Consider the following 56,011-nt stretch of genomic DNA (forward strand, 5'->3'; position numbering starts at 1 on the left):
CTCAGCGAGCACTACCGCCCGGAGCTGCGCGAAGCATTCACCACCGCCGGACTGTGCTGGTACCGGGACGGTCACGACAGCGTCGCCTGGCACGGTGACACCATCGGGCGCGGCGCCACCGAGGACACGATGGTCGCGATCCTGTCCCTCGGCGCGGCGCGTCCACTGGCACTCCGACCCCGCGGTGGTGGTGGCGAGGCTCCCAGGTTCTCCCTCGGCCACGGCGACCTGCTCGTCATGGGCGGATCCTGTCAACGCACCTGGGAGCACGCCGTCCCGAAGACGACGCGCCCCACCGGTCCGCGAATCAGCGTGCAGTTCCGGACGCGCGGCGTGCGCTGACCACCGCCGCGGCGAGCCGGTCCAGCTGCGCGGCCGTGGTGCCCCAGTCGAGGCAGGCGTCGGTGATGGACTGCCCGTAGGTGAGCTCGTCCGCGCGGCCGAGGGTCAGGTCCTGCCTACCCGCCGAGAGGAAGCTCTCCAGCATGATCCCGACGACGCCCTTCTCGCCGCCGGCGATTCGATTGGCGATGTCGGTGACGACATCGACCTGACGCTCGTGATTCTTCTGACTGTTGCCGTGACTGGCATCGACGACGACCCGCTCCGGCAGACCCGCCTTGGCAAGCCGCGCAAGGGTGTCCGCGACCGACTCGCGGTCGTAGTTCGGTCCGGCACTGCTGCCGCGCAGGATGACGTGGCAGTCCGGGTTGCCGACCGTACGGATCAGCGCGGACTGACCGCCCAGGTCGGTACCGGGGAACACGTGGCTGGCGCCGGCGGCGCGGGTGCCGTCGACGGCAACCTGCACGTCACCCTCGGTGGAGTTCTTGATGCCGACCGGCATCGACAGCGCACTGCACAACTGCCGGTGCACCTGGCTGGCCGCGGTGCGGGCACCGATCGAGCCGTAGCTGACCAGGTCCGCGATGTACTGCGGGGTGATCGGGTCGAGGAACTCACACCCGACAGGGAGGCCGATCTCGGTGATGTCGACGAGCAGCTTGCGGCCCATCCGCAGCCCAGTGTTGATGTCGAAGGTGCCGTCCAGGTGCGGGTCGTTGATCAATCCCTTCCACCCGAGGGTGGTGCGCGGCTTCTCGAAGTACACCCGCATCACGACGTGCAGGGTGTCGCGATGCTCGTCGGCCTTGGCTGCGAGCCTGCGGGCGTAGTCGAGGGCGGCCTCGGTGTCGTGCACGGAGCACGGCCCGACCACGACCATCAGCCGGTCGTCGCGGCCGGTGAGGATGTCGACGGTAGCGCCGCGACCTGCCCGGACCGTGGCCGCGACCGCGTCGTCGGCGGGGTGCTCACCGCGGATCACGCTCGGCGCGGCCAGCGGGGAGATCGAGATGGTCCGCTGATCGTCGAGATCGCGGGTGGTGTCGATCGTGAGGGTCATTGCGTGTCCTGTTCGTCGGTGACGGTCTGGCGGCCGACCCAGGACGTGTGACGCATCCGCGAGCCGGTCGATTCCGGCTCGGGGTGGAGAGGTCAGCGCGTGGTTACGCCGACCGACCCACCCGGGGCCGGCCTGCTAAACCAGAAATATGCGCGCTGCATGGCCGCCACTGTAGCAGTGCCCGCAAGCAGTTGCGCCGACTGCTGCTCGCTTTCGCGTTGGAACATCTCCGCTGTCTCGAGGAGGACAGCGAGTCACTGCGTCAATCCGTCAGGCGCGGTCGCGGAGAGTGACCTGGTTGCGACAGGGCCTGCGGAGGCGCCCGTCGGGAAGGTACTTCCCACGCGGCTCACGCCTCGCGGCCGGCGGAGCCTCGAGACGGCGCCCGTAGCGGTCCGGTCCGTCGAGGTCAGGATGCTGGTCGGCATGACCGAGACCGAGCAGTCAGACGCGTTCTGGATCCTGCGGAGCAGGATCCGTTCCCTGCGCGATGGCAACGACGGCGCATAGCTCGTTCGTCTCTACGCGGCGAGCCACTCCGACGACCGGCGACGACATCCCTTGGCGCCCAAGCAAGTAACGCATTCATCGTTCAACAGTAACGCTGTCCACACCTTCTGCGCCGTGGCTCAACGCCGTCCCTTGCGATGAGACGAGTATTCAGCGTCGGCACGCACGTGCGCACGCATTCCGTGTGAACCGAACAGGATAAGCAGCTCGACCACACCGCCGTCTGCGCTGCCGAGCCAGTGGGGCAAGGACGTGTCGAACTCGGCGGCCTCACCGGGCGGTAGCGTCAGGTCACGCTCGCCCAGCACGAGGCGAAGGTGACCGTTGAGCACGTACAGCCATTCGAAGCCGTCGTGGGTTTGCGGCGTCGGTTCGAGCAGCGTCGACTGAGCGGGGATGATCATCTTGAATGCCTGCACCCCACCCGGCCGCCGCGACAGCGGCACGAAGGTCATCCCGGACCGTCGGATCGGCTTCAGATGGATCCGCGGGTCGCCGGTGCGTGGCGCACCGACGAGATCGTCCAGCGGGACGTCGTAGGTACGGGCGAGTGGCAGCAGCAACTCCAGTGTCGCCCTTCGCTGTCCGCTCTCGAGGCGCGACAGCGTGCTCTCCGACACCCCGGTCCTCACCGCGAGGTCAGCGAGGGTGTGGCCCCGCTCGCGGCGCAGTGCACGCAGCCGCGGGCCCACCACGTCGAGCACACCTTCCGTTTCGCGATCCACGAGACCATCGTGCCAGAACCGCAAGTTTTGGTGCCAGGTCGTGGGGAGCGCGGCGAGACTGTGCGCACCGAACGAAACGGAGCCTTGATGAGTACCACCGATGCGGTCACGTTCTGGGACGAGGTCTATGGACACCGGCCGAAAGCCCTTGATCCGCAACCGAATCACGTCCTCTCCGAAACGGTCGAGGGTCTGTCCCCCGGCCTCGCGTTGGATCTCGGATGTGGTGACGGCGGCGACGCGCTGTGGCTCGCCCGGCGGGGTCGTCGACCACGGCTCCACCGCGCCGTGGTCATGGGGCCAGGATCCCGACCACCGATTCCCGAGCCCACAGGAGGTTGCCGCGGGGATCGATCTGGAACCGGCTGGGTGGACGATCGAGCGTGCCGAAGCACGCCGACGGATCGCCACCGCACCCGATGGGCGCACCGCCGAGGTGACCGACCACGTCCTGCTCATCCGCCGCGCCATCTGACCAGACCTGACGAAGGAGACCACGTGCCCACCTCCCATCGCATGCGCCGCCGTGACACCCCGCCGCCCCGCACCGGGAACAGCGAATCCGAGACCCTGCGAGGATTCCTCGACTACCTCAGATCGGCGGTCGCCGCGAAGGTCGACGGTGCCCCAGAACCACAGGTTCGAACAGCGGCAGTGCCGTCGGGCACGAACCTGCTCGGACTGCTCAATCACCTGACGTTCGTCGAGCGCTCAATGTTCCTCGGGGACAACGTCACCGAGTGGCAGGCCACCTTCCGGGCCTCACCAACAGACAGTGTGGCCGACGTCATCGCCCGCTACCAGGAAGCAGTTGCGGCCTCGAACAGAGTTCTCGACGGGTGCACCGACCTCGGCGCACCCGTCCCTCAGCCGCAGTCGAGCAGGCCCGCACCCAGTGTCCGCTGGGCGCTGACCCACATGATCGAAGAGACCAGCCGCCACGCCGGCCACGCCGACGTCCTCCGCGAACTCATCGACGCCACCACCGGGCGCTGACCAAACGCGCTCACTGAGCTGGCACATCGCGTTCCAGTCCCAGCGGCGGATTCCCGAAGCGGGCGTCAGCGACGACGTCCTTGCATACCTGGCACTCGTCTATCCGCAAATCGCTTGTCGGCTCTCGATCGACTAGTCATGCTGCTCAGCGGCACGGCACCGACGAGCCGGAACTTGAACTTGCCGGCGCAGGTTGTGGTGCAGAGTGAAAGCGCGACGGGGTCGGATCTGGCTTGTGCCACGCGGGAACCCCGCGGAGGCAGGGGATATCGACGGGCCCTGGGCTCGCCCGCGTGACTGCGGGCGAGCCCAGGGTGCAGAAGCTTCGGCTCGTTAGATGCCGAAGGGTGCTGCGTAGCGGACGGTGCCGCTGGGCAGCCGTTCGGAGTCGAAGCTCAGTGCCATCAATGCCTCGTCGGGGACATCGATACTCAGCTGTATGCGGTACTCCGAGGCGCGGGTGAAGCCGAACCGCGGGTAGTAGGCAGGATGCCCGAGAACGATCACGAAGCGCTCGCCCGCCCGCGCGGCGGCCTCGAGAGCGGCGCGGATCGCGGCGGAACCCGCCCCGGTCTTCTGGTACTCGGGCCGGACCGCGCACGGCCCAAGGCACAGTGCCGGGGTGTCGTCGACGTGACAGCGAGTCAGTAGTGCGTACCCGACGGGCTTGCCGTCCGGGCCTGCGCTAAGGATGGACAGGTCGGCTATCCACGCCGGATCGACGCGCAGGGCATCGACGAGGTCGGCCTCCTCGGCGGTTTCGAATGCGCCGAGGTTGATCTCGCGGATTGCTGGAATGTCGGCATCGGTTTCGGCGCGAGTGATCCAGTTGGTGTGAGTGCTCAAAGCGGTTCTTCTCCTTTTGCGATGGCGAGTTGCACGGTGCGGGCGTCGGCAGGCCGGCTGGCGGAGGTGCCTGCGGCAAGCCGACGGACACGCCGCCGGGAGGCCCCCGGATGCGTGCTCTGTCCGCGGTGTCAGCGCTGGCGGTCGCGGAATCGATAGGTCGCGCGGAGGTCCCGCGTGATCTGCTTCTGGGTCTTGCTGCCCTTGCTCGACTGACGGGCGCTCCCCCGGGCCGCCGCCCGCTCACTTTCACGCAGCAGCTTGCGGTACCGATCGAGTCGGCCCACATCCAGCATGCCGACGACGATGGCTTCCTGTACGGCGCAGCCGGGTTCGCTGCGATGTTCGCAGTCACCGAAGGCGCAGTCCCGGGCGTAGCTCTCGATCTCGGAGAACACCCGCTCGATTCCGTCGGCGGCATCCTGCAAGCCGATACCTCGCAAACCCGGGGTGTCGATGAGCACTCCGCCGCCGGGTAGCGGCAGCAACTCGCGGTGCACGGTGGTGTGCCGCCCCTTGCCGTCGCTGGACCGAACTTCTTTGGTGCCCATGTGTTCTCGGCCGAGCAGAGCGTTGGCTAGGGTTGACTTTCCTGCCCCTGACGGGCCGAGCAGGACCGCGGTCCCGGTCGCCACCTCCGACAGAACGTCCAGACCTGCACCTGTCGTGGAACTGGTGGTGACAATGTCCACACCGGGAGCCAGGTCGGTGATGGCGGCCAGAGCCTCGCCTGGGTCGTCGACGACGTCGGCTTTGGTGAGCACCACGACCGGCTTCGCGCCGCTGTCCCAGGCCAGCGCGAGCAGCCGCTCCACCCGGCCCGCGTTCAGCGGTGCCGCAAGCGATACCGCGATGATGACAGAGTCGACGTTCGTCGCCAACACTTGCTGGTGGGAGGTGCGATCCGAGGAGGCCCTGGTGATTGCGCTGCGCCGTGGCAGCAGTGCCACCAGTTCCGGTTCCGAACCCGGGCGCAGCGCCGCCCAGTCACCTGTGCAGACAGTATGGGCCGGGTCGAGGGAGGTGACCGTCCCGCTGTCCGCGCGGACGGGACCCGATGCGGTAAACGTGTCACAGTAGCCGCGGTCGACCCGCACGACGCGGGCCGGAAGGAGACCGACGGCCGCATGCTCGACAAACAGCGCTGCGAACGAGTCGTCCCAACCGAGCGAGGACAGATCGAACGTGGACGAGAGGGGTTGAGATGAATGCATAGTCAGACCCTTGGGAAAGGGGCCCCGTTCGGACACCGAAGCCACCGCGGCCACGAGCCGACGTGCGGTTCGCTCCGCTACCGGCGGTGGGAATCGATCAGACCGGAGCCCGGGACGTGAGGATGGTCCGGGCGCTGCACAGGGCAGCGGTCTTCACCGCGATCATCAACTCACCTCCCATCTCTCGCACCACTCAAACTCGGAAGCTCGACCCTAACACCGGGCAGCAGTACCCGCCAACGATTTATGACCGGCCTCAACACACCGTCCAGGCGAGCGGCCACCGATCACAAGAGTGCAGTGGATTACCTCCACCTCGCGAGCGGGCATGTCCGCGGTCAAGCGAACCCCGCCGGCGCACCGCGCACGCGGGATACGAATCGAGCTGCACGCCAAGGTGACCCCAGGATCGGGCACACACGAACTCTCGATGAAATGGAGCTGATGTGGCAGTAAACGAATGGCCGTCAACCCGGTGACGTGGTCGATGGAGATGGGATTCTTACCAGGGTGAGCCCGTCCCCGGGCACACCCGAACCCTGCACTGCTGCGGGCAGTCAGTAGCGCCGGTCCACTTCGGCCGAGTTGGAGACCGCCGGAAGTCATGCGGCGGATCCGGGAACAATTGCCAACAATCTTGGCCACGATCCCGGACGGACGTGTGTGTCCCACCACATCTCCTTGACCTCAAGTCCACTTAAGCTTTTAGCGTCGGCCTCGTGATCGACACGACGGAGGAACCATGACCGCACCGCACCGCACGGCAGTGCCGACCGCGCACCGCGACGCCGACCGGACCGACACCCGCGGCTTCTCCGCGGCGACGGCGGAGGCCTTCGCGACGGCGTTCCGCCACCACCCCGCTGGGGTGTCGCTGATCTCCGCGACCGCCCCGGCGGGACCGGTCGGGTTGACCGCGTCGAGCGTCACGTCGGTGAGCATCGACCCACCGACGGTCGCATTCTCGGTGATGCACGCCTCCCGTAGTGCCACAGCGGTTCTCGACTCCCCGACCGTCGTCGTGCATCTGCTCGCGGACACCCACCGGGAGATCGCCGACACCTTCGCGCGACCGGGCACCGCCCGCTTCTCCGACGAGCAGCGGTGGGCCGTGCTCGACACCGGTGAGCCCTACCTGCCCGACGCGCGGGCCGCCCTGCGCTGCAGCATCGAGCGGATCGTGCCCGCAGGCACGTCATCGCTCGTGCTCGCCCGCGTCCTGAGCATCGCGGTCACTGACCCCGCACGACCGTTGATCTACCTCGATCGCCAATTCCACACGCTCGACATCTGATTCGCCACCCACCCTCCCGGCGACCGGCCGGGGCCATCGAGAGGAACACCCGTGTCCGTCTACACGCTGCCTGAACTGCCCTACGACTACGCCGCCCTCGAGCCGCACATCTCCGGCAAGATCATGGAGCTGCACCACGACAAGCACCACGCCGCGTACGTCGCAGGCGCCAACACCGCCCTCGAGAAGCTCGCGGAACTCCGCGACGCCGACGCCCTCGCCCCCGTGGTGAACCTGCACGAGAAGAACCTCGCCTTCCACCTCGGCGGCCACACCAACCACACCGTCTTCTGGAACAACCTCTCCCCGAACGGCGGCGACAAGCCCGAAGGCGAACTGGCCGCCGCGATCGACGACCAGTTCGGCGGCTTCGACAAGTTCCGCAGCCACTTCAACGCCAACGCCAACGCCATCCAGGGCTCCGGCTGGTCCATCCTCGCCTGGGACTCCATCGGCCAGCGGCTGATCATCGTCCAGCTCTACGACCAGCAGGGCAACATCTCCATCGGCCTGACCCCGCTGCTCATGCTCGACATGTGGGAGCACGCCTTCTACCTCGACTACCAGAACGTCAAGGGCGACTACGTCAACGCCTTCTGGAACATCGTCAACTGGGCGGACGTCGCCGCCCGCTTCGACAAGGCCCGCACCGCCACCGCAGGCCTGATCGCCTGACCGCCTGACGGCCCGTGCGTGATGTTCTCCCCACAGGGACCCCACCCGACCGGGGTGAACATCACGCACAGTTCGACGCTGCCGCGACGCGGGTTCCGCGCGGAGTCCCCGGTGTACGAGAATCGTTTCCGTCCCGTCCGCACGACCCAGAGGAAGAGTTCATGAGCGTCCACAGCTTCACCGTCGCGACCGCTGACGGCACCACCGAGGATTTGAGCGGCTACGCAGGCAAGTATCTGCTCATCGTCAACGTCGCCAGCAAGTGCGGTCTGACCCCGCAGTACGAGGGCCTCGAGGAACTGAACCGCAAGTCCGACGAGCTCGGCCTGCAGGTGATCGGCTTCCCGTGCAACCAGTTCGCGGGTCAGGAGCCGGGCACGGACGCCGAGATTCAGGAGTTCTGCAAGGTCAACTACGACGTCACCTTCCCGGTCTACGGCAAGATCAACGTCAACGGCGACGATGCGCACCCGCTGTACCGGCACCTGCGCGCCGAGGCACCCGGCGACTTCGGTCCGGATCACGGTTTCCTGTACGACCACGTCAGCAAGACGATGCCGGAGTCGATCGGCACCGACGCGGTCAAGTGGAACTTCACCAAGTTCCTCGTCGACCCCGACGGGGCCGTCGTGCGGCGCTTCGAGCCGACCGTCCTGCCGTCGGAGATCGAGTCCGCAGTCGCCGCATTGCGCTAGGCAAGCACCGCACTCCCCACCCGCCCCGAGGCCGACGCCTCGGGGCGGGTGTCGTCGACCGCGCTACCGCGCCTCCCTGCGCCGGACCATCTCCGCGATCCAGGTGGGTGCGAACGGTGACGTGCACTTCGGTGGTGTCGGGTAGTCCTTGAGCACCTCGAGGCGCTCACCGATGTCGACAGCCCGGTCGCGCTGGTCGGGGTGCTCGATCCCGATCTGGGCGAGGCAGTTGTTCATCGCCCACTGCAGGCGGTCCGGGGCGTCCTTCATCTCGGCGTCGATCGTGTCGAGGAGCGCCGCGAGGTCGAGCCCGTCCGGCCGCTTCATCACCCGGTCGGAGGTCAGCGCCCAGCCCGCACTCGCCACCACCGGGTCGGGATCCTCGGACCACGCCACGCGCAACTGCTCGGCGTGCGGGCTCCGCTTCACCACGTTGGTGACCAGCCAGTCCTGCACCTTGGGGGTATGGGCGTCGCGCAGCATGGCATCGAGCTCGGCCCGGTCGAACGACGTCGGACGGCCGACCAGGGTCGCGAGCAACCGCGCCGCCGCGTCCCCGGTCGCCCACAGCTCCCGCGCGAGATCGTGCCGGGTCCGCAGCCGTTTCGCGATCGCGCGCACGGCACCGAGGTTCACTCCGTGGTCGTCGCCGTGGCTTCGTTCACCGCACGGATCCTCGGGTCCTCCAGCGCAGCCAGCTCGGCCATCACCTCGGGCATGGTCATCTCGGGCACGCACGCCTCCCTGTCCTCACCGGTTCCCTCAGCCTACGCTGGCGGGCCCGCCGCATCCCCGCCGTGCCGGGACCGGCGATTACGCGTGGAGCGGTCGATCACACGTCCACCCACCGCACCCCCACGGGCACGAGTTCCCCTGCGCCGGAGGTGACCTCGGCGACCACCGTCGCCAGCTCCGCGGGATCACGCGCGGCGAGCGTGAGGGTGACGACCGCGCCGTAGGCGGTGCCCACGACCGGGACTCCGCGCCCCCGCAGGTCCGCCTCCACCCGCCCGGCAATGTCGTGCCCGATGTCCACCGCCAGCAGGTGGCGCCGTTCGCGACCGACCGGGCTCGCGGCGTCGACGGCCGCGGCCACCGCGCCCGAGTAGGCCCGGACGAGTCCGCCTGCACCGAGCTTGACGCCGCCGAAGTAGCGGGTGACGACCGCCGCGACACCGACGAGGTCTCGGGCCCGCAGCACCTGCAGCATCGGCACACCCGCGGTACCGCCGGGCTCTCCGTCGTCGCCGGACCGTTCGGCCCGCTGCGCCGGCTCGTCCCCGACGATGTAGGCCCAACAGTGGTGTCGCGCATCGGGATACCGACGACGTTGCTCGTCGAGGAACCCCTGCGCGGCCTGCGGGCCGTCGACGCGGCGGAGCACCGCGAGGAACCGGGAGTGCTTGACCTCGGTTTCCACCTCGACGTCCGGGCCTGCGGGCAGCGTGAAGGGCATGATTCCATCCTCCCGCCGTGGCTGCCTGCGGCGGCGCCCGGGGTTGCCGCCGCGACGTAGAGTTGCGGGCAGTGTCCGATCACTACCCTCGACCGCGGGGAGACGAACGTGAGCCAACTACTGCGTGTCCAGAACTTCACCGTGTCCAGCGACGGCATTGCCGCCGGACCCGACCAGAGTTTCGAGAGTCCGTTCGGGCTCGACCACGGCAACCTGATGGCGTGGGCCGGGGCGACGGCCAGTTGGCCGAACCGCACCGATTCCGGCGGCAGCCGCGGCCTCGACGACTACTTCACCCGAGATTTCTCGCACAACATCGGGGCCGAGATCATGGGCCGCAACAAGTTCGGACCGCAGCGCGGCCCATGGACGGATCCGGAGTGGTTCGGGTGGTGGGGGGACGAGCCACCCTTCCACACCCCGGTATTCGTCATGACGCACCATTCGCGTCCCTCGTTCTCCCTGTCCGACACCACATTTCACTTTGTCGATGGTGATCCGGCGACGGTGCTCGACCGGGCGCGGGACGCGGCACGGGGCAGGGACGTTCGGCTCGGCGGCGGCGTCACCACCATCCGGGAATTCCTCGACGCGGATCTCGTCGACACCCTGCACGTGGCGGTCGCGCCGATCGAGTTCGGATCCGGGCTGCGGCTGTGGGAGTCCCCGGACGATCTCCGCGACCGGTTCCACCTGGACATTGTGCCCAGTCCCAGCGGGATTACCCACCACCTGTTCTGGCGCAGGTGACGGTGGACCCCACCCGGATCGCGTCCAGACCGTCCGACTCCGCTCAGCGTCGCGCGAAGATCCGTTCCCACACCGTCGGATCGGTGCGCGGCCCGCTGAGTGTGTCGGCGCCGTACCGTTCGATCTCCGCGCCGAGGTCCAGGGGCCGCGTTGGGGGCGTCCCCGGAACCAACTCCTCCTCCACCCGGTCGTCGGGCACCAGCCAACACACCTCGAACTCGATACCGTCGGGATCGCGGGCATAGAGCGCCTTCGTCGAGCCGTGGTTGCTCGCCCCGGTCAGGGCACCCGCGGACGTGAGCCGGTCCGCCATCCCCGCCAGGTCGGTGAGCGTCCCCACCTCCCACGCCAGGTGGTAGAGCCCCACCTCGCCGGGCCTGCGCACGCCCTGCGCGTGCGGACTCTGGAAGAGCCCGAGGTCATGATCGTTCGCCGACCCGGCGGCCTGCAGGAACGCGGCACCCGGGAATCCCCCCGGCAACGGCCGAAACCCGAGCACGTCCCGATAGAACGCGAGACTGCGATCGAGGTCGGAGACGAACAGGACGGCATGATTGAGACGGCGAATCATCGTGGCCTACTTCCCGAACCGGTAGGTGACGCCGGTCAGCCGCTCCGACTCGTCCCACAGCGAGGCGGCCACCGCCCGATCGTGGGATCGGGCGCTGGAACCCACCACCCGGGGATGTCCGCGCTGCTCGAACGGTCCGTCCGGACCAACGAAGGTGCCGGAGGACACCGAATCGGATGTCGCCGCGTACAGCGCGGGCAGCGCACCCATCGCGGCACTCTGCGCGAACAGATTTCCGATCCCCATCACCCGATCCCACGGCGACCCGGTGTGACCCTGCAGCCCGGTCGACGCGTAGCCCGGGTGCGCGGCAAGCGATTTCACGGTCGACCCGGCGGCGGTCAGCCGACGATCCAGCTCGTACGCGAACATCAGGTTCGCCAGCTTCGACTGCCCGTAGGCGAACCAGCGGCCGTACCGCCGCCGTTGCCAGTTCGGATCGTCGAGCGCGATCGCCCCGATGCGGTGCATCAGGCTCGACATCGTCACCACCCGGTCGGTGATCCGGTCGAGGAGCAGTCCGGTGAGCGCGAAGTGCCCGAGGTGATTGGTGCCGAACTGTGTCTCGAACCCGTCGACAGTGCTGGACTTCGGCACCGCCATCACGCCGGCGTTGTTGATCAGCACGTCCACCGCCTCGATGCCGTCCGCGAACTTCCGCACCGATGCCAGGTCCGCGAGGTCCAGCGGGCGCACCTGCGCGTTCGCGCCGATCGCCGCCGCGACCGGCGCGGCCTTGGCCACGTTCCGGCAGGCCAGGATCACGGTCGCACCCGCGGCCCCGAGGGCCTTCGCCGCCTCCGCCCCGATCCCGCTGTTGGCTCCGGTCACCACGACGGTGCGTCCGGTCTGATCGGTGATGTCACGCGCGGTCCAGTTCCCCATGTGGCCCAGGGTACGTCGACGCCGGATTTCCGGAACCCGGGGAAGCGCCGGAGGTCGGAAGAGCGGCTATCGTCGCGTCCCATGACCGACGCCCAGCCCCCTCGCCAGCCCATCGGACTCGCCGTGATCGGCACCGGATTCGGCTGCATCACCCACGTTCCCGCCTTCCGCGACGCCGGATTCGAGGTCCGTGTCCTGATCGGCCGCGACCGCGACCGCACCGCCGCGCGCGCCGAACGGTTCGGCATCCCCCACGCAGCCACCTCGTTGGCGGAGGCGTGTGCGCTGACCGAGATCGACGCCGTCACCATCGCGACGCCGCCGCACACCCATGCCGACCTGGCGATCGAGGCCGCCGAACGCGGACTGCACGTGGTGTGCGAGAAGCCGTTCGCCGCGGATTTGGCGCAGGCGAGGCGGATGCTCGACGCCGTCGAACGGGCCGGGGTGGTGCATCAGGTCGGGACCGAGTTCCGTTACGCCCCTGCGCAGGCGCTGCTGGCCAGGGAGGTGGCGGCGGGGACGATCGGCACCCCGAAGCTGGCGACGATGCTGATGCACCTCCCGATGTTCGCTGCGGACGACGCCGAGGCACCCGACTGGTGGACCGACGGGGCGTCCGGCGGCGGCTGGCTGGGCGCGCAGGGCACCCACATGATCGACCAGATCCGCAGCACGCTCGGCGAATTCGACACCGTCACCGCCGGACTGCCGGTGGTGGCCGACCGCGGCCAGACCGCCGAGGACTCGTTCACCGTGCACTTCCGCACCGTCACCGGCGTGGACGGTGTCCTGCAGAGCACCGTCGGGTCGTGGGGGCCGCTCATCATGACCACCCGCATCGCGGGCACGACAGGAAGCCTGTGGATCGACGGGGCCACCGTCCGGCGGGCGGGCGCCGATGGCGAGCACGACGTTCCCGTTCCGGACGACCTGGCGACACCGGGCCCCGTGCCGCCCCCGTTCGACCTGTTCGCCACCACCTACGACTGGCTGCACGCGACCGGCATCGACCGCGCCCCCTACACCCGGCTCGCGGACGCCTTCCGCCGCCGCATCCTCGGTGAGGCACTCGGACCGAACGAGCCGCGCCCGGCGACCTTCGCGGACGGCGTGGCCGGGCAGGCGGTGCTCGATGCCATCCGGCGCTCCGCTGCGGAGGGCAGGTCGGTCCGGATCGCCGACCTGCCCTGACCGTCAGCCGACGGTCGGGAAGGTCACGAAGCTCGGTTGTGTCGGGTCGAGCTGGAGGTGCTGCGGACGCAGCCCGCTTGCGGCCAGCATCGGGCCGAGGGGCAGGTATCGCGGCACGCTCAGCGCGTACACGTCCACCCGGAGTCGGTGCCCGGGCGCCAGCACGGCATCGGTGGGGACCATGTTCACGTCGAGCACCGTCGGCTGTCCCGGCACGGTCGGCTGCCTCGTCGCGAGGGTCAGGCGGTGGTGGGCGTCGGTGTAGTCCCCGTTCGGCGCCTTCTCCGACCGCGCGTCGTCGACCGCCCGCAGCGACGAGGTCAGCGCACCGCTCGTCAGCACCGTGGACCGCCCGTCGGGGGCGACGTCGTTGACGGTGACCGCCCAGAACCCGTCGGTGGTGTCGTGAACGGTGTTGAGGTGCACGTTGATCGGCCCGGAGATCACGGTGGGTTCGGTAACGGGTGCGCCGGTGAAGGTCAGGCCCTCCGCCTCCTGGATCCGGGAGTCCTTGGTGCACACCGATCCCAGCACGACCAGCATCCCGGCGGTGCCCTGCGCGGCGTCCCGCGAACACAATCCGCGCGCCCCCGGCGCGACGGTCAGGCGGGTGGCCTCACCGGGTGCCTGTGTGGTGAGGCTGCCGTCGTGCCCGCTGTGCCCGGCAGTCCCGCTCGGTGCCGCCGACAGGTACAGACGCTGGTACTGCGCACCGGCCCTGGGGAAGCGGTCGGTGGTGGTCCAGCCGCCGCCCTGCTGCCACAGCGTGACCGGTCCGTACTTCTCGATCCCGTTGTCGATTCCCTTGAGCCACCGGTCGAACCAGGCCCGCTCGAGGACGTCGATGCGGGGCGGGGCACCGGCCGTCCCGAAGCCCTGCCCCGGATTCAGGTGGTAGGTGTCACCCATGACCAGCTGCTTGCGGCCGGGCGGCAGGTCGATGCCGTTGTAGATTCGCGGCTCGCTGTTGGCGAAGATGTCGTGCCAGCCACCGAACACCATGGTCGGCACCTCGATGCGGTCGAGGTCGGCCCGGCGGTCCTGGTAGAAGGGCCCGTCCTGCGCGACCGCCATCGTCGAGGGGGTCATGTCAGCGATGTCCGGCTCCGACACCGCCTGCACGAGTTCGGGAATCATCGTGAACGGGTCGGCGAGACGGTCCGCGAGCCAGCGCTGGTCGACGGTGCCGCGCAGCACGTCCTGCGCGTTCGGCACCAGCTTGAGCCCGTCGACCAGCGCGAGCCACATCGGCATGAAGCCGACGCCGAGGCCGCCTCCGGTGCCGACGATGTCGCGCAGCAGGTCGTTGCCCGGCTCGACCGGGAAGATCGCCTTCAATGCGGGCGGGCGGTGACCGGCGGCCTGCACCGAGTTGATGCCGGAGTAGGAGACGCCGCCCATCCCCACCGCGCCGTCCGACCACGGTTGCCTGCTCGCCCAGTCGATGATCTCGACGCTGTCCTGCTGTTCGCGCGGCCCGAGCACGTCCCACACCCCCTGCGAGAAGCCCGTGCCGCGGGCGTCGACGACGACCTGGGTGTAGCCGCTCTGCACCAGGGCGCGGTTGACGCCGAAGGCCTTCATGCCGCCGCTGGTGACGAGTCCGGTCAATTCGGTCACCCCGTCGAGCGGGGTTCCGGTGAGGTTCAGCTGATTGAGGAACGACACCAGGGTTGCCTCGACCCCGGGCAGCGCGAGGCCGGCGTCGGCGACGGCGCTGATCAGTTTCGTGTACGGGGTGATGTTGAGGACGGTGGGCAGCTTGTCCTCGATCGCGCGCCCCGCGGCGTCGGCGGGCCGGTAGACGTTCGCCCGCAACACCGTGCCGTCGCTCATCGTGATCGGCACGTCCCACTCGATCGCAATGCCCGGATACCGCGGTGCCTGGTCCGCGGTGAGCTGCCACTGCCGGGCGGCCGCACCCCCGGATGGGTCGCCCGCCGCGGGAGCGGCCGCGAACCCGACGCCGAGCGCCAGCACCGTCACCACCGAACCGAGAACCTTCGAACGCATCCGCACCGACTCCCCCTCGCGCGATGGGCTCCCGTGACGGGCGCCACAAAACCTACCGGAGAGTAGCCGCCGCCACGACCAGCGTCAACGACCGAACTGTGCGTGAACTTCACCCCCATCGGGGTAAAACTCGCGCACGGGCGGCGCAGCCGCATACGGTGGTCCGGTGCCCGCCGCTCCGCTTCCCGTGCGTGACGGCCTCAACCCGACGCGGTTGCGGCTGCCCGGCGACGGTGCCTGGCCGACGGTGCTCGACTACCTGCTCGCGCGATTCCCGGATGACGCGGCACGGCTGCGCAAGAAGGTCGATGCGGCCGAGGTGGTTGCCGGGGACGGCGCCCCGGTCACACCCGAAACCCCCTACCGGGCCCACACGTTCGTCTTCCTGTACCGCGATCCACCGGTCGAGTCTCCGGTGCCGTTCGAGGTCGAGATCCTGCACCGCGACGAGGACCTGCTCGTCGTCGACAAGCCACACTTCCTGGCCAGTACTCCGCGCGGGCGGCATGTGACGGAGTCGGCGCTGGTCCGGTTGCGCCGCGACCTGGATCTGCCGGACCTGACCCCGGCACACCGCCTCGACCGGGTCACCGCCGGCGTCCTCGTCTTCACCGTGCGGCCGTCGGCGCGACGGGACTATCAGGAGTTGTTCGCGCAGCGGCGGGTCGCCAAGGAGTACGAGGCGATCGCCCGATTCGACCCGGATCTGGCCCTACCGCGGACGGTGCGCAGTCGCATCGTCAAACCGGACGGCGATCTGCGCTGTGTCGAGGTCCCCGGCGACCCGAACGCGGAGACCCGGATCGAGCTGATCGAGTCGCGCGGCGGGATCGGACGGTATCGCCTGCTTCCCCGCACCGGCAAAATGCATCAGCTGCGGGTGCACCTCAACGGACTCGGCATCCCGATTATCGGGGACAACTTCTATCCAACACTGTATGACATTGCGCCCGATGACTATTCGAACCCACTGCAGCTACTGGCTCGCTCTGTTGCGTTCACCGACCCGCGGACCGGGCTGCCCCGCGAGTTCGCCAGTCGACGCCGCCTCACCACCTGGACCTGATTCCTACTACAGGCCGTCGTGGCCTGCGTCACACTATCTTGCATCTCAAATGCAAATTAAATAGCTTCGGATTATGAGCCTCTCAGCAGCGTCCACCGAAGTCATCCGCGCGACCCTCCCCGCCGTCGGTGCCGCCATCGGCGACATCACCCCCCTGTTCTACAAGAAGATGTTCGCCGCGCACCCCGAACTGGAGCGCGACCTGTTCAACCGAGGCAACCAGAAGCAGGGCGACCAGCAGCGGGCGCTGGCGGGTTCGATCGCCGCCTTCGCGATGCTCCAGGTCAGCGACGACGCCCCGAGCACCGATCTGATCATGTCCCGGATCGCGAACAAGCATGCGTCGCTCGGGATCACCGAGGATCAGTACCAGATCGTCCACACGTATCTCTTCGAGGCGATCGTCGAGGTGCTCGGCGCGGCCGTCACCCCCGAGGTCGCCGCGGCGTGGGACGAGCTGTACTGGCTGATGGCCAACACCCTAATCGCGATGGAGCGCGACCTCTACGCCGACGCGGGCGTCGAGCCCGGCCAGGTGTGGCGCGAGGTGAAGGTGACCCGCCGGGTGCTCGAATCCCCCGAAACCGTCTCCTTCGTCCTCGGCTCCGCGGACGGGACGCCGCTGCCGTCGTACCGCCCCGGGCAGTACATCTCGGTCGGTGTCACCCTGCCCGACGGCGCCCGCCAGATCCGCCAGTACAGCCTGGTCGGCTCCCCGACCGCGGCGGACTGGCAGATCAGCGTCAAGGCGATCCCCGGCGACGGCACCGACTCGCCGGCAGGCGAGGTCTCGAACTTCCTGTACCAGAACGTCTTCGAGGGCGACACCCTGTCCGTCACCACCCCCTTCGGCGACCTCGTCCTCGACGAGGGTGACGCGCCGCTGCTGCTGGTGTCCGCCGGGATCGGCTGCACCCCGATGATCGGCATGCTGAACCACCTCGCCGACACCGCCGCCGCCCGCCCGGTCGCGGTGCTGCATGCCGACCGCTCCCCCGCCCGGCACGCGCACCGCGCGGAGCTGGCCGAGCTGGTCGGGCAGATCCCGTCCGCCACCATGCACCGGTGGTACGAGGATCTCGGTCAGCGGGCACAGGACGAGCGCACGTTCGCCGGTCGCGCCGACCTGTCCGGTATCGAGATCATCGACGGCACCCAGGTCTACCTGTGCGGCCCGATGCCGTTCATGCAGTCCGTGCGCGCGAGCCTGCTCGAGCGGCAGGTCCCCGAGTCTGCGATCCACTACGAGGTCTTCGGCCCCGACAGCTGGACCCCGGCCAACTGAATCCCGACCCGCGGCGCGGCCCCGACTCGATCTCGAGTCGGGGCCGCGCCGTTTCCGTGACCTCCCACGGCAGGACCGTTCCGCTCCCGGCAGGGACGGCTGTTGACTGATTTCGGATAAGTGCCATTCTGACTAGGTATCCACAACGCTCGAAGGCCCCGCTCGCCTTCGTGAGCACGGGTCGATTCATCCGCTCCGGGAAGGAACGCCGTGTCCGAAGAACGCACGCCGAACGCCGAGGAACGCCGGTCCGAGGGTAGCGACAGCGAGAATCCGGTGATCGCCGCACCGACCCCCCGAGCACACCGCCCGTACACCAATCAGGACTGGTGGCCGAATCAGCTGGATCTGTCGGTCCTGCACGCGCATTCGTCCCGGTCGACCCCGCTGGGCGGGGACTTCGACTACGCGAGCGAGTTCGCGAAGCTCGACGTCGAGGCCCTCAAGCGCGACCTGTTCGATCTCATGACGACATCGCAGGAATGGTGGCCCGCCGACTACGGCCACTACGGTGGCCTGTTCATCCGGATGAGCTGGCACGGCGCGGGCACCTACCGCATCGCCGACGGCCGCGGCGGCGCCGGGCAGGGCGCCCAACGCTTCGCCCCGCTCAACAGCTGGCCCGACAACGCCAGCCTGGACAAGGCCCGGCGCCTGCTGTGGCCGGTCAAGCAGAAGTATGGACAGTCGATCTCCTGGGCCGACCTGCTCGTCTTCGCAGGCAACTGCGCGCTTGAGTCGATGGGGTTCGAGACGTTCGGCTTCGGGTTCGGTCGACCGGACATCTGGGAACCGGAGGAGGTCTTCTGGGGACTCGAGGACGAGTGGCTTGGCACCGACAAGCGCTACAGCGGTGAGCGGGAACTGGCGAAGCCGCTCGGCGCCACGACCATGGGCCTGATCTATGTGAATCCCGAAGGACCTGAGGGACAACCGGATCCGATTGCCGCAGCCCACGATATCCGCGAAACGTTCGGGCGGATGGCGATGGACGATGAGGAGACCGCGGCACTCATCGTCGGCGGCCACACCTTCGGCAAGACACACGGCGCTGGCGACCCGGACCTGATCGGGCCCGAGCCGGAGGCCGCCCCACTCGAGGAGCAGGGCCTCGGGTGGAAGAGCGCCTACGGCACCGGCTCAGGCGCGGACGCGATCACCAGCGGGCTCGAGGTGGTGTGGACACCAACCCCGACGACGTGGGACAACACCTTCCTTGACATTCTCTATCGGTACGAGTGGGAGCTGACGAAGAGCCCCGCGGGCGCGTGGCAGTACGTGGCGCGCGACGGTGCGGGCGCGGGCACGATCCCGGACCCCTTCGGCGGCCCGGGACGGGCCCCCACCATGCTGGTCACCGACATCTCGTTGCGGGAATCTCCGATCTACGCCGAGATCACCCGCCGGTGGCTCGATCATCCCGAGGAACTGGCCGTCGCCTTCGCGAAGGCCTGGTACAAGCTGCTGCACCGCGACATGGGGCCGGTCTCGCGCTACCTCGGGCCGTGGGTGCCCGAGCCGCAACTCTGGCAGGACCCGGTGCCCGCCGTCGACCACCCGCTGGTCGACGACGGGGACGTCGCCACGCTCAAGGCCGCCGTGCTGCAGTCGGGGCTGTCGGTGGACCGCCTGGTCCGGACGGCGTGGGCGGCGGCCGCGGGGTTCCGCAGCACCGACAAGCGCGGCGGCGCCAACGGGGCTCGGATTCGGCTGTCACCGCAGAAGGACTGGGACGTGAACCAGCCGACCGAGTTGGCCGAGGTGCTGCCGGTGCTCGACCGGATTCGACGGGACTTCAACGACTCGGCAGGCGGAGGACGGGCTGTGTCGCTGGCCGACCTGATCGTCCTCGCCGGATCCGCCGCCGTCGAGAAGGCGGCGAAGGACGCCGGTGTCGAGGTGACGGTGCCGTTTGCACCGGGGCGCACCGACGCCTCGCAGGCGGACACCGACGCGGCGTCGTTCGCGGTCCTCGAACCCCGTGCCGACGGGTTCCGCAACTACGCCCGCGACGACGAGAAGGCTCCGCTGGAGCAGTTGCTGCGGGAGCGCGCGTACATGCTCGATCTGACCGCGCCGGAGATGACGGTGCTCGTCGGTGGTCTCCGGGTCCTCGGCGCCAATCACGGCGGCGGCCCGCACGGCGTCCTCACCGACCGGCCCGGCGTGCTGACCACCGACTTCTTCGTCAACCTTCTCGACATGGGCACCGTCTGGACTCCGTCCGAGTCCGACGCGAACGTCTACGAGGGCCGGGATCGCGGGACCGGCGAGGCCCGGTGGTCGGCCACCACGGTCGACCTCGTCTTCGGTTCGCACTCTCAGCTGCGCGCCCTCGCGGAGGTCTACGCCTGCGACGATGCGGGACCGCGGTTCGTGCACGACTTCATCGACGCGTGGGTGAAGGTGATGAACCTGGACCGATTCGACCTTCACTGAGCGCGGACCAGCACCGTCCCGACAACGCAGAAACTCCCAACTCGGATGAGTTGGGAGTTTCATGGCCTGGTGGCCAGGGCCGGGATCGAACCGGCGACCTTCCGCTTTTCAGGCGGACGCTCGTACCAACTGAGCTACCTGGCCGGGCGGCACCCGAACCGAATGCCTTCGCTTACTAAGCGACCCTGACGGGACTCGAACCCGCGACCTCCGCCGTGACAGGGCGGCGCGCTAACCAACTGCGCCACAGGGCCTTGCTGTACCTCTTTATCGTGAGTGCCACTGGCTGTGGCCCTCGGTCTTGCTCGGATTGAAACCTAGCAGGCGAACCCGCTACTTCCCAAATCCGTACCCCCTACGGGATTCGAACCCGCGCTACCGCCTTGAAAGGGCGGCGTCCTAGGCCGCTAGACGAAGGGGGCCCGCCGAATCTCTCCGGCAAGTACCCTCAACGGCTGTTCCGTTGGGAGCTCGCATAGCTTAGGACACATCTTTCGGAGAACTCAAATCGGCTGGTCATCGCCGGTTTCCGAGGCGTTTTCGACCGTTGCGGCGGCGGTGGCGAGCGATGCGAGGTCCTGCCAGCCCTCCCTGCGCCATGCCTCAAGCCAGTCCTCGGCCGCCATCGCCTGCAGCAGCACCTCGAATGCCTCGTCGAACCGCTCCCGCAGGCCGGTGCTGTCCGTGGTCAGGTCGAGCATGTAGCGCTGACCGGCAAGGCAGGCCCCCAACACCCGGGAGAACACCACCGGATCCGCATCCGGCCGCAGCAGACCCTCCCGCTGGGCCCGCAGCACCAGCTCGTGCGCGGTGTGCCCCCACACCTGGCTGCCCCCGGCGCGCACGTCCGAGTAGAACTCCGGCTCGATGATGAGCCGGAACTCGGCCTGGACGATCACCTCGTCGGCGAATCGGTCCGCCAGTTCGGCGATGATCGCGTGCAGCACCTGAAGGGGGTCGGCATCGACGCGCTTCCACCGGTCGGTCGATTCGGTGTACCGCTCGAGCGCGGCAGCCATGACCGCGCGCGCGAGGTCCTCCTTCGAATCGAAGTGGAAGTACATCGCCCCCTTGGTCGCATGGGAGCCCTCAAGGATGGTGTTCACCGATGCCGCCGCGTATCCGCGTCGGGCGAACTCGACCGCCGCGGCCTCGACGATCGCCGCGCGGGTCCGCCGCGCGCGTTCCTGTTGACGTGCCATGTGAGCTTGTCCCGCCTCCGAAACCTGCAAGTCGAATGGTGCACCCCGACAGGCCACAGAAGACCTCGATCAACCCTAACCCCGGCAACGGCGATTTGGGCGCACCACCACACCGCCGACCGGGGACGCAAGATACTACCGGCAAGTAAGGTAGGCGCCCTGCCGTAACACACCAGGTGGTACGCTTTGGTTGGCTCGGGTGCGCCGGAGGGGGGTGCGCACCCGAGTTCTCCGCCCCCCGCGGCCCGTCACAGCCAGTCCCGCCGGCGAAAGTTCCACCACAGCCCCAACCCCAACACGAGCAGCAATGCCGCACTGAACCAGAATCCCGCGGTGTCGCCGTATCCCGGGAACGGGATGTTCTGTCCGAAGTAGCCGGTGACCCCCGTCGGGATCGCGATGATCGCCGCCCAGGCGGTCAGCTTCTTCATGATCTCGTTCAGCGAATTTCCCTGCATCGCAAGATGTGTCGCGAGAATCGACTCGATCGTGTCGCGCATCCCGTCGATCCGTTCGGTCGCGCGGAGCGTGTGGTCATACACGTCCTGGTAGTACGGCACCAGGTCCCCATCGAGTACATGCACCCCCTGCCGGAGCAGTGCGCTCAGCGCCTCGTTCATCGGCAACACCGCCCGCCCGAGGTGGGCGACCGCCTTGCGCAATACGAAACTGCGCAACTGGACCGCATTCTTCGGACCCTCCCCGAGCAGCAGCGCGTCCTCGAGATTCTGGATCTGGTCGTCAAGAAGGTCGATCGCGGCAAAGTACCCGTCGACCAGGTTGTCGAGCACACTGTGCAGCAGGAACCCGACCCCGTATGACGTCAGGTCCGGGTTGTCGTCCCAGTCGTCCAGGATCGGGTCGATCGCGAATCCGTCGTCGCCGCGGATCGTGATGAGGGCCCGCGGCAGGATGAAGATCGAGACGTCGGTTCCGGCAAGGTTGTCGGACCCGGCCTGCATGCGGACCGCGCGGGCGTGCAGCAGATTGTGATCGCGGAACCGCACCAGTCGGGGGCGCTGCCGACCCGACACCGCGCCCTCGACCGCGAGCGGATGCAACCCGACCTCCCCGCCGATCAACGGCGACAACGCCACAATGTCGGCGACCGACGGGGCGAGCAGGTCCACCCAGATCAGGGCGTTCTGCTCGGACCGGTGCGAGGCGAGATCCGCGAGCGGCAGGTCGACCCCGGCCAGCGCCCCGTCGACGTAGAGTCGATTGCGCACCCGACAGGACACCTGCACGCTCGCTGACGCCATCGCCACCTCCTCGACCCGACCATCTTGACCCCGGCCCGCCCCGAAGCCCCGGAGGCCGACCGCCCCCGCGCGCCAACTAGACTGCTGCAGCACTGCCCCTTTAGCTCAGTTGGTAGAGCTACGGACTTTTAATCCGCAGGTCCTCGGTTCGAGCCCGAGAGGGGGCACCACCCGCCCACCAGGAACCACGCCTGGTGGGATTTTTCGTTTTCGATGAACCTGCACGGCACCCCACCAGGCGGACTCGACTTGGTAACGCTTTCCTCAAGTTCCGCGGGCGGGGATGTCCGTATCCGGCGGGGTCTGATACCACTTGGTGGGCGGCGATCGGTGCGAAATGGCCAACTTGGCCATGAATCAACGAAATTCGCGGCCGAGACCGACGCGATTGCATGGGCACGGTCAGGGTTCGACAAGGGCAGAAGAAGGCGGTGAGCGGAGATGACGTCTCCTCACGGGCACATCGGCATCGACCACACCCGGCCCGCATCCGCGACCCGTCCGCGTTCGGCGACGCTGCACCGACCGTGCACCGGAGCGCGTATCGCCGATTCCGCCGCCACCCGCTCCAGCGACACCGACCTGGGGCACGCCACCTTCCGGACCCTGGAAGACGCGGCGGAGTCCCCGCTCACCGACGACCAGGCAGCATCACTCGGGCGCCTGGTCCGACTGGTGGTCCGCCGGACCGCCGGGCTGCCCGGGGGCTTCGACACCGTCGAGGACCTGTGCCGCGGCCACCTGCAGGCGCGCGCCTGCGCTCCGACGGCCGAGCAGACCCGAGCTGCCGCGCAGCGCACCCTCGATCGACTGCGCGCCCCGGCCTCCTGATCTTTCGGGCCCGGATCCGGCAATCCGGGCGACCCCGGCGAAGTGGGTCGACATCCCACACGCTGCGGGATCAGAATGGTCTCCAGAGGTCCGGATTCAGGGAGGCCGCCATGACCGTGGATGTCGCTGACGCGAACAACATGTACACGCGCACCCGGGACACCGCACACGCCAGCGAGGTGCGCAGGGACGTCTTTGTGGTGACGACGGGTGTAGCCCTCGTCCTGCTCAGCCTGTGGCTACCGACCCAGGGCGATCAGGCGGTCACCGGGACCATCCTGATCCTCGGGCTGATCGCCTATTCGGCGGGGTTGTGGGCGATGACGACCGAATCACGCACCAGCCACTGGGCTCTCGTGGTCCTCGGGCTGGCGCTGCTGGTGACCCCGCTCGCGATGGCCTTCCCCGACGGCACCACCGCGGCGACGGCCGTTGCCGTCGTCGCGGGCGCCGTCGTCCTCGCGGTCGGCGTGCTGGGGCTGCTCGCGCGCCGGGACGAGCCCGCCCCGGCGCGACACCGTCGTCGGTCCCCGATCGCCGACCCGTGGGTGCCGCGCGGGCGGTGAGTCGATCCGGCCGTCAGGCCGACGGCGGCGTCTCCTCGCGGTCCGCCCGCTCGCGCTCCTCCCGTTGCCGGGCGTCCTCGCGCAGCCGGGACAGCTGGTCACCGCGCCTGCGGTACCGCAGCGTCAACCAGACCAGGACACCGAAGACGAGCGCGCCGACCACAACCCCGACCAGCGTTGCCCCGCGGAAGCCAGGGGCGTCGACGTCGAGGATCCGTTCACCCGCATGCGCGGCGGAGTTGGTGCCGACCACGACCGACAACGTCAGCAGGTTCGGCGCGGCAATCAGCAGGGCGGCGACGAGGGCCGCGACCACCGTCACCTTTGCGTACCGCCACCGTCGGGATCGCCACGCCGCAGCGAACAGAGCCAGCGGCACCAGCGTGCACACGAACCCGAAGGTCAGGCCCCACAGAATCCCTCGGGTCATGCTTGCCGCGGCGAGCGACCCGGCCTGCTGCGCCCACCACCGGGGCAGGAACGCGGCAAGAACGAAGTAGGTGACGACAAGGACGACGACGAGCACTAGGCCCCAGATCGTCTTCCGCAACCACGGCGGCATGCCGGAGCGCGGGGCGGTCGGCACCTCATTCGTGCTCATCCGTCCATCCTCGCCCGCGGAACCGACACGCGCCACGCGACACGACGATCCACCTCTGCGCCGGATTCGTCCAATACGGTGCGTCGAGAAGGTTTGTCCATCGCGAACCCCAGCACGAAAGCGAGCACCATGGCCTCCCTCGACGAACTTCTCGCCCAGATCCCGATCGCGGACATCGCCGCCAAACTCGGCGTCGACGAGACGACCGCGACGGCGGCCGTGAAATCCGCGGTCCCGACGCTCCTCGGCGGCCTCGAAGCCAACGCACAGGACGCGAGCGGCGCCGCCTCCCTCGAGGCAGCCCTCGCCCAGCACCAGTCCAGCTCGCTGCTCGACGGCGGGGTCGATCTCGCTCAGGTCGACGAGGCCGACGGCGAGAAGATCGTCGGCCACGTCTTCGGCGACAACGCGAACCAGGTCGCCAGCACGCTCGGCGGCCTCGACGGGGCGGGCGGCAGTTCCCTGATGACCAAGCTGCTGCCCCTCCTCGCGCCGCTGGTCCTCACGTTCGTCGCCAAGCAGTTCGGTGGCGGCGGTGCGGGCGGGACGCAGGCGGCGTCCGCCGCACCGGGCGGCGGGCTCGGCGACCTGCTCGGCGGCCTGCTCGGCGGCGGAGGCAAGAGCGGCGGCGGGCTCGGCGACGTCCTCGGCGGCCTGCTCGGCGGCAGCGGCAAGAGCAGCGGCGGCCTCGGTGACCTGCTCGGCGGCCTGCTCGGCGGCGGTCGCCGATAGTCGCGCGTGGCCGGCGGCACCCGTGCTGCGCTGCCGTCGGCCACGTAACGAGACGCCGCTCCACCGCGATGGTTCGCAGGGTGGTCGACGTGACCTTGTAGCGCCATGAGCGGATCGATCGGATCTCAAACATGGTTACGGTCCCGTAGGCTAGGTTGAGCCGATTCCGCGACGCATGGAGGCAAGTGATGGCCAGAGTTTTGACCCAGCTCGAGTTGCTGCAGGAACTGGAGCCCGTGGCCGAAGCGAATCTCAACCGCCACCTGTCGATGGCCAAGGACTGGCATCCGCACGACTATGTCCCGTGGGACGAGGGCCGCAACTTCGCCGCGATGGGCGGTGACGACTGGGACGAGGAGCAGTCCCGGCTCGATCCGGTCGCCAAGGCGGCGATGATCACGAACCTGCTCACCGAGGACAACCTCCCCTCCTACCACCGCGAGATCGCCGAGAACTTCTCCAGGGACGGCGCATGGGGCACCTGGGTCGGACGGTGGACCGCCGAGGAGAATCGGCACGGCATCGTGCTGCGCGACTATCTGGTCGTGACCCGGGGCGTCGACCCGGTCGCGCTGGAAGAGGCGCGGATGATCCACATGACCAACGGGTACGCCTCCCCCGCCGACACCGGCGGCCTGCTCTCGTCGGTCGCCTACGTGACCTTCCAGGAACTGGCGACCCGGGTGTCGCACCGCAACACCGGCAAGGCGTGCAACGACGACATCGCCGACCGGATGCTCACCCGCATCGCTGCGGACGAGAACCTGCACATGATCTTCTACCGGAACATCTGCGAGGCCGCGCTCGATCTAGCTCCGGATCAGGCCATCGCCGCGATCACGGATGTCATCACGAAGTTCCAGATGCCCGGCGCTGGCATGCCGAACTTCCGGCGCAACGGTGTGCTGATGGCCAAGCACGGCATCTACGACCTGCGGCAGCACCTCGAGGAGGTGGTGATGCCGGTCCTGCGGAAGTGGCGGATCTTCGACCGCACCGACTTCTCCGGCGCAGGCGAGGCCGCCCGCGAGCAGCTGTCCTCGTTCGTCGATGACCTCGGCCTGCAGGCCGCCAAGTTCGAGGAGCAGCGGGACCGCATGCTGGCCCGTGAGGCGCGCAGGCGTGAACTGCAGGAACCGGCCTCCTGAGGTCGGCGACCCCGGGTCATCCCCGGCGGAGCGGCTATCCTGTGCCCGGCACCGAACCCCGGTGCCGGGCACAGACTTTTCCGAGGTAATCGATGTCTTCCGCTGACCAGCATCTGCGTATCGGCTCGCTGGAGCTGCGCAGTCCCGTCGTACTTGCGCCGATGGCGGGTATCACGAATGTGGCGTTCCGCACCCTCTGCCGGGAACTCGAGCTCGAACGGGCGGGCAGCACCTCCGGCCTGTACGTGTGTGAGATGGTGACCGCCCGCGCGCTGGTCGAACGCCAGCCGGGGACCCTGCACATGACAACCTTCGGCCCGACGGAGACGCCGCGGTCGCTGCAGCTGTACACGGTCGACCCGGACACCACCTACGCGGCAGCGAAGATGATCGTCGACGAGAACATGGCCGACCACATCGACATGAACTTCGGCTGCCCGGTCCCGAAGGTGACCCGCAAGGGCGGCGGCTCGGCGCTGCCGTACAAGCGGCGCCTGTTCGGGCAGATCGTCGCGGCCGCGGTGCGGGCCACCGAAGGCACCGACATCCCGGTGACCGTGAAGATGCGGGTCGGGATCGACGCCGACCACCACACCCACCTGGATGCCGGGCGCATCGCCGCCGGTGAGGGCGCTGCCGCCGTGGCGCTGCACGCACGGACGGCCGCGCAACGGTACTCGGGTACCGCCGACTGGAGCGAGATCGCCCGCCTGAAGGAGCACGTCACCGACGTCCCGGTGCTCGGCAACGGCGACATCTTCGCCGCCGAGGACGCGCAGCGGATGATGGCCGAGACCGGCTGCGACGGCGTCGTCGTCGGCCGTGGCTGCCTGGGCCGCCCGTGGCTGTTCGCCGAGCTCAGCGCCGCGCTGAACGGGACCGCGATGCCGACGCCGCCGACCCTCGGTGAGGTGGCCGCGATCATCCGCAGGCACGCCGAACTGCTCGCCGCGCACCACGGCGAGGACAAGGGCATGCGCGAGCTACGCAAGCACGTCGCCTGGTATCTGCGCGGGTTCCCCGCCGGATCCGACATGCGGGTGGCGATGGCGCTGGTGTCGACCCTCGAGGAGCTGGACGGCCTGCTCGCCGAGCTGCCCGCCGATGTCCCGTTCCCGAAGGACGCCGAGGGCCCCCGCGGACGGCAGGGGTCGCCGGGCACCGTCGCGCTCCCCGACGGGTGGCTCGACGACCCCGACGACTGCCTCGTTCCCGCGGGCGCCGACCTCATGCACTCGGGCGGCTGACCTGCATCGACTCGGCGCGGCTGGAACCCACAGGTTCGATCAGTATCATGTGTGCACCGCCGCGAGCCGACGGCGACGACGCGTGCGTGTAGCGCAGGAGAGGTAGGGGCACCCCGTTGGGCGACGATCACGAACCGGGCACCGCGCCCGAAGGTCGCGCTCCCTGGGAGAGACCGATCTCCCGCGTCGGCAGGCCGGTGCCCCGCCCCCGACCCGAGCCGAGCCCGCCCGAGCAGCAGCTCGGCAACCGCCCGGACCCTTCCGCACCGCCGGAACGGCCGCGGACTCCGCCGCCGAAGCCGCCGACCCCGCCGCAGCCCGGGCCGACACCGCCGGGTGACAGCGGCCGGATCCGCACCGACGGCGACCCGAGCGACCGACTCACTGTCGCCGAGCTGATGCAGCGGGTCGGCAAGGACGACGGGCCCACCGAGATCACCCCCGTCGCGGACAGCGCGTCGGAGGTCGAACCGAAGCCCGCGGGCACCAGTTGGCTGTATCGGGCGGCCCCGACCGCGGTCGCCCCCGAGGATCCGGCCGAGTCCGACGCGACCAGCCGGCTCGTGGCGAGCAAGCGCCGCAAGCAGCGTCGACTTCGGGTGGCCGGCCGGACCGGGACCGCGCTGCTCGCCGTGGTGGTGCTCGCCCTGACCGGCGTCGTCTGGGGCTACCTGCGGGCGACGGACAACGGATTCAGTCAGGTTGCCGCCCTCGATCTGGAGAGCAGCGACGTCGTCGACCCCGGCGGGCAGTACGGCGACGAGACGTACCTGATCGTCGGCACCGATACCCGGGCCGGCGCGAACGGCGGGTTGGGCGCCGGATCGGTTGCGGACGCCGAGGGCGCCCGCGCCGACACCGTCATCCTCGTCAACGTCCCCGCCGACCGCAGCAGGGTGGTCGCGGTGTCCTTCCCCAGGGATCTCGACATCGTCCGCCCGGACTGCCAGGCCTGGGACAACAGCGCGGGCAAGTACACCAGCGAGACCAACTACGGCGCCGACAACGACAAACTCAACTCCGCCTACGCCTACGGCGGACCGAAATGCCTGGTGAAGGTCATTCAGAAACTGTCCGGACTGAAGATCGGGCACTTCATCGGCATGGATTTCGCCGGGTTCGAGTCGATGGTCAACGAGATCGGCGGCGTCGAGGTCTGCACCACGGCCCCGCTGATCGACGGCGAGCTCGGGACCGTCCTCCCGCGCGCGGGCAAGCAGACCGTCGACGGCGCGACCGCCCTGAACTACGTGCGCGCCAGGAAGGTCGAGGCGGAGGGCAACGGCGACTACGGCCGCATCAAGCGTCAGCAGATGTTCCTGTCGTCGCTGCTGCGGGGGGCGATGTCGAACAAGGTGCTGTTCGATCCGGGCAAGCTCAACGGGTTCATCAACGCGTTCACCCGCGAGACGTTCGTGCAGAACGTGGACACGAAATCCCTGGTGACGCTTGGCCGGTCGCTGCAGAAGGTGGACGCCGGTGCGGTCACCTTCCTGACCGTGCCGACCGCGGGGACCAACGAGCTCGGCAACGAGATCCCCCGCCTCGACGACATCAAGTCGATCTTCCGGGCGATCATCGACGACGAGCCGCTACCCGGCGAGGAGCGGACCCCGGAACCGGCGGAGACGGAGGCGGCCGCCGCGCCGTCCACCGCGGTCACGCCCACCCCGGCCGCAGCGGTGCAGGCCCTCCACCCGTCGATGGTGTCGGTGCAGGTCTCCAACGCGTCCGGGGTGACCGGCATCGCCGCGCAGGCGGCGGAGGCCCTCGGCGCCAACGGCTTCTCCATCTACAGTGTCGGCAACTACAGCGGCACCAGTTCGTCGACGCTGGTGCGGTTCGGCCCCGGCGCGGAGGCGCAGGCCGCGACGGTGGCCGCGACGATTCCCGGCGCCCAGCTCCTCGAGGCGTACGACCTGGACGGCATCGTCGACGTCGTGCTCGGCTCCGACTTCGACGGCACCATCGTCGCGCCGCAGCAGGCGGGGGCGGCGCTGCACCCGAAGATCGCGCCGAAGTCGACGGTCATCTCGGGGACCACGATCGAGGAGCTGCCCGCCGACCTGGCCTTCACCAACGCGGGCGACGACGCCTGCGCGTGAGGCCCGACCGCAGGCCGTTTCACACCCTGACGTGCGTCGTCGTTCACCCCCCGTTCACCGGGAGCTCGTGACTTGGTCCCCTGCGCGAACTAGGCTGTGACCTCATGCGCGTGGCATACAACGAACAGATGACCGAACTCGCCGACACGCTCGGCGAGATGGCGGGTCTCGCGGGTGCGGCGATGGAGAAGGCGACGCAGTCGCTGCTGCAGGCCGACCTCTCCCTCGCCGAGCAGGTCATCAGCGACCACGACCAGATCACCGAGCTCAGCGTCGTCTGCGAGGAGCGGGCGTTCGCCCTGCTTGCGTTGCAGGCGCCGGTCGCCGGTGACCTGCGGCAGGTGGTCAGCGGAATCCAGATCGTCGCGGACATCGACCGGATGGGCGCGCTCGCCCTGCACGTCGCGAAGATCGCCCGTCGGCGACATCCGAACCACGTCCTCCCGGAGGAGGTCAACGGCTACTTCGCGGAGATGGGCAGGCTCGCCGTCGCGCTGGGTGCCGCGGCACGGGAGGTGCTTGAGACGCACGACCCGGAACGCGCCGCGCGACTCCAGGAGGAGGACGACGCGATGGACGACCTGCACCGGCACCTGTTCAGCGTGCTGATGGATCGGGAGTGGAAGCACGGCGTCGCCGCCGCGGTCGACGTCACCCTGCTCGGCCGCTTCTACGAGCGTTTCGCGGACCATGCCGTCGAGGTGGCGCGCCGCGTCATCTTCCTCGTCACCGGCAAGATGCCCGCCGAGCCCGAGGACGGCGGCGAACTGGCCTGACCGCACGACGCAACCACCGAACGGGCGGTTGCCGGGCCGCGCACCCGCGCGATGCCCCGGCAACCGCCCGTTCGCGTGACGGTGCCAAGATCGGTGCCGTGCCCCGCGACGACACCTACCGGTACGCGGCGGGCGTGTTCGCCGCCGGTTGCGGGCTGCTCGGCGGCGCGGGCCTGCTCGCGTCGGTGCTGACGGTCGAGGTTCGGATTCCGGTCCTGCTCGCGGGATGGACCCCGATGCTGCTCGTCGTCACGATGATCGGTGCGGTGGCCGCCACCCTCGCGCGGCGCTGGCTTGTTCAGGTCGGGTGCCTGCTGGTCTGCGCGCTCGGGGTGTGGCTGCTCGCGCCGCTCTACCTCGCCGGCCCGACCGTCACCGCGACCGGCCCGACGCTGCGCGTGCTGCAGGCCAACGTCAAGGTGGGGCAGGCCGATCCGGTCGCGCTGGTCGACACGATCCGGGACCGGGACGTGGACGTCGTCACCGTGCAGGAGGTGACGGACGAGTCGATCACCGGGCTGGCCGCAGCGGGCCTGGACGACCTGCTTCCGCACCGCTACCTGGTGCCGCTCGGTCCCGGCGGGCTCGGCGGCGGGATCTACAGCCGTTTCCCGCTATCGAACACCCGGATGCTCGACGGATACCTGTCGGCGAACCTGGCCGCCGATCTCGATGTCGGCCGCGCCGAACCGGTGGCCCTGTTCGCCGTCCACCCGGCGCCCGCCTACCTGTTCCCGGCGCCGATGTGGGCCGCCGAACTGCGAGCCCTCGGCCGGGAGTTCGCCGCCGCCGACCACGACACGGTCATCGCGGCAGGCGACTTCAACGCGAGTTGGACGCAACGCCAGTACCGGGACCTGCTCACCGGCGGCTACGTCGACGCCGCCGACCAGGCGGGGGCCGGGCTGCTGCCCACGATGCCCGCGCACCGCTGGTATCCCGCGGTCACCGGCATCGACCGAATCATCACGCGGGGCGCGGCCGTCACCCACCTCGAGCGGGTCCCGATCACCGGCTCCGACCATCACGGGCTGATCGCCGACATTCGCCTCCGCTAGTTTGCGACCGCCGACCGGGCGGATGTCGGACACCGCTCGCGGCTGATGTTCCGGTAACCACCCGGTCGACGTCAGCCGAAGCGGCCCGAGATGTAGTCCTCGGTCGCCTTCTGCGACGGGTTGGAGAAGATCCGCTCGGTGTCGTCGATCTCGACCAGCCTGCCGGGCTTGCCGGTGGCCTCGAGGTTGAAGAACGCGGTCTGGTCGCTGACCCGAGCGGCCTGCTGCATGTTGTGCGTGACGATCACGATGGTGAAGTCCTGCTTCAGCTCGGTGATCAGGTCCTCGATCGCGAGGGTGGAGATCGGGTCCAGCGCCGAGCAGGGCTCGTCCATCAGCAGCACGTCGGGCGAGACGGCGATGGCGCGGGCGATGCACAGTCGCTGCTGCTGACCGCCGGACAGGCCGCCGCCCGGCTTGTCGAGCCGGTCCTTGACCTCGTTCCACAGGTTGGCACCACGCAGCGACTTCTCCGCAACCTCGTCGAGTTCCTTCTTGTTGCGGACCCCCTGCAGCTTCAGGCCCGCGACGACATTGTCCCGGATCGACATGGTGGGGAACGGGTTCGGACGCTGGAACACCATGCCGATGGTCTTGCGCACACCGACCGGGTCGACCTGCGAGCCGTAGATGTCCTCGCCGTCGAGCAGGATGGCACCCTCGACACGCGCGCCCGGGGTGACCTCGTGCATCCGGTTGATCGACCGCAGCACGGTGGACTTGCCGCAACCGGACGGGCCGATGAACGCGGTCACGCTGCGCGGGTGCACCGACAGGCCGACGTCCGCGACGGCGTGGAACTTGCCGTAGTAGATGTTGACGTCCTTGAGATCAAGACGCTTGGCCATGATGGCTCCCTTGCATGGTGGTGACTCGAATGGCGGGAAGTCGGGGTGTCACTTGCGGACCCGGGACAGGTGCCCGATCAGCTTCGCGACGATGTTGAGGACCGCGATCAGCAGGATCAGGGTCAGCGCCGCGCCCCAGATCCGGTTGGATCCGGCCGCGGTGGGGTTGTTCATCTCCGCGACCATGACGCCGGGCAGCGACCCCATCTCCCCGCCCCACATGTCGAAGTTGATGAAGGACGCGTAGCCGACCAGGATCAGCAGCGGCGCGGTCTCACCGAGCACCCGGGCGAGGGCCAGCATCACGCCGGTGATGATGCCGGGCAGCGCGGTGGGGACGACGATCCGCATGATCGTCTTCCACTTCGGCACGCCGAGCGCGTACGACGCCTCCCGCAGGTCCTGCGGCACGATCCGCAGCATCTCCTCGGTGGAGCGCACCACCACCGGAACCATCAGCAGCACCAGCGACAGCGACACCGCGAACGCCGACTTCGGGAAGCCGAACGTCGCGATCCACAGCGCGAAGATGAACAGGGCCGCGACGATCGACGGGACGCCGGACAGGATGTCGACCATGAACGTGGTGAGCTTGCCGAGCTTCGAGCGGCCCGCGTACTCGACAAGGTAGATGGCGACGAACAGGCCGAGCGGGATCGAGATCGCCGCGCACACCAGTCCCTGCAGGATGGTACCGATCAGGGCGTGGTAGATGCCGCCGCCCGACGAGGACGCGGACAGGCCGTTGAGCGAATGCGTGAACCAGGTGGGGCTGGTGATCGCCGCGAAGCCCTTCTGGATCACCGTGAACAGCACCCACACCAGCGGCACCAGCGCCAGCAGCACCGACCCGGTGACCAGCACCCTGGCGATGAGGTCGCTGGTGCGTCGCCGCGCGCTGACGCCCTGGAAGGTCGGCGCCTTGACCGGTCGATCCATCGTGGTCGTCATGTCAGTCCTTCTTCCCGGCAACCGCGGCGCGGGCCGCGGCGTTGACCACGAAGGTCAGCACGAACAGCACCAGCCCGGCGGCGATGTAGGCGCCGGCCTGGATGTCGTTGTTGAATTCGGCGTATCCGAGGGCGATCTTCGACGCGATCGTCGAGCCGCCGTCGAACAGCGACCAGGTGGCGCTGGCCGCGGTGGTCCGCAGGATCATGTACAGGGCCATCGTCTCGCCAAGCGCCCGGCCGAGGCCGAGCATGGACCCGCTGATGTAGCCGGACTTACCGAACGGCAGGACCGCGGTCTTGACGACCTCCCACTTGGTTGCGCCGAGCGCCAGCGCCGCCTCCACGTGCGCGACCGGCGTCTGGTTGAAGACCTCGCGGGTGACGGCGGTGATCATCGGCAGGATCATCACCGCGAGCACGATGCCCGCGGTGAAGATCGTGCCGCCGCCCTGGATGGACCCGGACCCGTCGGAGAACAGCGGGATCCACGCCAGATTCTCGTTCAGCCACATCGCAAGCGGCCGGATCGCCGGCGCGAAGATCAGCAGACCCCACAGGCCGTAGACGATCGACGGGACCGCCGCGAGCAGGTCGATCACGTACGCGAGCGGCCGCGCGAGCCGCGTCGGCGCGTACTGGGTGAGGAAGATCGCGATGCCCAGCGCGACCGGCATCGCCAGTGCCAACGCGAACAGCGACACCAGGACCGTCACCTGCAGCAGGTCGAGCACACCGAACGCCAGGTGGTCGATGTCGGTCGTGACCCAGGACCGGCTGGTCAGGAAGTTGACCTCGTTGCGCGAGAGCGCGGGGACCGCACGCCAGATCAGGAAGACGCCGATCGCACCGATCAGCACCGAGATGAAGACCGCCGACCCCTTCGCGAGGGTGGTGAAGATCCGGTCGCCCGGACGGACCACCGCCTTGCCAGGTGTCGCGGACGGGGTACGGATCGGGTCCTCCGATGCTCCGAGCGGACCACCCGCCCCGGCCCCGGGGTCACCGGGGCCGGGTGCGGGCAGCGCCGACTGGGTTGGCGCGTCGCTCATCTGCGCTCGCAATCTGCTAGGTCCGAATATAGAGCGGTGCGGCGGTGGACCGCACTCAGGCGATCGCGGCGATCGACGCGTTCAGCTTGTCCTGCACCGTGCCGGGCAGCGGCACGTAGCCCTGCTCCGCCAGATTCGCCTGCCCCTCGTTCGCGGCGCTCGTGAGGAACGACTTGACCGCGGCCGAGGTGTCCGCGTCGTACCCGGTGGAGCATACGATCGAGTAGGTGGCGAGGACGATCGGGTACGCCCCGGCCTCGGTGGTCCCGTAGATCGAGTTCAGGTCCAGGGTCAGGTCGCCGACGCCCTCGGCCTTGAAGGTCGCGCCCTCGATGGCCTTGCCCGCGGACGCCTCGGTCAGCTCGACCGCACCGGCGCCGGAGTCGATCTTCGCCATGGCCAGCTTGTTCTGGTCGGCGAACGACTTCTCGACGTAGGTGATCGACCCCGACGACCCGGCGACGGCCTGGGACACGCCAGCCGACCCCTTCGCGCCCTCACCGACGCCGCCGACGAAGTCGGACCCGGCGCCCTTGGTCCAGACGCCGTTCGAGGCGGCGGTCAGGTACTGCTGGAAGTTGTCGGTGGTGCCGGAGGAATCCGACCGCACGATCGGGGTGATCTTCTGGTCCGGCAGGGCGGTGTCGCCGTTGAGCGCCGCGATCGCCGGGTCGTTCCAGTTGGTGATCACGCCGCTGAAGATCTTCGCGAGCACCTCGCCACTCAGCGTCAGGTCCGTCACGCCATCCAGGTTGTACGCGATCGCGACCGGCCCGAACACCAGCGGCAGGTTCCACGCGTCGCCGCCCGCGCAGCGGTCCTTCGCTGCGGCGGCCTGATCGCCCTTGATCGCCGAGTCGGAGCCGGCGAAGTCGATCTGCTCCGCGATGAACTGGGTGCGGCCGTCACCGGAGCCGGTCGGGTTGTAGGCGACCTTGACGTCCTTGCCCTTGTCCCGGCACACCGCGATGTAGGTGGCGACGAACTCGTCCATCGCGTTCTTCTGCGCGGACGACCCGGCCGCGGACAGCGATTCCTTGCCCTCGCAGGTCGCATTCGATGCGGCGCTGTTGACCGTGGTGCCGGACGACGACGAGTTGTCGTCGCTGCCGCACGCGACCAGGGTCATCGCCCCGACCGCAGCCACACCGAGCACGGCAGCATTGCGCTTGAAGTTCACGCTGGATCCCTCCGGGAGAATCGTCAGTCGGGCAGCACCGCGCCGCCCTGCCGTTGAAAGGTAGGGGCGGGGGGTGGACAGCCGGTCCCGAGGAGATGAACGGAAGGTGAACAGCTGCTGATGGCGTCGCCGCCGGTGCGTGATCTGCACCCCAGTGGTGGTGCACATCACGCACAGTTCGCGTCAGCCCGCCTTGGACTCCGGGGTACGGAAGTCGCGGACGACGTCGGCGTCCGCGGAGGCATTCTTCAGCGACGCGGCATACACGTCGACGTACTCCTGCCCGGACATGCGCATCAGCTCGTACATGATCTCGTCGGTGACGGTCCGCTCGACCCACCGATTGCCCGCCATCCCCTCGAAGCGGGAGAAGTCCAGCGGCGCGCCGTACGTGACCTGCACCCGCTTCCGACGCCAGCGGAACGGCCCGGGCGGGCAGATCTCGTCGGTGCCGACCACCGCGACCGGGATCACCGGGATCCCGGTGGCCAACGCGAGCCGGGCGGCACCCGTCTTGCCCTTGTAGAGCCTGCCGTCGGGCGAGCGGGTGCCCTCCGGGAACAGGCCGACCAGCTTGCCCTCGTCGAGCAGGCGGCGGGCGGTGTCCAGCGCGGCGTTCGCGGCGTTCGCGCCGCTGCGGTCGATCGGCACCTGGCCTGCCCCCGCGTAGAACGCCTTCTGCAGCGCACCCCGGAACCCGGGGGTGGTGAAGTACTCGCTCTTCGCCAGGTAGGTGATTCGCCGCGGGGAGGACAGCGGGGCGAACAGCCAGTCCGCGATCGACAGGTGGTTACCCGCGAGAATCGCGGGCCCGGAGGTCGGGATGTTCTCCAGCCCCTCGACCTTGGGACGGTTGTACAGCCGGATGAACGGACCGACGAACACGTACTTCAACAGCCAATAGAACATGCTTACCCTTCGTACCCTGCGTATGCGACGTCGACGTGGAACCGCTCGAAGGCGAGCCGGTCGTACGTGTGCAGCGCCGACGTGTTGTCCGCCTCGGTGTAGAGGAGCACCGAGCCGAGGCCCCGGTCCCGCAGGTATCGCAGACCCGCGACCGTCAGCAGGCGGCCGAGCCCGCGTCCCTGCGCGGACGGCGCGATCGCGACGACGTAGACCTCCCCGATCGCCGGGTCGGCACCCGACGCGTCGTGCACCTTCGTCCAGTGGAAGCCGAGCATCTCGCCCGTCACGGAGTCCGCGGCGACGAACAATCCGGCCGGATCGAACCAGGGTTCGGCGACCCGCTCGTCGATCTCCCGCTGCGTCCAGGAGCCCTGCTCCGGGTGCCAGTCGAACGCGGCCGCGTTGACGCGCAGCAGCCCCGCATCGTCCCCGGGTCCGGCATAGGTGCGCAGGGTGACCCCGTCGGGGACCGGGACGTCCGGCAGCGGCGGCGCGTCGAGCCGCCGACGCAGCTGCAGCAGCTCACGCGCCGGGGTCAACCCGAGCCTGCTGGCCACCGCACGAGCGGCGGGTAGGTCCCCGTGCGCCCAGACCCGGGTGCCGGGGCCGCCACGGCGCAGCGCCGCGGACACCAGCGCCCGGCCGATGCCGCGCCCGCGGTGACCGGGATCCACCACGGCCTCCACCATCGCGGGATGCTCACCGTGGGCGGGTTCCACGCCCGCGTACCCGACGACCGCGCCGTCGACGGTCCACAGCAGGTGCTCGGTGTCCGATCGCCCGGACAGCCTGTGCACCGCCTGCTCGGAGACCGGCTCGGTGCCGTCCACCCCGGCCGCCCGGTCGATCAGGTCGCGTATCTGCTTCTCCTGCAGCGAATCCAGGTGGTCGAATCCGCGCGGCGCCTCGTCTGTCATCTATCGAACCGACCCGTTCGTCGTGCTGAGCTCGCTGTCGTCGGGATCGTCACCGAGGTCGTCCTCGTCGTCGGGACGCGCCGCACCGGCGCCCGCCTTCCTGCTTGGCCGGACCGCCTTGTAGCCGACGTTGCGAACGGTGCCGATCAGCGACTCGTACTCCGGGCCGAGCTTCGCGCGCAGCCGCCGCACGTGCACGTCCACGGTCCGGGTGCCGCCGAAGAAGTCGTACCCCCACACCTCCTGCAGCAGCTGCGCTCGGGTGAACACCCGTCCCGCATGCTGCGCGAGGTACTTGAGCAGCTCGAATTCCTTGTAGGTCAGGTCGAGTGGCCTGCCCCGCAGCCGTGCCGTGTAGGTGCCCTCGTCGATCGTCAGCTCGCCGAGGGTGATTTTCCCCGACGCCTCCTGGCTCGCGTCACCGCCGCTGCGCCCGACGAGCAACCGCAGCCGGGCATCGAGTTCGGCCGGGCCGGTCCCGGGGAGGAGAATGTCGTCGAGACCCCAGTCGGAGTTCACCGCGACGAGTCCGCCCTCGGTGAGCACCGCAACGACGGGAATCGCCGATCCGGTGCTGCCGAGCAACCGGCACAGTCCGCGCGCCGAGGCGAGATCCGTCCTGGCGTCGACCAGCGCGACGTCCGCGGATCCGGCGTCGAGCAGGGACGAGACCTCGGTCGGTGCGGGGCGGACGGTGTGCGCCAGCAACGCGAGGGAGGGCAGCACCGACTCGGGATTGGGGTCGGAGGTCAGCAGGAGCAGCTCCACAGCCTCCCCTTCTTGCCGCTTTGCGTGCCGGAGCACGGCCGACAGTAACGTTCCGAGCCGGGGGCGACGCTGACACCGGACGTGACGTCAAGTACGCGGTACAGACTAGCGCGTCCCGGAACACACCCACCGCTACCTGCCCGCGGCCTGCGGCCGGGTCACCCCGGTCGGTCACAATGTCAGGGTGCGGAAACTGATACTCACCGTCGCGTGCCTGCTGGCGCTGGTCGTTGTCGTGGACTTCGGCGCGGCCGCGTACTCGGAGTACCGGGTGTCCCGGAGCCTGCGGGCCGGCGCGGGCCTGAACTCGGACCCCGACGTGACGATCACCGGATTCCCGTTCCTGGCGCAGGTCGCGGACGGCCGCTACCGGCATGTCGAGGTCCGGGCGCGGGGGGTGCCGAGCGCCGAACTCGGGGACGTCTCGATCGAGGCGGACCTGCACGGGGTGCAGATCCCGGCGTCGGACCTGCTCGGCGGTTCGGTGGGTACCGTCCCGGTCGAGCGGCTCGACGGACGAGTCAAGATCGAGGCAACCAGCCTCGGCGCCTACCTGGGCATCCCGGACCTCGAGGTATCTGCTCCGCCCGCCGACCGATCCGACGGCACCGGCGGGTCGGGCGGGTCCGGCATGAGCACCGGCGGGGGCATCGTGCTCACCGGAACCGTGCCGGTGGGCCCGGTGCGCGCGACCGTCAGCGTGACCGCCGACCTCGTCCTCGACGGCGAGAACGTCACGATCGTCGCCACCGACCTGTACTTCGGCCCGGAGGGGCAGGCCGACTTCACCGTTCCCGCACCGCTCAAGCCCGCCGTGCTCGGGCTGTTCACCCGGCAGATCGACGTCGAGAAGCTGCCGTTCGGGGTGCGCCCGACCAAGGTCTACGCGGAGGGATCCCAGGTCGCGATCGAGGGTTCCGGCGACAACGTGGTGATCAACCTCGACGAGATGGTGACCCAGTGACCGGGATCGTGGTGCTGGCGGTCGTGCTGGTCGCGGCGTTGGTGGTCGCGTTGATCCTGCGGTCGCGGTCGGGCACGGTCCGGGCAACCACCCCCGCCGTCGACCCAACCGACACCCGCGCCGCCCTGCTCGCCGCGGTCGGCGTCCCCGACGCAGGCCCGACCGTCCTGCACTTCTCGGCCGACTGGTGCGGCCCCTGCGCGGCGGTGCGCCGCGTCGTCGCCCAGACCCTCAGCGCGCTCGACGGGCGCCTTGCCCCCGATGTGCCCCGCCCCGTCGACCTCGAACTCGACATCGACGAGCACCCGGCCCTGGCGCGTGAGCTCGGCGTGCTGTCCCTTCCGACGACGTTCATCCTCGACGGGTCCGGCGAACAGCGGTTCCGGGTGTCGGGGGTGCCGACCGCGGCGGATCTGGAGGCCGCGCTGGTCCCACTCTGCGAACCGAAGGGTTCAGATTCCAGCGAAAACCGGTAAGCTCGCCGTCGTGCACACCGCCAAGGAGCTGCTGCTCACCCGACGCCGCGCAGTCGATCTGTGCCGCATCGGCGGTTGTTGCTGTCCCTGCTGTTGATCCGCACGTTCCCCCGGCCCGCCCCCGCCTGAGCGCCGCGAGGCCCCGATCGGATCGACACTCCCTGCCCTGGACCACACGTCCACGTCGCATGAATGCAGGAGCAACACGATGCCAACCCCCGTCACCACCCCCACCCCGCCCGGTTCCGCCGTCGACGCGCAGGTCGACGTCCGCGGCCCCCGATTCGCGGCCTGGGTCACCACCGCGGTACTGGTCGCCGTGCTCGTGGTGTCCGCCGCCTCCCCCGTCGCCGCGGGCCTGCTCCTCGCCGCGCAGGCGGCCGTCTTCGTGGTCGGCGCCGTCGTCGGGCCGCGCCGCAGCCCCTACGGCCGACTGTTCGCGCTGGCCGTCGCCCCGCGCCTCGGCGCGGTCACCGAACGCGAACCGGTCGCGCCGCTGAAGTTCGCGCAGCTCGTCGGCGGCGTCTTCGCAACGGTCGGGGTCGTCGGGTTCCTCACCGGACTGACCCTGCTCGGCACCGTCGCCACCGGGTTCGCCCTGTTCGCGGCGCTCCTCAATGCCGCCGTCGGTTTCTGCCTCGGCTGCCAGGTGTATCCCCTCGTCGCCCGGTTCCGCAGGCAGGCCCCGATCGTCTCGTAGCCGCACCGGTCCCGGGCAACGACACGGTCACCCCATCCGTTCCACGCAAGTCACGTACGAAAGGAAACCCATGGCACGCTCCGACGTTCTGGTCTCTGTCGACTGGGCCGAGCAGAACCTCGATGCGCCGAAGACGGTGTTCATCGAGGTCGACGAAGACACCTCGGCCTACGACATCGGCCACATCGAGGGCGCCATCCGCCTCGACTGGCGCAAGGACCTCCAGGACGGGGTCCGTCGCGACTTCCTCGACCGGGAGAAGTTCTCCGCACTGCTGTCCGCCAAGGGCGTCGCCAACGACGACACCGTCATCCTCTACGGCGGCAACAACAACTGGTTCGCGGCCTACGCGTACTGGTACTTCAAGATCTACGGCCACAAGGACGTCAAGCTGATCGACGGCGGCCGCAAGAAGTGGGAGCTCGACGGCCGTCCGCTGTCCAGCGCCGAGGTCGTCCGCCCGGCAACCGACTACAAGGCCGAGGAGGCCGACACCTCGATCCGCGCGTTCCGCGACGAGGTGATCAACGCGATCGGGGCGAAGAACCTGGTCGACGTCCGCTCCCCCGATGAGTTCGCGGGCAAGATCCTCGCTCCTGCGCACCTGCCGCAGGAGCAGGCGCAGCAGCGTGGCCACGTTCCGGGCGCCATCAACATCCCGTGGAGCACCACCGCCAACGAGGACGGCACCTTCAAGTCCGACGCGGACCTCACCAAGCTGTACGCCGACAAGGGCTTCGACGACAGCCGCGAGACCATCGCGTACTGCCGCATCGGCGAGCGCTCGAGCCACACCTGGTTCGTGCTGCAGGAGATCCTCGGCAAGCAGAACGTCAAGAACTACGACGGCAGCTGGGTCGAGTACGGCTCACTCGTCGGCGCACCGATCGAACTGGGAGCGTAGTCAATATGTGTGGAGCACCTGTTCAGGGTCAGACCCTGCCCGCCGGCGTCGACGCGTCGAAGGAAACCGTGATCACCGGCCGCGTGCTCGCCTCGGACGGGCAGCCCGTCGGCGGCGCGTTCGTCCGGCTGCTCGACGGCACCGGTGAATTCACCGCCGAGGTCGTCGCGTCGGGCACCGGCGACTTCCGGTTCTTCGCCGCCCCCGGCACCTGGACCGTCCGCGCCCTGTCGAGCACCGGCAACGGCGACAGCACCATCAGCCCCGAGGCCAACGGCATCCACAACGTGGACATCACCGTCAGCAAGTAGGGACGAATCGTGTCGGCCCCGCACCCCGTCCCGGGCTGCGGGGCCGACCTCGTTCCGCGGGGCATCCCGCCGTCACCACCCGAATGACGGCGGTCTAAACTGTTCTCGTGGTCATCTTCTTCGAGGTGCTGCTGGTTCTCGCAGCCATTCTGATTACCTGGTTCTCGCTGTACGTCGTGTACCGACTGGTCACCGACAAGCCGTGAGCCGGACCGGCGACGACGCCGACGGCGCCGTCGATCCCCAGGACGAGTCGCCCGCTCCGACGGTACGCCGCGGCAGCGGCGATCAGGCCGTGGCCGACGCGATCGAACGCGCCAAGGACACCGCGGCACTGAACGTACCCACCCTGCCCGGCCTCCCCCTGCCCGAGGACACCGCGAACCTGCGGCTCGGTCCGGACCTGAACGAGGAGCTGCTCGCGGTCCTGCCGCTGGTCGGCGTGTGGCGCGGCGAGGGCGAGGGGCACGACCCCGAGACCGGCGACGACTATCCGTTCGGCCAGCAGATCGTCGTCTCGCACGACGGCGGCAACTACCTGCACTGGGAATCCCGGTCGTGGGTGCTGGACTCCGACGGGAACTACGTCCGCCCCGGCCTGCGCGAAAGCGGATACTGGCGGGTCGCAGGCGACGGGATCCCCGGCAGCGTCGACGAGGAGGTCGTCGAGCTGCTCCTGACCCACGCGTCCGGTGTCGTCGAGCTGTACTACGGCACCGCGCTGACCCAGTCCAGCTGGGAACTGGCGACCGACGTCGTGATCCGCAGCAAGCACGGCGCCCTGGTCGGCGGCGCGAAGCGCCTGTACGGCATCGTCGAGGGCGGGGACCTCGCCTACGTCGAGGAACGCATTCTCGCCGACGGTGAACTCAAGCCGCACCTGTCGGCGCGGCTGTCCCGTTACATCGGCTGACGGCGGCTCCCCCGCCACCGCCGAGCTGGCGCCTGATCACCCCGCCGCGCTCCGCGCCCGTGCGCGAATTTCACCCTTGTCGGGGTACACATCACGCACAGTTCCGCGAGCATTCTTATCCACAGCCATCTGTGGATAACCCGGTCTTGTCGTCGAACCTGTCGGGCCGTCGCGGTGCCCTTGGCCGCATGATCACACCAACAGACGCCTCGCTCCAACGACTCCTCGACACCCAGCACGGACTCCTGTCGGCCCGGCAGGCCCGCCGCCACGGCTATACCCGCAAACACGTGCAGTACCTCGTCGAATCCGGCCAGTGGACCAATCCGCTGTTCGGCGTCTACGCGGCAACCACCGGACCACTGACCCGGCCGATGACGCTGCAGGCCGCGCTGCTGTTCGGTGGCGACGCCGCTGTCCTCAGCCACGACACCGCCGCCGAAGAGTGGGGCTTTCAGCCGGTCGCACCGGATGAACAGGTCCACATCACGGTGCCGTACGGGCGTTCGGCCGTCGGCCAGCTCCCCAGGCGGGTGTCGTGCCCGACGCGCGAACACGAACCGGTGCCCCGGATTGGCGACCAGCTGCATCCGGGGGTCGCGGTGCACCGGTCGCGGGCGTTCAACCACATCGCGGTGGCAACGTGTCCGCCACGGACGTCGCTCGCCGACACCGCACTCGACCTCGCGGTCGCGATGCCGACCGCGCAGCTGGCGTACGGGTCGGTGATCGCCAGCGTCACCAACGCGGGCATCAACCTGACCCGACTGCAGACGCGGATCATCGAGCGAAAGCCGCGACGTTACAACCGGGCCATCGCGGCGGCCTGCGTGATGATCGCGGACGGCATCCAGTCCGTCCTCGAGTTCCACTACGCCCTCGATGTCGAGGACGCGCACGGCCTGCCGCGCGGAACCAGGCAGGGCCCGGTCGTGGTGGACGGAGTGACGCTGTACGAGGACGTCGTGTACCGGTTCGGCCGTGGCGACCTCATCGTCCGGCTCGACGGTCACCGCTGGCACCGGACCCGAACGATTCGGCGTCGGGACCGGAGACGCATCAACGCCGCGACGCTCGCTGGCACCGATCAGCTGGTGTACGGGTGGGACGAGGTTCACGACGAATCCTGTACGGCGGCCGCCGAGGTCCGAGTCATGCTCGAGGAGCACGGATGGCGGGGTGCACATCCGTGCCCGAACTGTGCGCGATCCGTACCCCAGGTGGGGTGAAATTCGCGCACAGGCGCGAAGCGCAGCGGAGCCGCCCCTCGGCAGAGGCGCGGAGCGCACAGAACGGCCCCCGAGCCGTGTTCCACGATGGACGCTTGTCGTCGTGGACTCCCGATCGGACGGACCGGGGGCTCGGGGGCCGGGTGGCTGCTGGGATTCGCCCGCCGCGGGCGCGGTTGGGAACCCCCTCGGCGTCGTTGGCTAGCGGACAGCCACCTCACGCGTCCTGTAGTTCTTCAACTTCAGACCACCTCCTTCCTCGTGTACCGCCGAACGTACGCCGCTCCCCGACCGGGGGCAACGGAATTTGTTCGTTGGACGAGCGTCAGCAGGTGGACGGCGCCGGGACTCCGCGGAAGCGGGCATCGAGCCAGTCCAGGGCCTGCGGGAGGCCGAGGACAGCGGCCGACAGGTGGTCGGGGCTCGGCGTCAGCAATGTCTGCACCGGCACCCCGGCGTCGCAGTAGCGGCGCATCGTGTTCTCGATCGCGTCCACCGGGACAAGGGTGTCGGTGGGGCTGTGCCACTCGAAGATCGGGGTCTTCGGGATCCCGGGGTACAGCTCGAGGCTGTTCTCGTCCATCACCTGCCATGCCACCGGGTCGTCGAGGAAGTTCCGGTTGTCGGTCATCTCGTTCGCGGACCGTCCCAACCCCCAGAACATGATCTCGTTGGTGCAGCCGTTCCCGATCATCGACAGCAGCCACCGCCCGGTGTCGTTGAGCTGGTCGGTGACGTTCATCCGTTCCGGGTATTCCCGCTCCAGCCCGAGCGCCGCCGCCATCGCGAGACCGAACGCCGGATGCGGATTGGTCCCCAACGCGGTCGCCATCTTCCCCAGGTTCATCGGCGCGCCGCCCTCGGCGGCGCCGACGATGTTCAGCTCGGGCGCGTAGGTCGGGGCGAGCGCGGCCGCCCAGCTGGTCGCCATGCCGCCACCGGAGTAGCCACCGAGTCCGACGGGGCTGTCGGTCACCTGGAGTTCCGGCGTTCGCTGGATCGCCCGGATCCCGTCGAGCGTGATCTGGCCGCCGAGCTTCGCCGCCCCGTACGCCATCCTGGGACCGAGGTGGTCCGGCAGCGCCACCGCCCACCCCCTGGCGAGGGCGATGTTCAGCCCGGGAGCCTCGCGAATCTGGGTCAGCGGGTCGGTGGTGTACAGCTCGGTGGCGATCTTGCACTTGTGCCCGAGCGCGTTGATGATGTGCTGATACGACACCAGTGGACTGTTCGGCTGGTGGTTCGGCGGTTTCAGGAACGTCGTGTTGGCCGCGATCGGTTTGCCCTGCGAATCTGTTGTGCGGAACAGTAATTCCCACACCTCGCTGCCGGGGAAATACAGGTTGGGCGGCATCTTGCGGATCTTGAGCACATCGCCCGGCTGGTGATTCGCGACGTCCGGTGGCGCGGTGAAGAACGGGTCCGGATCCGACGCCGGGTACACCGGAAGGGCGGACGCGGTCACCGCGCCCGTAACCGCGGTGGTCACCGCGAGCACGCCGACCGCGACACCGGCGATAGACCTACGAATCCACGTTCCCATCAACAACTCCCGGAGTCGAATGGACGGTTGACCGCGCATACCGACGGATCACTATGCCAGCAGGCCGGACCACCTCAGCGGACCAACATGTCACCGCTTGGTTTCGACCTCGTCGGATTCGGTATCGACTTGGTAACGGCCTCCGTCGACCTCGACGACACGGTCGGCAGAGGTCCCCGGCGGCAGGTGGTGCGTGACCACCACAATGGTGCGATCCGGGTCGACGAGCCCGCCAGCCCGGTCGAGCAGGGCCCGCAGGACCCGCTCACCGGACCTGGCGTCGAGATGCTCGGTCGGTTCGTCGAGAAGCAGGACCCGGGCGGGCGACACCAGCGCCCTGGCGAGCAGGATTCGGCGCCGCTGCCCACCCGAGATCGACCGGCCGCCCGCCTCCAGGGTCGTGTGCAGACCCCTCGGCAGCGACGCCACCCACTCCCCCAATCCCACCGTGTCGAGCACGGCCGCCGCATCCCCCTCGTCGAGATCACCGCGCGCCACCCGGAGGTTCTCGAGCAGCGAGGTATCGAACAGGTGGGCGTCCTCGGCGAAGTAGCCGACCTCGCGACGCAGCGCATGCTGGTCGACCCCCGGGAGGTCGGTGCCGTTCGCCTGCACGGTGCCCGCCGCGGGTGGCAGCAGTCCGGCGAGGGTCATCAGCAGGGTGGACTTTCCCGCCCCGGACGGCCCGACGACGGCGGTGCGCAACCCCGAAACCAGGTCCAGGTCGAACGGTCCCGACACCGCGGAACCATCCCAGCCGCACCACAATTCGGATGCCGTCAGATGCACGGGTGCGCGCAGGTCGGTGGTGCCGAACGGGACGTGGTCCCCGGAACGGTCCAGGAGGTCCATGACCCGGGCGGCCGCAACCCGGCCACGGGTCAGCGCGATCGCGGCGGCAGGCAGCGACGAGGTCGCCTCGAAGGCGGACAGCGGCAACAGCACCAGGATGCCGAGGGCCATCGGCGTCATCCCACCCGGGCTGCCGCCGTCGGGTCCGTAGGCGACGATGCCGATCAGCAGCGCGCCGAGGACCGTTGCACCGATCGCGAGCGGGGTCGCGGCCGCGGCGAATGCCGACGGCGCCGCCGCCCGGTCGGTGGCCCGGACGGCCTCGGCATCGTATCCGCCTGCGCGCGTCACGACGCCGTCCAGACGCCCAGCGACCCGCAGCTCCGCCGCATGGTCGAGGGCAAGCACCGAGGTCGCCGCGTACCGGGCGGTGGCCTCCGCCCCAGCGGTCTCGGCCATCCGGGAGGCCCGGGCCGACAGCATCGGGGCGAGCACGCCGGACACCAGGAGCGCGACGGCCAGCACCCCGGCCGCGGCGGGCGAGATCAGCGCCAGACCGACCACCGCAGCACCGGACAGCACCAGCGCCACGGCGATCGGAACCAACGCGCGGATCACCACGTCACCCAGGGCGTCGATGTCGGATCCGGTGCGCGCCAGAAGATCTCCCCTTCGCAGACCTGCGGGAGCTGCGGGGTCACCGGTTGCGAGCCTGCGGTACAGGTTCGCCCGCGCCGAGACGGTGCCGCGCAGGGCGGCGTCGTGGGTGGCGAGCCGCTCCAGGTAGCGGAACAGCCCGCGCGAGATGCCCAACGCCCGCACCGCGACGACGGCGACGGTCAGGTCGAGCACCGGCGGCATCTGCCAGGCCCGGGTGATGAGCCACGCCGACAGTGCGGCGAGCGCCAACGCGCTGCCCAGGGTCGCGACCCCGGCCGCGACGGCGTACAGCACCCGCCGCGGGCTGAGTTCGAGCAGCGGCAGCGCGCGGCGCAGGGGGTCCCGGCTCATGCGGGCACCCCGGATTCGACGTGCACGACGCTGTCCGCGGCGGCCAGCACGGACTGTCGGTGCCCGACGAGCAGGACGGCGCGGCCCGCCGCGGCGAGGTTCCGGACGGCGGCGAGCACCCGGCGTTCCGACTCCGGGTCCAGATGCGCGGTCGGCTCATCCAGCAGGATCACCGGACTGTCGGTCACCAGCACCCGGGTGAGGGCCAGCCGCTGTCGCTGCCCGAGGGACAGGCCCAGACCTCCGACGCCGACCATGGTGTTCCAGCCGTCCGGCAGAGCGCACAAAACCGCGTCGAATCCTGTCTCGGCGCAGGCTCTTTCAAGACGTGCGGGATCGACGGTCACGGGCCCGGTGAGCTCCAGGTTCTCGCGGAGGGTGCCCGGGATCAACACCGGATGCTGGGGAAGCCACGCAACCGAACGCCACCACGCGTCCGGGTTCAGGTCGCGCACATCGGTACCACCGACCAGGACCCGCCCCTCGTCGGGGCGCGACAGCCCGAGGATCGCATGCAGCACAGTCGACTTGCCCGCACCGTTCGGTCCGGTCACGCCGGTGACCCGGCCGGGGGCGATCACCAGGTCCACCGCCCGTGGCGCCCACCCGGACCGACTGCGCATCCCGACGCCGTGCAGCGTGACCGGGCCGGACGGTACCGCCGACGTTCCGCCGACGCCCTCAGTCCGATCGTCGAGCACCCCGAATGCCTTGTCCGCGGCGGCCATCCCGTCCTCGGCCGCATGGAACTGCGCGCCGACCGTACGCAACGGCAGGTAGACCTCCGGGGCGAGGACGAGGGCGATCACCCCGGCCCGCAGGGCCATGTCGCCGTACACCAGGCGCAGGCCGATGCTGACGGCGATCAGGGCAACGCTGAGCGTCGCCAGCAGTTCGAGCACCATCGACGACAGGAACGCGATCCGCAGCGATGCCATCGCGGTGCGCCGGTGCTCGTCACCGAGTTCGCGCACCCGCGCTGCCGGACCGCGTTCCCCCGACTCGTCCGCGGTGCCGACCTCCCTGCCCAGCGCGCGCAGCGTCGGCAATCCCGCAATCAGGTCGAGCAGTTGCGCGGACAGGGTGGTCATCGTCCGCAGCGCGGCCGCCGCCTTCCCCTTGGTGAGCAGGCCGATCAGGATCATGAAGATCGGGATCAGCGGCAGGGTGATCACCACGACCACCGCGGACGTCAGATCGGTGAACAGGATGACCAGCAGGGTCAGCGGGGTGACCGTGACGGCGAGCAGCAACGCGGGCAGGTAGCCCGTCAGATACGCTCGCAGGCCCTCGATTCCGCGGGTGAGGACCGTCGCGGTGGCGTCCCGTCGCGGGTCGAGGTCACGCGGGGGCATGGTGGTCGCGGCGGCAAGAACCTCGCCGCGCAGTTCCCCGATCACCCGGGACGCGGACCGGTGCGCGTATCGGGCCTGCAGCCAGGTCGCCACCGCCCGCACCGCGACCGCGACGGCGAGGACCGCCAGTTCCCCGGCCCAGTGCCCGACGGTGCGGGCATCGGGGTCGGTGATCACGCCGGCGAGCACGGTGCCGATCATGATCGCCGACACGATGACGGTGGCCGCAATCACCACCGAGAACGCAACGGAGAGGACGAGATATCCACGCGCCGAACGCGAATAGCGCCAGAGTCGGGGGTCGACGGGACCGCGCCTGCCGGTGTCCGCTGCAGGCGCGGCCGGTGCGTCGCCGATCATCGGGTCCTGATCGGCAGACCGATCGAGGGCGGAATGTGCTTGGTGGAGATCCGCTGCCGGAACACCCAGTACGTCCAGCCCTGGTAGATCAGGACCACGGGGGTCATGATCGCCGCCGCCCACGTCATCACCTTCAGCGTGTACGGACTCGACGAGGCATTGTGGATCGTCAGGCTGTACGCATCGGAGATCGTCGACGGCATCACGTTCGGGTACAGCGACGCGAATAGCAGGACCACCGTTGCGATCACGGCGATGGTGGTAAGCACGAAGGCCCACCCCTCCCGCACCGCCGCGGTCAGCGCGACCACCCCGAGCAGTGCCGCGGCCGCGATCCCGACCAGGATCCAGGTCCAGCCCTTCCCGTAGGCGAGTTGGGTCCACAGCACGAACGCGCCAGCGACAACGACCGCCGGAATCGACAGTCGGGACGCAAGTTTGACGGCGTCCTCGTGTACCTCGTCGGCGGTCTTCAGTGCGATGAACACGGCACCGTGCAGCGCGAACACCAGCGCCGTTGTTGCCCCGCCGAGCAGCGCGTACGGGTTGAGCAGGTCGAAGAAGCCCGACACCACCTGTCGATTCTCATCGATCGCCACCCCCCGGACGATGTTCGCGAAGGCGACGCCCCACAGCACGGCAGGCACCCAGGAGCCGAGGATGATGCCCCAGTCCCAGCGTGACCGCCACGTTGCGTCGTCGATCTTCCCGCGGTACTCGATCGCGCAGACCCGCACAATCAGCGCGACCAGGATGAGCAGCAGTGGCAGGTAGAAGCCGGAGAACAGGGTCGCGTACCACTCGGGGAAGGCCGCGAACATGGCGCCGCCTGCGGTGAGTAGCCACACCTCGTTGCCGTCCCAGACGGGCCCGATCGTGTTGAGAACGGCCCGTCGACGGGTGTCGTTGTCGGCGGACCCGTTCTTGCTGCGCCCGAGCACCGGCATCAGCATCCCGACGCCGAAGTCGAAGCCCTCCAACACGAAGTACCCCACGAACAGCACCGCGATCAGGATGAACCAGAGTTCCTGAAGTCCCATCTCGTCCTCCTAGTACGCGAACGACAGCTGCTTGGGCTCACCGGAGTCGTCCGGCTCGTCGGGGCCCTCGCCCGGCGGGTGCGCGTCGTGCGGCAGCGGCCCCTCGATGGTGTAGCGGCGGATCAGCCAGAACCACACGACGCCCAGTGCCGCGTAGAGCAGGGTGAAAACGATCAGCGACGTCCACACCGTGGCCACCGAGTGATTGGAGACGCCCTGATCGACGGTCAGCCGAATCATGTCCACCCCGGTGGGATTCGGGTGCACGACCCACGGCTGACGACCCATCTCGGTGAAGATCCAGCCCGCGCTGTTCGCGAGGAACGGGGTCGGGATCGCGATCAGGCTGAGCAACGAGTACCACCGCTGGTCCGGCACGCGGCCGCCCCGGGTGACCCACAGCCCGGCCAGTGCCAGCGCGGCGGATCCGGCGGCGAGGCCGATCATCGCGCGGAACGACCAGTAGGTGACGAACAGGTTGGGACGGTAGTTGCCCGGGCCGAACTGCTCCTCGTACTGCACCTGCAGGTCCTCGACGCCCTGCAGGGTGACGCCGGAGAAGCTTCCCTCGGCGAGATAGCCGAGCACGTACGGCACCTCGATGACCCTGGTGACACTGTCACAGTTGTTCTGGGTGCCGATGGTGAGGATCGAGAAGCTGGGGTCGGTCTCGGTGTGGCACAGCGACTCCGCGGACGCCATCTTCATCGGCTGCTGCTCGAACATCAGCTTGGCCTGGATGTCTCCGGTGACGATCAGGCCGACGCCGGCGATGATCATCACCCACAGCCCGAGCCGGGCGGCAGGGCGGAACATGGTCCGCGCCTCGGACTCCATGCGCTCGGCCTCGGCGGGTGCGGATGCCTTGGCTCGCCGCATGTTTCGGACCATCCACCAGCCAGCGATGCCCGCGACGAAGGTTGCGGCGGTGAGCAGGGCCCCCGCGATCACGTGCGGGAACGCGGCCAGCGCGGTGTTGTTCGTCAGGAGTGTCCAGATGCTGGTCAGTTCCGCACGGCCGGTGTCCTCGTTGTAGATCGCGCCGACCGGATGCTGCATGAACGAGTTCGCCGAGATAATGAAGTAGGCGGATGCGTTGACGCCGATCGCAACGAGCCAAATACAGCCCAGGTGAACGAGTTTCGGCAATCGACCCCAGCCGAAGATCCACAGACCGAGGAAGGTCGACTCAAGGAAGAAGGCCACCAGGCCCTCCAGGGCGAGCGGGGCACCGAACACGTCACCGACGAAGCGGGAGTATTCGCTCCAGTTCATGCCGAACTGGAACTCTTGCACGATGCCGGTGGCGACGCCCAACGCGAAGTTGATCAGGAAGAGCTTGCCGAAGAACTTCGTCAGCCGGTACCAGTGGTCCTTCTTGGTGACCACCCACATCGTCTGCATGATCGCGATCAGGGGGGCGAGACCGATGGTGAGCGGGACGAGGATGAAGTGATAGACCGTCGTGATGCCGAATTGCCAGCGCGAGACGTCCAGTGCATCCATGGCTACTCCCTGTGCAGGGCCCGTGGGACAGGCGTGCCGGGACGTCCGACGTGGGCTGACGCCTGAAGTCCCGGTTCAAAAGGTAACCCCCACAGCGTCACGCCGCAGGCCTTCATCTACGACGGACAGTAGTAGATGAAGCCCGGTTCGCCCACCCGCCGCACCCAACCGTGCCGGGAGTCACACCGCGATCAGGCGGCGTCTTCCTCAACACCGACGGTGTCGACCGCGAGATCGACCAGGCCGGACAGTTCGGCGGCGATCTCCGGGACGGGCAACGCCAACCCGTCGAGGGTGTGCACCCGTGCTGCCAGGGTGACGCTGGACAGCAGCCAGATCCCGTCCGCGGCAATAAGGTCGGCGGGTCGCAGCGGCGCCGTCTCGCACCGGAACCGGTGCGCGCCTGCCACCTCGTACAGCGCCTGCTGCGTCGTGCCCGGCAGGATCCCGTGTTCGACCGGCGGCGTCACCAGGGTCCGTCCCCGCGAGATCAGCACGGTCGACCGCGGACCCTCGAGCACCAAACCCTCACTGCTGGTGAAGATCACGTCGTCGACACCGAGTCCGTGCGCGTGTCGCAGTGCGGCCATGTTCATCGCGTAGGACAGCGTCTTCGCCCCGTGCAGCAGCCACGGCGCCGTCTCGGTGACGTCCACCGAGAATCCCCGCTCCAGCGTGCACACCGAGATCCCGTCGCGCCGGGCGGAAGCAACCCGGCTGGCGACCGGGCCGACGGTGAGGTACGCCGTCGGCTCGCCCGCGCCCTCACGGCCCCGGCTGAGCACCAGCCGCAGCACGCCCTCCCGGCCGGAGTCCCATTCGCCGACCGCGACCGCGATCGCCGACCGCCACGCATCCAGGTCCGGCCGCGGCAGGTCCAGCGCCGCCGCCGAGGTGGTCAACCGCGCCAGGTGCAGCTCGACCGTGCGGGCCGCGCCGTCGCGGACCAGCAGGGTCTCGAAGACGCCGTCACCCCGCACCGCGGCGAGGTCGTCGGCGTGCAGGAACGGGACGTCCGCGTCATGCACCGCGCCGTCCAAGGTCACCAGCACCTGATCAGCCATGCCCCCACCCTACGGCGGCGGACCGAACCGAACCGGCTCCTACACTGGAACCGTGTCCGACTCCGTGCGCGCAACCCCCAGTCCGCTGCTCACCACGCCCGGGGCCGTTCCCTGCCCCGCCGATGCCCCCGACGCTGGCGTCGCCTGGCACTACGGCGACCCGCTCCGCGAGCAACGCAGCGCCGAACGCGCCGCCGCCATCGTGGACCGCTCGAACCGCGTCGTCCTCTCCATCACCGGAGCCGAACGGCTGAGCTGGCTGCACACCATCTCCAGCCAGCACATTGCGAACCTGGCCGACGGCGCGGGTGCCGAGAACCTCAGCCTCGACATCAACGGGCGCGTCGAACACCACTTCGTCCTCACCGACCTCGCCGACGTCACCTGGGTGGACACCGAACCTGGACGCGGCGCCGACCTGCTCGACTTCCTGCAGAAGATGGTGTTCTGGGCGAAGGCCGAACCGACGCCCGCCCCCGACATGGCCGTGCTCGGCCTGCTCGGCCCCGACGTCCGACGGCCCGCACTGCTGTCCGCGTTGGGCATTCCGGAACTGCCCGGCATGTACCACGCGGTCGCGCTGCCCGGCGGCGGATTCCTGCGCACGATGCCCTGGCCCGGCGAGCACGCGTGGGACCTGGTTGTCCCCCGCGAGCGGCTGGCGCACTGGTGGGCAACCCTGACCGAGGCGGGTGCGGCACCGGCGGGTACCTGGGCGTTCGAGGCGCTGCGGGTCGCGGCGCAGCGCCCGCGTCTCGGAATCGACACCGACGAACGGACCATCCCGCACGAGGTCGGCTGGATCGGCGGGATCACCGAGCACGGCGCCGTGCACCTCGACAAGGGCTGTTATCGCGGTCAGGAGACGGTCGCGCGGGTGCACAACCTGGGGAAGCCGCCACGCCACCTGGTGCTGCTGCACCTCGACGGGTCGGCCGACACTCGCCCGGCACCGGGCGAGGACGTCACCGCGGGCGGCCGCACCGTCGGCCGCCTCGGCACGGTGGTCGACCACCACGAACTCGGGCCGATCGCACTGGCGCTGGTCAAGCGGTCCGTCCCCGTCGACACGCCGCTCGCCGTTGGCGGTGCGGCCGCTGCGATCGACCCGGACTCGGTGCCCCGGCACGACGAGTACCAGGCGGGCCGGGCCGCCGTCGACCGGTTGCGCGGCCGGTGAGCGGGCCGGGCACGGTCGCCGCCGTCTGCGTCGTCCACACCGAACGGGATAGCGGCACCCGCCGGGTGCCGCGGACCGCGATCGACAAGCGGCCGGTCACCGGCCCGGTCGAGGTCGGCGCGCAGGGCCTGGCCGGCGATTACGTGTGCGACACCGAGCACCACGGGGGCGTGTTCAAGGCGGTCTACGCCTACCTGGACACGGAGGCCCTGCGCTGGGAGGCCGACCTCGGACGGGATCTGCCCGTCGGCTGGTTCGGCGAGAATCTGCGGGTGCGTGGGGTCGCGACGAGCGACGCCGTGATCGGCGCCCGGTGGCGGGTCGGTGCCACCCTCGAACTGGAGATCACCGGGCCGAGGACACCGTGCGGCACGTTCGGTGTGTGGGCGGCCGAACCGGGCTGGGTCAAGCGCTTCGCCGAACGCGGCGACACCGGCGCCTACCTGAAGGTGCTCACCCCCGGACCGGTCACGGCGGGCGACCCGATCACGGTCACGCACGTGCCGGAGCACGGTGTGACCGTGCGCGACCTGTTCACCGGGCGCGACCCCGATGGCCTCGCCGAGTTGCTCGCGCGCCAACCGGGACTGTCGCCTAGTGTCGAGGACAAGGCACGCAGACGCATCGCCGGGCTGAAGGTGCGGGTGGAGTATTGAGCGTCGAACTGGTCGAGGTGGTCCGGTCGGGCTTCCGCGAGTGCGTGCACCGCGGATCCCTGGTCGTGCTCGACCCGGCAGGCGCGACCCGCCTCGCGCTCGGCGAGGTGAACACCCCGATCTATCCCCGCTCGTCGAACAAGCCACTGCAGGCGGTCGCGCTGCTCCGCAACGGATTCGCCCCAGCGGACCCGAGGGAGCTCGCGATCGCCACCGCCTCCCACGAGGGCGAACCCGAGCACGTCGCGGTGGTGCTCAACCTGCTCCGGCGCCGGAACCTGTCCGAGCACGACCTGCTGTGCCCGCCGGACCTGCCCGCGAACGAGGCGGCCCGCGCGCGGGTCCTCACCTCCGGCGGGCACGCCCGCCGGGTCTTCATGAACTGCTCCGGCAAGCACGCCGCGATGCTCGCGGTGTGCGCGGAACGGGGCTGGCCGCTCGACACCTACACCGACCCGTCGCATCCGCTGCAGCACGAGATCCTCGCGACGATCGCGGAACTCTCCGGGGAGGACGACGAGAGCGAGGTCGGCATCGACGGCTGCGGCCTGCCGATCGTCCCGCTGTCGCTGACCGCGCTGGCGCGGGCGTTCACCACGCTGGTCACCGCGGCGCCGGGCAGCCCGGAGCGGGCGGTCGCCGATGCGGCCCGGGACCAACCGTGGCTGCTGTCCGGCACCGGCAGGGACGACGCGGTGTTGATGTCCACCGTCCCCGGTCTGCTGTGCAAGGCGGGCGCGGACGGGGTGCATGCGGGCGCGCTGCCGGACGGCACCGCGTTCGCCTTCAAGATCGATGACGGCCACGAGCGGGCCCGGCTGCCCCTGACCGCCGCGCTGCTGCACCGGATCGGCGTCGAGCGGACCGAGGAGCTCGCCGATCTCGCGTCCCGGCCGGTGCTCGGCGGCGGCGTCCGCGTCGGCACGATCCGGGCCGTTCCCGACGCGATGAGATGAACAAGACACCCCACCTGTGCAGGGGAAGGAGCGCCAGATCCATTCGCACGCTAGAGTGTCTGTCAGGAAGACATAAACACTCAAACGGGGCCGCCAAAAATTCCCAGGCCGCCCCGCTTAAAGCGCGAGGGGGTTGGCCATGGGCCGCGGCCGGGCTAAGGCAAAGCAGACCAAGGTTGCACGCGAGCTCAAATACAGCTCGCCCACGACGAACTTCGACAGCCTCCAACGCGAGCTGTCGGGTGGCTCGTCGAGCTCCCACCGGAACGGGTCCTACAGCGATCAAGGTTCCGAGGACGGCGCATCGCGCTGGGACGACGACGACTCCGACGACTGGCGCCGCTGACTCAGCTGAGCATCGAATGAGGGGGAGCCCCACGGCTCTCCCTCATTTTCCGCATGTGCACCCCACCGGGTGCCGCGCGGTGTCGACGAGGTTCGGAACAACGCGAACCGCCCGGATCCGATCGGATCCGGGCGGTTCGTCGTCTGTCGTGACTCGGCGTCAGAAGCGCGGGTGGTCGCCGACCAGTCGCACCAGCTCACCGTCCTGCTTGTCCGATGCCTTCGCGACGGTGCCGAGCGTCCAGCAGTCGATGTGGCGCGCCGTGAGCACCGCAAGGGCGCGGTCCACGTCCTCCGGAGCGACAATCGCGACCATGCCGACGCCCATGTTGAAGGTCGCCTCCATCTCGGCACGCTCGACCCGGCCACGCTGACCGATCATCGTGAACACCGGTGCGGGACTCCACGTTCCGCGATCCAGTTCGGCAACGAGACCCTTCGGCATCACCCGGGCCAGATTGTTCGCGAGGCCCCCGCCGGTGACATGGCAGAAGGTGCGCACGTCCGTCTCGGCGATCAGCGCGAGGCAGTCCTT

At 69.3% G+C, this 56,011-nt stretch carries 54 protein-coding genes, 4 tRNA genes and 2 pseudogenes (2 of these 60 only partly in view); 31 read left to right on the top strand and 29 right to left on the bottom strand.

Annotated elements, in window-relative coordinates; translation table 11 throughout:
- Window positions 1–342: the 3' portion of an alpha-ketoglutarate-dependent dioxygenase AlkB gene (locus ACFWQG_RS18175; RefSeq protein WP_378509038.1), read on the top strand. 291 nt of this gene lie to the left of the window's left edge; 342 of the gene's 633 nt are visible here — the last part of the coding sequence; its start codon lies off the left edge, out of view; it ends in the stop codon at window positions 340–342.
- On the opposite strand, the gene ACFWQG_RS18180 is transcribed toward ACFWQG_RS18175, so the two are convergent.
- Window positions 308–1,405, bottom strand: coding sequence for a 3-deoxy-7-phosphoheptulonate synthase (locus ACFWQG_RS18180; protein WP_378509039.1), 1,098 nt, complete (start codon window positions 1,403–1,405; stop codon window positions 308–310). The genes ACFWQG_RS18175 and ACFWQG_RS18180 overlap by 35 nt on opposite strands.
- 285 nt (window positions 1,406–1,690) lie before the next feature.
- On the opposite strand from ACFWQG_RS18180, the pseudogene ACFWQG_RS18185 reads away from it, so the two are divergent.
- Window positions 1,691–1,915 (top strand): annotated as a pseudogene (locus tag ACFWQG_RS18185) (MarR family transcriptional regulator); the annotation flags it as partial.
- Window positions 1,916–2,034: 119 nt separating this feature from the next.
- Here ACFWQG_RS18185 and ACFWQG_RS18190 read toward each other — a convergent pair.
- Entirely contained in the window at window positions 2,035–2,640 is a 606-nt protein-coding gene (locus tag ACFWQG_RS18190) for a helix-turn-helix domain-containing protein (protein ID WP_378509097.1), read from the bottom strand.
- 498 nt (window positions 2,641–3,138) lie between these two features.
- Here ACFWQG_RS18190 and ACFWQG_RS18195 point away from each other — a divergent pair, with 498 nt between their 5' ends.
- Window positions 3,139–3,636, top strand: coding sequence for a DinB family protein (locus ACFWQG_RS18195; protein WP_378509040.1), 498 nt, complete (start codon window positions 3,139–3,141; stop codon window positions 3,634–3,636).
- 333 nt (window positions 3,637–3,969) lie between these two features.
- Here the strand turns inward: ACFWQG_RS18195 and ACFWQG_RS18200 are convergent, their stop codons facing one another.
- Both ACFWQG_RS18200 and rsgA read right to left on the bottom strand, forming a co-directional pair.
- Window positions 3,970–4,482 (bottom strand): GNAT family N-acetyltransferase, encoded by a 513-nt coding sequence (locus ACFWQG_RS18200; protein WP_378509041.1) that lies wholly within the window; start codon window positions 4,480–4,482, stop codon window positions 3,970–3,972.
- Window positions 4,483–4,613: 131 nt separating this feature from the next.
- A complete protein-coding gene (gene rsgA, locus ACFWQG_RS18205) occupies window positions 4,614–5,696 on the bottom strand; it encodes a ribosome small subunit-dependent GTPase A (protein WP_378509098.1) in 1,083 nt (360 codons plus the stop codon).
- A 742-nt stretch (window positions 5,697–6,438) separates the two neighbouring features.
- Here rsgA and ACFWQG_RS18210 point away from each other — a divergent pair.
- From ACFWQG_RS18210 to ACFWQG_RS18220, 3 genes are all read left to right on the top strand, one after another.
- Window positions 6,439–6,990: a flavin reductase family protein gene (locus tag ACFWQG_RS18210; protein ID WP_378509042.1), complete on the top strand. Its 552-nt coding sequence runs from the start codon at window positions 6,439–6,441 to the stop codon at window positions 6,988–6,990.
- Between the two features lie 51 nt (window positions 6,991–7,041).
- Complete coding sequence (locus ACFWQG_RS18215; protein WP_378509043.1) at window positions 7,042–7,665, top strand: superoxide dismutase; 624 nt, start codon at window positions 7,042–7,044, stop codon at window positions 7,663–7,665.
- 161 nt (window positions 7,666–7,826) lie between these two features.
- The gene (locus ACFWQG_RS18220) at window positions 7,827–8,360 is read left to right on the top strand and encodes a glutathione peroxidase (RefSeq protein ID WP_378509044.1); all 534 of its coding nucleotides are present in this window, start codon (window positions 7,827–7,829) and stop codon (window positions 8,358–8,360) included.
- A gap of 63 nt (window positions 8,361–8,423) precedes the next feature.
- On the opposite strand, the pseudogene ACFWQG_RS18225 reads toward ACFWQG_RS18220, so the two are convergent.
- Together ACFWQG_RS18225 and ACFWQG_RS18230 are read right to left on the bottom strand one after the other, a co-directional pair.
- Window positions 8,424–9,085: pseudogene (locus tag ACFWQG_RS18225) on the bottom strand (DNA alkylation repair protein).
- Window positions 9,086–9,192: 107 nt separating this feature from the next.
- Window positions 9,193–9,816: an IMPACT family protein gene (locus ACFWQG_RS18230; RefSeq protein WP_378509045.1), complete on the bottom strand. Its 624-nt coding sequence runs from the start codon at window positions 9,814–9,816 to the stop codon at window positions 9,193–9,195.
- 108 nt (window positions 9,817–9,924) lie between these two features.
- On the opposite strand from ACFWQG_RS18230, the gene ACFWQG_RS18235 reads away from it, so the two are divergent.
- Complete coding sequence (locus ACFWQG_RS18235; protein ID WP_378509046.1) at window positions 9,925–10,566, top strand: dihydrofolate reductase family protein; 642 nt, start codon at window positions 9,925–9,927, stop codon at window positions 10,564–10,566.
- Window positions 10,567–10,609: 43 nt separating this feature from the next.
- Here the strand turns inward: ACFWQG_RS18235 and ACFWQG_RS18240 are convergent, their stop codons facing one another.
- Both ACFWQG_RS18240 and ACFWQG_RS18245 read right to left on the bottom strand, forming a co-directional pair.
- Entirely contained in the window at window positions 10,610–11,137 is a 528-nt protein-coding gene (locus ACFWQG_RS18240; RefSeq protein ID WP_378509047.1) for a VOC family protein, read from the bottom strand.
- 6 nt (window positions 11,138–11,143) lie between these two features.
- On the bottom strand, window positions 11,144–12,022 hold the full coding sequence (locus ACFWQG_RS18245) for an oxidoreductase (RefSeq protein WP_378509048.1): 879 nt from the start codon (window positions 12,020–12,022) through the stop codon (window positions 11,144–11,146).
- An 81-nt stretch (window positions 12,023–12,103) separates the two neighbouring features.
- On the opposite strand from ACFWQG_RS18245, the gene ACFWQG_RS18250 reads away from it, so the two are divergent.
- Window positions 12,104–13,216 (top strand): Gfo/Idh/MocA family protein, encoded by a 1,113-nt coding sequence (locus tag ACFWQG_RS18250; protein ID WP_378509049.1) that lies wholly within the window; start codon window positions 12,104–12,106, stop codon window positions 13,214–13,216.
- Between the two features lie 3 nt (window positions 13,217–13,219).
- Here ACFWQG_RS18250 and ACFWQG_RS18255 read toward each other — a convergent pair whose 3' ends face one another.
- Entirely contained in the window at window positions 13,220–15,229 is a 2,010-nt protein-coding gene (locus ACFWQG_RS18255) for a CocE/NonD family hydrolase (RefSeq protein ID WP_378509050.1), read from the bottom strand.
- A gap of 166 nt (window positions 15,230–15,395) precedes the next feature.
- On the opposite strand from ACFWQG_RS18255, the gene ACFWQG_RS18260 reads away from it, so the two are divergent.
- The 3 genes from ACFWQG_RS18260 to katG all read left to right on the top strand — a co-directional run bounded on the left by ACFWQG_RS18260 (window position 15,396) and on the right by katG (window position 20,019).
- Window positions 15,396–16,295, top strand: a complete 900-nt coding sequence (locus ACFWQG_RS18260) for a pseudouridine synthase (protein WP_378509051.1) — start codon at window positions 15,396–15,398, stop codon at window positions 16,293–16,295.
- Window positions 16,296–16,368: 73 nt separating this feature from the next.
- Window positions 16,369–17,580 carry a globin domain-containing protein gene (locus ACFWQG_RS18265; RefSeq protein ID WP_378509052.1) on the top strand — a complete coding sequence of 404 codons (1,212 nt, stop codon included), beginning with the start codon at window positions 16,369–16,371 and terminating at the stop codon, window positions 17,578–17,580.
- A gap of 210 nt (window positions 17,581–17,790) precedes the next feature.
- Window positions 17,791–20,019: a catalase/peroxidase HPI gene (katG, locus tag ACFWQG_RS18270; RefSeq protein ID WP_378509053.1), complete on the top strand. Its 2,229-nt coding sequence runs from the start codon at window positions 17,791–17,793 to the stop codon at window positions 20,017–20,019.
- Between the two features lie 67 nt (window positions 20,020–20,086).
- Here katG and ACFWQG_RS18275 read toward each other — a convergent pair.
- From ACFWQG_RS18275 to ACFWQG_RS18295, 5 genes are all read right to left on the bottom strand, one after another.
- A tRNA-Phe gene (locus ACFWQG_RS18275) sits at window positions 20,087–20,163 on the bottom strand.
- Between the two features lie 36 nt (window positions 20,164–20,199).
- Window positions 20,200–20,273, bottom strand: a tRNA-Asp gene (locus tag ACFWQG_RS18280).
- 95 nt (window positions 20,274–20,368) lie between these two features.
- Window positions 20,369–20,441: transfer RNA gene (locus ACFWQG_RS18285), tRNA-Glu, on the bottom strand.
- A gap of 81 nt (window positions 20,442–20,522) precedes the next feature.
- Complete coding sequence (locus tag ACFWQG_RS18290; RefSeq protein WP_378509054.1) at window positions 20,523–21,221, bottom strand: ScbR family autoregulator-binding transcription factor; 699 nt, start codon at window positions 21,219–21,221, stop codon at window positions 20,523–20,525.
- 248 nt (window positions 21,222–21,469) lie between these two features.
- On the bottom strand, window positions 21,470–22,483 hold the full coding sequence (locus ACFWQG_RS18295) for a magnesium transporter CorA family protein (RefSeq protein WP_378509055.1): 1,014 nt from the start codon (window positions 22,481–22,483) through the stop codon (window positions 21,470–21,472).
- Window positions 22,484–22,577: 94 nt separating this feature from the next.
- Between ACFWQG_RS18295 and ACFWQG_RS18300 the strand changes: the two genes are divergently transcribed.
- From ACFWQG_RS18300 to ACFWQG_RS18310, 3 genes are all read left to right on the top strand, one after another.
- Window positions 22,578–22,653, top strand: a tRNA-Lys gene (locus ACFWQG_RS18300).
- Between the two features lie 271 nt (window positions 22,654–22,924).
- A complete protein-coding gene (locus tag ACFWQG_RS18305; RefSeq protein WP_378509056.1) occupies window positions 22,925–23,314 on the top strand; it encodes a hypothetical protein in 390 nt (129 codons plus the stop codon).
- A gap of 110 nt (window positions 23,315–23,424) precedes the next feature.
- The gene (locus ACFWQG_RS18310; protein WP_378509057.1) at window positions 23,425–23,880 is read left to right on the top strand and encodes a hypothetical protein; all 456 of its coding nucleotides are present in this window, start codon (window positions 23,425–23,427) and stop codon (window positions 23,878–23,880) included.
- A gap of 13 nt (window positions 23,881–23,893) precedes the next feature.
- Here ACFWQG_RS18310 and ACFWQG_RS18315 read toward each other — a convergent pair whose 3' ends face one another.
- Window positions 23,894–24,481, bottom strand: a complete 588-nt coding sequence (locus ACFWQG_RS18315; RefSeq protein WP_378509058.1) for a hypothetical protein — start codon at window positions 24,479–24,481, stop codon at window positions 23,894–23,896.
- 129 nt (window positions 24,482–24,610) lie between these two features.
- Here ACFWQG_RS18315 and ACFWQG_RS18320 point away from each other — a divergent pair, with 129 nt between their 5' ends.
- From ACFWQG_RS18320 to ACFWQG_RS18345, 6 genes are all read left to right on the top strand, one after another.
- Window positions 24,611–25,213, top strand: coding sequence for a DUF937 domain-containing protein (locus tag ACFWQG_RS18320; protein WP_378509059.1), 603 nt, complete (start codon window positions 24,611–24,613; stop codon window positions 25,211–25,213).
- A gap of 188 nt (window positions 25,214–25,401) precedes the next feature.
- Window positions 25,402–26,361 carry an acyl-ACP desaturase gene (locus ACFWQG_RS18325; RefSeq protein WP_378509060.1) on the top strand — a complete coding sequence of 320 codons (960 nt, stop codon included), beginning with the start codon at window positions 25,402–25,404 and terminating at the stop codon, window positions 26,359–26,361.
- A gap of 92 nt (window positions 26,362–26,453) precedes the next feature.
- Complete coding sequence (gene dusB, locus ACFWQG_RS18330) at window positions 26,454–27,608, top strand: tRNA dihydrouridine synthase DusB (protein WP_378509061.1); 1,155 nt, start codon at window positions 26,454–26,456, stop codon at window positions 27,606–27,608.
- A 116-nt stretch (window positions 27,609–27,724) separates the two neighbouring features.
- Entirely contained in the window at window positions 27,725–29,713 is a 1,989-nt protein-coding gene (locus ACFWQG_RS18335; protein ID WP_378509062.1) for an LCP family protein, read from the top strand.
- 104 nt (window positions 29,714–29,817) lie between these two features.
- Window positions 29,818–30,489, top strand: a complete 672-nt coding sequence (gene phoU, locus ACFWQG_RS18340) for a phosphate signaling complex protein PhoU (protein ID WP_378509063.1) — start codon at window positions 29,818–29,820, stop codon at window positions 30,487–30,489.
- A 98-nt stretch (window positions 30,490–30,587) separates the two neighbouring features.
- Entirely contained in the window at window positions 30,588–31,547 is a 960-nt protein-coding gene (locus ACFWQG_RS18345; RefSeq protein ID WP_378509064.1) for an endonuclease/exonuclease/phosphatase family protein, read from the top strand.
- A 71-nt stretch (window positions 31,548–31,618) separates the two neighbouring features.
- Here the strand turns inward: ACFWQG_RS18345 and pstB are convergent, their stop codons facing one another.
- The 7 genes from pstB to ACFWQG_RS18380 all read right to left on the bottom strand — a co-directional run bounded on the left by pstB (window position 31,619) and on the right by ACFWQG_RS18380 (window position 38,171).
- Entirely contained in the window at window positions 31,619–32,395 is a 777-nt protein-coding gene (gene pstB, locus ACFWQG_RS18350) for a phosphate ABC transporter ATP-binding protein PstB (RefSeq protein WP_378509065.1), read from the bottom strand.
- 48 nt (window positions 32,396–32,443) lie between these two features.
- Window positions 32,444–33,346 (bottom strand): phosphate ABC transporter permease PstA, encoded by a 903-nt coding sequence (gene pstA, locus ACFWQG_RS18355; protein WP_378509066.1) that lies wholly within the window; start codon window positions 33,344–33,346, stop codon window positions 32,444–32,446.
- A gap of 1 nt (window position 33,347) precedes the next feature.
- Window positions 33,348–34,397, bottom strand: a complete 1,050-nt coding sequence (gene pstC, locus ACFWQG_RS18360; RefSeq protein WP_378509067.1) for a phosphate ABC transporter permease subunit PstC — start codon at window positions 34,395–34,397, stop codon at window positions 33,348–33,350.
- Window positions 34,398–34,452: 55 nt separating this feature from the next.
- Complete coding sequence (gene pstS / locus ACFWQG_RS18365) at window positions 34,453–35,577, bottom strand: phosphate ABC transporter substrate-binding protein PstS (RefSeq protein ID WP_378509068.1); 1,125 nt, start codon at window positions 35,575–35,577, stop codon at window positions 34,453–34,455.
- 183 nt (window positions 35,578–35,760) lie between these two features.
- Window positions 35,761–36,486 (bottom strand): lysophospholipid acyltransferase family protein, encoded by a 726-nt coding sequence (locus ACFWQG_RS18370; RefSeq protein WP_378509069.1) that lies wholly within the window; start codon window positions 36,484–36,486, stop codon window positions 35,761–35,763.
- 2 nt (window positions 36,487–36,488) lie between these two features.
- Window positions 36,489–37,403 carry a mycothiol synthase gene (mshD, locus tag ACFWQG_RS18375; protein ID WP_378509070.1) on the bottom strand — a complete coding sequence of 305 codons (915 nt, stop codon included), beginning with the start codon at window positions 37,401–37,403 and terminating at the stop codon, window positions 36,489–36,491.
- On the bottom strand, window positions 37,404–38,171 hold the full coding sequence (locus ACFWQG_RS18380) for a winged-helix domain-containing protein (protein WP_378509071.1): 768 nt from the start codon (window positions 38,169–38,171) through the stop codon (window positions 37,404–37,406).
- A 184-nt stretch (window positions 38,172–38,355) separates the two neighbouring features.
- Here ACFWQG_RS18380 and ACFWQG_RS18385 point away from each other — a divergent pair, with 184 nt between their 5' ends.
- The 7 genes from ACFWQG_RS18385 to ACFWQG_RS18415 all read left to right on the top strand — a co-directional run bounded on the left by ACFWQG_RS18385 (window position 38,356) and on the right by ACFWQG_RS18415 (window position 43,668).
- Complete coding sequence (locus tag ACFWQG_RS18385; RefSeq protein WP_378509072.1) at window positions 38,356–39,135, top strand: LmeA family phospholipid-binding protein; 780 nt, start codon at window positions 38,356–38,358, stop codon at window positions 39,133–39,135.
- Window positions 39,132–39,611 (top strand): thioredoxin family protein, encoded by a 480-nt coding sequence (locus tag ACFWQG_RS18390; RefSeq protein ID WP_378509073.1) that lies wholly within the window; start codon window positions 39,132–39,134, stop codon window positions 39,609–39,611. Before ACFWQG_RS18385 ends, ACFWQG_RS18390 begins: the two co-directional genes overlap by 4 nt.
- Window positions 39,612–39,819: 208 nt before the next feature.
- Window positions 39,820–40,311 carry a DUF4395 domain-containing protein gene (locus tag ACFWQG_RS18395; RefSeq protein WP_378509074.1) on the top strand — a complete coding sequence of 164 codons (492 nt, stop codon included), beginning with the start codon at window positions 39,820–39,822 and terminating at the stop codon, window positions 40,309–40,311.
- Window positions 40,312–40,381: 70 nt separating this feature from the next.
- Window positions 40,382–41,215 carry a sulfurtransferase gene (locus tag ACFWQG_RS18400; RefSeq protein ID WP_378509075.1) on the top strand — a complete coding sequence of 278 codons (834 nt, stop codon included), beginning with the start codon at window positions 40,382–40,384 and terminating at the stop codon, window positions 41,213–41,215.
- A gap of 5 nt (window positions 41,216–41,220) precedes the next feature.
- Complete coding sequence (locus tag ACFWQG_RS18405) at window positions 41,221–41,526, top strand: DUF1416 domain-containing protein (RefSeq protein WP_378509076.1); 306 nt, start codon at window positions 41,221–41,223, stop codon at window positions 41,524–41,526.
- A gap of 202 nt (window positions 41,527–41,728) precedes the next feature.
- Window positions 41,729–42,439: an FABP family protein gene (locus ACFWQG_RS18410; RefSeq protein ID WP_378509077.1), complete on the top strand. Its 711-nt coding sequence runs from the start codon at window positions 41,729–41,731 to the stop codon at window positions 42,437–42,439.
- Window positions 42,440–42,627: 188 nt separating this feature from the next.
- Window positions 42,628–43,668 carry a hypothetical protein gene (locus tag ACFWQG_RS18415; protein WP_378509078.1) on the top strand — a complete coding sequence of 347 codons (1,041 nt, stop codon included), beginning with the start codon at window positions 42,628–42,630 and terminating at the stop codon, window positions 43,666–43,668.
- Between the two features lie 325 nt (window positions 43,669–43,993).
- Here ACFWQG_RS18415 and ACFWQG_RS18420 read toward each other — a convergent pair whose 3' ends face one another.
- From ACFWQG_RS18420 to ACFWQG_RS18445, 6 genes are all read right to left on the bottom strand, one after another.
- Window positions 43,994–45,211 (bottom strand): lipase family protein, encoded by a 1,218-nt coding sequence (locus tag ACFWQG_RS18420; protein WP_378509079.1) that lies wholly within the window; start codon window positions 45,209–45,211, stop codon window positions 43,994–43,996.
- A gap of 90 nt (window positions 45,212–45,301) precedes the next feature.
- A complete protein-coding gene (gene cydC / locus ACFWQG_RS18425) occupies window positions 45,302–47,014 on the bottom strand; it encodes a thiol reductant ABC exporter subunit CydC (protein ID WP_378509080.1) in 1,713 nt (570 codons plus the stop codon).
- Window positions 47,011–48,729, bottom strand: coding sequence for a thiol reductant ABC exporter subunit CydD (cydD, locus tag ACFWQG_RS18430; protein ID WP_378509081.1), 1,719 nt, complete (start codon window positions 48,727–48,729; stop codon window positions 47,011–47,013). Before cydD ends, cydC begins: the two co-directional genes overlap by 4 nt.
- Window positions 48,726–49,769, bottom strand: coding sequence for a cytochrome d ubiquinol oxidase subunit II (gene cydB, locus ACFWQG_RS18435; protein WP_378509082.1), 1,044 nt, complete (start codon window positions 49,767–49,769; stop codon window positions 48,726–48,728). The genes cydD and cydB overlap by 4 nt, the downstream gene beginning before the upstream one ends.
- A 9-nt stretch (window positions 49,770–49,778) precedes the next feature.
- Window positions 49,779–51,275 carry a cytochrome ubiquinol oxidase subunit I gene (locus tag ACFWQG_RS18440; RefSeq protein WP_378509083.1) on the bottom strand — a complete coding sequence of 499 codons (1,497 nt, stop codon included), beginning with the start codon at window positions 51,273–51,275 and terminating at the stop codon, window positions 49,779–49,781.
- A gap of 191 nt (window positions 51,276–51,466) precedes the next feature.
- On the bottom strand, window positions 51,467–52,339 hold the full coding sequence (locus tag ACFWQG_RS18445) for an aminodeoxychorismate lyase (RefSeq protein ID WP_378509084.1): 873 nt from the start codon (window positions 52,337–52,339) through the stop codon (window positions 51,467–51,469).
- 52 nt (window positions 52,340–52,391) lie between these two features.
- Here ACFWQG_RS18445 and ACFWQG_RS18450 point away from each other — a divergent pair, with 52 nt between their 5' ends.
- The 4 genes from ACFWQG_RS18450 (at window position 52,392) to ACFWQG_RS18465 (ending at window position 55,477) form a co-directional block, all read left to right on the top strand.
- Entirely contained in the window at window positions 52,392–53,519 is a 1,128-nt protein-coding gene (locus ACFWQG_RS18450; RefSeq protein WP_378509085.1) for a YgfZ/GcvT domain-containing protein, read from the top strand.
- Entirely contained in the window at window positions 53,516–54,175 is a 660-nt protein-coding gene (locus ACFWQG_RS18455; protein ID WP_378509086.1) for an MOSC domain-containing protein, read from the top strand. The genes ACFWQG_RS18450 and ACFWQG_RS18455 overlap by 4 nt, the downstream gene beginning before the upstream one ends.
- The gene (locus ACFWQG_RS18460) at window positions 54,172–55,131 is read left to right on the top strand and encodes an asparaginase (protein ID WP_378509087.1); all 960 of its coding nucleotides are present in this window, start codon (window positions 54,172–54,174) and stop codon (window positions 55,129–55,131) included. Before ACFWQG_RS18455 ends, ACFWQG_RS18460 begins: the two co-directional genes overlap by 4 nt.
- 139 nt (window positions 55,132–55,270) lie before the next feature.
- Window positions 55,271–55,477, top strand: coding sequence for a DUF3073 domain-containing protein (locus ACFWQG_RS18465; RefSeq protein ID WP_378509088.1), 207 nt, complete (start codon window positions 55,271–55,273; stop codon window positions 55,475–55,477).
- 159 nt (window positions 55,478–55,636) lie between these two features.
- On the opposite strand, the gene purM is transcribed toward ACFWQG_RS18465, so the two are convergent.
- Window positions 55,637–56,011: the 3' portion of a phosphoribosylformylglycinamidine cyclo-ligase gene (gene purM / locus ACFWQG_RS18470; RefSeq protein ID WP_378509089.1), read on the bottom strand. Its footprint extends 711 nt past the window's final position; only the last 375 of its 1,086 coding nucleotides appear in the window; the start codon falls outside the window, past its right edge; the stop codon is at window positions 55,637–55,639.

The sequence above is a fragment of the Rhodococcus sp. NPDC058532 genome (assembly GCF_042719255.1).
Taxonomy (GTDB): domain Bacteria; phylum Actinomycetota; class Actinomycetes; order Mycobacteriales; family Mycobacteriaceae; genus Rhodococcus_G.

What these genes read in the sequence shown, in the direction of transcription:
- pstC (WP_378509067.1), bottom strand. Translation starts at nt 34,397, where the DNA reads ATGAGCGACGCGCCAACCCAGTCGGCGCTGCCCGCACCCGGCCCCGGT.
- ACFWQG_RS18325 (WP_378509060.1), top strand. Translation starts at nt 25,402, where the DNA reads ATGGCCAGAGTTTTGACCCAGCTCGAGTTGCTGCAGGAACTGGAGCCC.
- phoU (WP_378509063.1), top strand. Translation starts at nt 29,818, where the DNA reads ATGCGCGTGGCATACAACGAACAGATGACCGAACTCGCCGACACGCTC.
- ACFWQG_RS18180 (WP_378509039.1), bottom strand. Translation starts at nt 1,405, where the DNA reads ATGACCCTCACGATCGACACCACCCGCGATCTCGACGATCAGCGGACC.
- ACFWQG_RS18415 (WP_378509078.1), top strand. Translation starts at nt 42,628, where the DNA reads ATGATCACACCAACAGACGCCTCGCTCCAACGACTCCTCGACACCCAG.
- ACFWQG_RS18220 (WP_378509044.1), top strand. Translation starts at nt 7,827, where the DNA reads ATGAGCGTCCACAGCTTCACCGTCGCGACCGCTGACGGCACCACCGAG.
- pstB (WP_378509065.1), bottom strand. Translation starts at nt 32,395, where the DNA reads ATGGCCAAGCGTCTTGATCTCAAGGACGTCAACATCTACTACGGCAAG.
- ACFWQG_RS18295 (WP_378509055.1), bottom strand. Translation starts at nt 22,483, where the DNA reads ATGGCGTCAGCGAGCGTGCAGGTGTCCTGTCGGGTGCGCAATCGACTC.
- ACFWQG_RS18230 (WP_378509045.1), bottom strand. Translation starts at nt 9,816, where the DNA reads ATGCCCTTCACGCTGCCCGCAGGCCCGGACGTCGAGGTGGAAACCGAG.
- ACFWQG_RS18465 (WP_378509088.1), top strand. Translation starts at nt 55,271, where the DNA reads ATGGGCCGCGGCCGGGCTAAGGCAAAGCAGACCAAGGTTGCACGCGAG.
- ACFWQG_RS18265 (WP_378509052.1), top strand. Translation starts at nt 16,369, where the DNA reads ATGAGCCTCTCAGCAGCGTCCACCGAAGTCATCCGCGCGACCCTCCCC.
- ACFWQG_RS18255 (WP_378509050.1), bottom strand. Translation starts at nt 15,229, where the DNA reads ATGCGTTCGAAGGTTCTCGGTTCGGTGGTGACGGTGCTGGCGCTCGGC.
- ACFWQG_RS18320 (WP_378509059.1), top strand. Translation starts at nt 24,611, where the DNA reads ATGGCCTCCCTCGACGAACTTCTCGCCCAGATCCCGATCGCGGACATC.
- mshD (WP_378509070.1), bottom strand. Translation starts at nt 37,403, where the DNA reads ATGACAGACGAGGCGCCGCGCGGATTCGACCACCTGGATTCGCTGCAG.
- ACFWQG_RS18290 (WP_378509054.1), bottom strand. Translation starts at nt 21,221, where the DNA reads ATGGCACGTCAACAGGAACGCGCGCGGCGGACCCGCGCGGCGATCGTC.
- ACFWQG_RS18395 (WP_378509074.1), top strand. Translation starts at nt 39,820, where the DNA reads ATGCCAACCCCCGTCACCACCCCCACCCCGCCCGGTTCCGCCGTCGAC.
- ACFWQG_RS18315 (WP_378509058.1), bottom strand. Translation starts at nt 24,481, where the DNA reads ATGAGCACGAATGAGGTGCCGACCGCCCCGCGCTCCGGCATGCCGCCG.
- ACFWQG_RS18405 (WP_378509076.1), top strand. Translation starts at nt 41,221, where the DNA reads ATGTGTGGAGCACCTGTTCAGGGTCAGACCCTGCCCGCCGGCGTCGAC.
- cydB (WP_378509082.1), bottom strand. Translation starts at nt 49,769, where the DNA reads ATGGGACTTCAGGAACTCTGGTTCATCCTGATCGCGGTGCTGTTCGTG.
- ACFWQG_RS18250 (WP_378509049.1), top strand. Translation starts at nt 12,104, where the DNA reads ATGACCGACGCCCAGCCCCCTCGCCAGCCCATCGGACTCGCCGTGATC.
- ACFWQG_RS18445 (WP_378509084.1), bottom strand. Translation starts at nt 52,339, where the DNA reads ATGGCTGATCAGGTGCTGGTGACCTTGGACGGCGCGGTGCATGACGCG.
- ACFWQG_RS18240 (WP_378509047.1), bottom strand. Translation starts at nt 11,137, where the DNA reads ATGATTCGCCGTCTCAATCATGCCGTCCTGTTCGTCTCCGACCTCGAT.
- pstA (WP_378509066.1), bottom strand. Translation starts at nt 33,346, where the DNA reads ATGACGACCACGATGGATCGACCGGTCAAGGCGCCGACCTTCCAGGGC.
- ACFWQG_RS18210 (WP_378509042.1), top strand. Translation starts at nt 6,439, where the DNA reads ATGACCGCACCGCACCGCACGGCAGTGCCGACCGCGCACCGCGACGCC.
- ACFWQG_RS18400 (WP_378509075.1), top strand. Translation starts at nt 40,382, where the DNA reads ATGGCACGCTCCGACGTTCTGGTCTCTGTCGACTGGGCCGAGCAGAAC.
- ACFWQG_RS18305 (WP_378509056.1), top strand. Translation starts at nt 22,925, where the DNA reads ATGACGTCTCCTCACGGGCACATCGGCATCGACCACACCCGGCCCGCA.
- ACFWQG_RS18245 (WP_378509048.1), bottom strand. Translation starts at nt 12,022, where the DNA reads ATGGGGAACTGGACCGCGCGTGACATCACCGATCAGACCGGACGCACC.
- rsgA (WP_378509098.1), bottom strand. Translation starts at nt 5,696, where the DNA reads ATGCATTCATCTCAACCCCTCTCGTCCACGTTCGATCTGTCCTCGCTC.
- ACFWQG_RS18370 (WP_378509069.1), bottom strand. Translation starts at nt 36,486, where the DNA reads ATGTTCTATTGGCTGTTGAAGTACGTGTTCGTCGGTCCGTTCATCCGG.
- ACFWQG_RS18440 (WP_378509083.1), bottom strand. Translation starts at nt 51,275, where the DNA reads ATGGATGCACTGGACGTCTCGCGCTGGCAATTCGGCATCACGACGGTC.
- ACFWQG_RS18420 (WP_378509079.1), bottom strand. Translation starts at nt 45,211, where the DNA reads ATGGGAACGTGGATTCGTAGGTCTATCGCCGGTGTCGCGGTCGGCGTG.
- ACFWQG_RS18310 (WP_378509057.1), top strand. Translation starts at nt 23,425, where the DNA reads ATGACCGTGGATGTCGCTGACGCGAACAACATGTACACGCGCACCCGG.
- dusB (WP_378509061.1), top strand. Translation starts at nt 26,454, where the DNA reads ATGTCTTCCGCTGACCAGCATCTGCGTATCGGCTCGCTGGAGCTGCGC.
- cydC (WP_378509080.1), bottom strand. Translation starts at nt 47,014, where the DNA reads ATGAGCCGGGACCCCCTGCGCCGCGCGCTGCCGCTGCTCGAACTCAGC.
- cydD (WP_378509081.1), bottom strand. Translation starts at nt 48,729, where the DNA reads ATGATCGGCGACGCACCGGCCGCGCCTGCAGCGGACACCGGCAGGCGC.